We start from the raw sequence: 57671 nt of genomic DNA on the forward strand, positions 1-57671 counted from the left end.
CTCGCCAGCCCAGAAGTTGTCGACGAGTAGGCGGCCGCCATGATCTCCAAATCTGTGGCCACACCGTCCCACGCGGCAGCGGCGGCCAACATTGGAGCTGACCCGGGACCCGTACACAAAAGACCCGAATTGACTTCTGGCGGCAATATCCCAAAATCCATTCGAAATCCCTAAGTAAGTCGCTAGTCGGCTGGGGGCTGGCGCTGGTGGTAGCCATGCGCCGGTGGTGACGAGTTGGCGGAGGGCGTCGAGTTTGTTGATGCCCCATTTGTCGGTGGTGTCGAGGCAGGAGTGCACGATGGCGAAGTCGGCGAGTCCTTGCATGGTGCGCCAGCTGCCGCCCGAGGTGCGTTGCCGGATTCTGACTGGGCGCAGGGTGCGTTCGGCTTCGTTGTTGGTGAACGGCACCGACAGATCGGTGGCGAAGCGCGAGATCATGTCCTCGTAGCGGCCGAACCGGATGATCAGGGTGGGGTCTTGGCGGCGAGTTCGGTTTCCTGTCCGCGGTTTTCGTCGTTGCCGTGGGCGAATGCGCCCAGGTACCGGTTGCGGATGCCCGCGAGTACGGCCGGGTGAGGACCTCGGCTGCGGCGGCTCGGGCGCCGGTGGCGGCTATTCGGTGCACGCGAGGTGCACATAGGTGGGCGTGCCGGCGGCGCGGCCGGGTGGTTCGCCTGCCTGTGGCGCCAGCGCGTCCGCGAGCGGTTTTCGCATGTGGGCAAGGACGTTTCGCTCCAACCTGCGTGCCGCGCGGCCACGGACCCCGGCCAGAAACCCGGTCGAGACGTCGATCGCGGTCAACGCTTCCAACAGCTCTCGGGTGCGGCCCATCGGCAGGTAGTGCGCGCACGTCAACAGCGCCGCCCGGGCGCAGAACTCAGGTCCGATCCGCACCGGCGAGACCCATGCCACGAGGGTCTCGGCATGGGCGGCCGGTACCGCCTCATCGTCCCACCCGCGGTGCTGACCATCCCGCAGGCTCGGCAAAGCTTCGAGAGTCGCTGGTACTCGGTGATCTGCAGGGGCGGCGGCTCCAGCACATCGTCGCGTGCGACATCAACGATCGCCCGGGAACGCTCGACCACCTCCAACGCGACACCGAGTTTGAACTCGGCGCAAAACTCGCGACGTTCCATACTTGCTACTCCAATTCGGTTCAGCCTCGACAATAAATCAAGGCGGTGTCTGAAAGGTCACCATCCTGCCCCCGGACCGGCATACATCCGGCTCGGATTGATCCCCGGCGGCAGTGCCCCGAAATCCACGCGGGACAGGAACTCAGGCTGCATGGTCACCATCGACGCCAAATCCTCTCAAGCATGCGGTGCTTCACCACGCTATCTTCGATGCACGCCGGCGCATCAGGGCCCAAAGCCCCCTCTGGACCTGAGCCCGTGCATGGTGAGGAACCGTTGACCCGCCCGTGAAACGTTGATGACGGCCCGACCCGGCGGAGCAACGCTGCCGCTGAGACCGCGCCCACGAAAATGTCATCCGGAGATCCCAAGAGGGCCCAAAGTCCCTACCGCGTGGTGCGAAGCACCTGCGACAGTGTATTCGTTCCCGCGGAAGAAGTGCACGGGATCCAGCTGCTGATCGTCAAGGACGCGGCGCGCAAATTCAGTTCGACCACAAGATGATTAGGGACCGACGATGGATAACACGGGTGTGCTCGATGGCGTCGACATGAAGGCGTTGACAGCGATGGTCGAGGCGGTGAGGACTGATCGTAACCTGGCCAAGGTGACCTTCCGGGCCAACTCCCAGTGGCGGGGCGGCTGCCTGGTGACCTCTCAGGTTTCAGCGATGACCCAGGGTGGCGACACCGACACCGGCCGGGCCGAGAAGAAGTTCACGATGACAAGCGATCACCCTGTCTCACTGCTCGGCAACGATACGGCGCCCACACCGGCCGAGTACCTGCTGCAGGGCCTCGCGGGTTGCTTGGCATGCAACATAGTGGGCACCGCCGCGGCTCGGGGAATCGAACTGGAAAGCTACACCTGCGAGGTGGAAACCGATTTCGATGTGGCGTCGCTATTTTTGGGCATTACCGAAGGGATCACCGCCGAACAAGGGTCCGGCGCCCAGGAGTTTCGCGCCAAGTTGAAAATCGTCGCACCGAAAGCGAGCCGGGAAGAAATCGAAGCTGTGGTCAAGGCCGGACAGGAACGGTCTCCTGTCACCAACACCCTCGCCAGGGCGGCCAAGATGGTCGTGACGCTGGAGTGAACACTACCGATAGTCGCCGATAGCTCCTAGCGGCGACGAGGACCGCTGGGAGCTCTCGGCTTATTGGTGTCGTGTATCACGCGGCGAGGTTCCGGTGGATTTGGCCGAATGCGGCGAACTGGGTTCGCCGATCTATGGAGGCGGCGCCGAAGTATCGACTCGTCCGGCGGCAAGCTGGCCGGTTCTGATGTTTTGAGGTATGCCGCGGATACCCATATCTGCGGCCGGGTCCGCATTGAAAGTCGGTCGGACATCGAAGGGAGCGATCGCGATGACGCAGGCCAAACCACGGGTCCTGGTGCTGGGGAGCAGCTTTGCAGGGCTGACCACAGCCCGGTTCATCCGCGAGCACGCCGGTGACGCCGTCGAGCTTGTCGTGCTGGATCGGAATCCCTATATGACTTTCGTGCCGAACATCCAGTTAGAGGTGTTCGCCGATCACGATCCCCTCGAATCCCTGCTGCTGGACACCCCGAAGATCCACGGTCATGACGGCAACACCTTCTTGAACGCCGAGGTGATCGCGATCGACCCCGACGCCAAAAGCGTGCACATCGTTCCCAGCGACCGTCTGGGGGCAGCCACCGAGGCGCTCGGCTACGACTATCTGGTGATCGCGCTCGGGAACCGGCTGGCCTATGACCAGATCGAAGGCTTCGGGGAGCACGGCGACACGGTCTCCAGCGGCTACTACGGTAACAAGCTGCGTCGGCGTCTCGCTTCCTACAAGGGCGGGCCGATCGCCATCGGCTCGGCCCGGTTCCACCAGGGTCTGCAGGGCAAACCGGACTGGATGCCGGTCGGGGTCGCCGCGTGCGAAGGCCCGCCTTTGGAGCTCGGGCTGGCGATGGCGCACTGGCTCGGCGAACACCATCTGGGCGACGCGCATCGCATCACGCTTTTCACCCCCGCGTCGATGATCGCCGAGGATGCCGGTGAACAGATCGTCACCGCGTTCTTGGAGATGGCGGCCAAACAGGGGTTCGGCTATCTGAACAAAACCGAAGACGTCGTGCGTCTTACCGCCGACGGGATCGAGTTCCAAAACGGTGCGAGCCTGGAAGCCGAGATCAAGATCGTCTTACCCGACTGGGTGCCCCACCCGTTCTTGAAGGACCTGTCGGTCACCGACGAGCGGGGTTTCGTGCTCACCGACCGGCGGATGCGCAATCCCGAGCATCCCGAGTTGTTCGCCGTCGGCGACGCGGCGGCACTTACGGTGCCCAAGCTGGGCGGCCTGGGACACCAGCAGGCGCAGATCGTGGCCCGCCAGATCGCCATCGACGTCGGCGCACTCGCCCCCGCCGACGCCGGACCCGAATACGAGCCCGAGATTCTCTGTTTCGGCGACATCGGCGCGCAACGAGGTTTCTACATCTACTCCAACACCTGGTTCGGCGGGCACACTTCCGTGTTCAAAATGGGTCACGCTCCCTATGCAATGAAGCTGGCGTTCAAAGAGATGTACTTCCGCACCGGAGGGAAGCCGCCGTCGTTCGGGGTGCCGGCCACCCACCTGCTGATGGACCACTTCCCCGGCGAGTAACACACGACGCCCCAACCGGGGCAGGCAGGATTGTCGAATGGATGACATCGATGCGCTCACCATCGGCGCAGGCGGCGGCGGCTACCCCGCGGCGTTCCGGCTTGCGGCGGCGGGGCGCAGCGTCGTGATGGTCGACCCCAAGGGAGTAATGAGCGGAAATTGCCTGGCCGAGGGCTGCGTGCCGTCCAAAGCCGTGCGCGAAATCGCCCACCACCTCCAGCAGCAGCGGCGCTTTCACAAAAGTGGGCTGCACGGGGAAGTCGACGTCGACTACTCCGAGGTGGTCGCCCACAAGGACCAGGTGCAAACCCGCCGCTACGCACAGCACGACGCGGAGTTGCGGGCGGCACCCAATGTCACCCTGGTCACCGGAACCGCGCGCATCGAGGATCCCCACACGGTGGCGGTGGAGACCCCCGAAGGGCTTCGCCGCTTCACGGCGCGCAACATCGTCATCGCCAGCGGCTCGGATATTTCGGCGCCGCCGATCCCCGGGCTCGAGCACTGCCTCAACAGCCGAGACCTCTATGCACTCCACCCGTCCCTGTCGAGGCTGCCGGCTTCCATGCTGGTCATCGGCGGCGGCTACGTGGGCTTGGAGACGGCATCGTTTTTCGCGGCCTTCGGCGCCCGGGTCACCGTGTTCGAACGCGAAGCCCAACTGCTGCCCGGGATGGACCCCGACATGGTGGCACTGCTGGCTCCGCTGCTGGACCCGAACATCGAAGTCATTCTGGGGGCCGAGGTGCGGCGGGTCGAACAAACCCACGACGGTGTGCGGGTGGTCTTCTTCGACGGAGCCGCCGAGCAGCACAGGTCCGCCGAGGTCGGATTTCAGGCACTGGGTCGTCACCCGGTGATCCCCGCCGGCCTGCGCGAGGCCGGTGTTGCGATCGGCGCCCACGGCGTAGCAGTCGATCCGGCCCTGCAAACCAACCTGCGCCACGTCTACGCCTGCGGCGACGTCAACGGCAGAACTCCGCTGTTCCATGCCGCTGTGCGTCAATCCGTGGCCGCCGCAGCCAACATCCTGGCAGGTGACCGGCACGCCGATGCGGTGGACTTTCTGTCCACTCCCACCACGGTCTTCACGCTTCCCGCCGCCGCCTACGTCGGCCTCACCCGCGCATCCGCGGCGGCCAAAGGAATCTGCGTCGAAGAGGGCTCCTACTCCTTCGCCGAGGACAGCCGGGCCCAGATCTTCGGTGAGACCGGCGGAGAGATTCGGCTGTTCTTCGCGACGGGCTCTTTGCGGCTGGTGGGCGGTTGGGTCGTCGGAATCGATGCGGGCAACCTCATCGGCCAGATCGGGCTTGCAGTCTCGAGTGGACTGACCGCCCGAGACCTTGCCACCTTCGCCGACCAACACCCGATGAGCGCCGAAGGGATCTCCCGAGCCGCCCGAAACCTCTTTTGACGCAACACGACCCGGTAAAAGCTCAGGAAGCCTGACGCACGACCGGCAGCAGTATCGGTTGCCCGTCGATCCGCGGGAAGACCGGTTCTCGGGGCCCGCGGGAGCCAGTTTTCATGGCGGCGTCGGCGAGAGCAGCTCATAGTCGACGGCGAGCAACCGATATGTCGGTTCGGCGCGCCGGTCGCAGGTGACGAGCGGGAGGTTGTGCTTGCGGGCAGCTGCACCCACGAGACCGTCGTACAGCGCGCCGCCTGCCAAGCCCGCCAACGCCAACTCCCGCACCAGGTCCCTTGAATCCGTTGCGGACAGGAAGCGAGACTCGGGAAAATTCTTCTGCTCCAAGCGAAGTGCGGCAGCCGGACTGAGCCGGTGCGGTGGTGGCAGTCGGGTGAGTACCGACAGCAGCTCGACCGCGGCATGTCCCGACATCCCACGGCGGCATGCGAGGAGCCGAGTTCTGGCGGCGAGGTGCAACGGGTTCTCACGCTGCGCCAAGGCAAGTGCCGCACTGGTGTCGAGAAGCACGTGTTCAGCGCTGGTCGGCAAGCCGCAACTCCCTGACCGCGTCGGCGTCAAGTTCTGGGCCGCCACTGGGTAGCAGCAGAAGTCCATCCTGTTCGACGAGATTGTCGGCTGCCACGCTTTCGATGCGGACAGCGGCCCCGTCCAGAGAAATCTCTACCTCGCCCGCGGTAATGCCCGACTGCTCGCGGAGCGACTTGGGAATCACCAAACGTCCAGCCTTATCGATGGTAGTACGCATGCCAAGATATTACCATCACTTTGGTATCGATATCCGGCTGGAGAACCGGGACGAAGCACCTCCGGTTGGCAGCCCCTGGCGGTCCTTTCCCGTCCAACTGCCCGCTGCAGTAGCCGATTCCGCAGCGCAGCAGCCACTTCTCGCGGCGTAGGCCACTTGGCATCGGCTTGCCAAGTCAGCCATAGTGGCCGAGGCGAACAGGCTCCGTGCCGATCAGTCCCAGTCCGCTGGCATACCGAAAGTGTCGGCGAGCCCTCGGCGCCCGAGGTCGGTGAGCACCACCGCGCGACGCCGGTGGACCCGGCGGATCCAGTCCAGGTCGAACATGCGCTGGGTGAGCGCGGCCCCCAGTGGGCCGGCGAGGTGGTGGCGCTGTTCGGACCAGTCCACGCAGTAGCGGATCATCGGCGTCTTGCGGGTCAGCGCGTCCAGGTCTATCCCGAAGGCGGCCAGCGATTCTCGTCCGGTCGGGGTCAGCCGATAGGCCAGGTCGGCGCCGCGCGCCGACAGCCGATCGGTGTCGGCTTCATCGGGGTTGTAGCGCCCGTCGCCGCCGGTGAGCAGGCCCTGCTCGAGCAGCGCGGTCATGACGGCCACGCCCAGCCGCCCGGCGAGGTGGTTGTAGCAGGTGCGTGCCCGGCGCAGGGCGTGCGCACGCGTGCCCTGGCGCAACGAGCGGATCGGCTCGGGCGGAGAGATCCGGGCAAGGGCCTCCAGCGCGTCGGCCACTGCGGGGCCGGACAGGCGGAAGTAGCGGGCACGCCCCTGACGCTCGACGCTGAGCAGTCTGGCGTCCACGAGTCGGGCGAGGTGCTCGCTGGCGGTGGAGGCGGCTACTCCGGCCTCGGCGGCCAGCACGCCGGCCGGCAGTGCGCGCCCGTCGAGCAAGGTCATCAACACGCGCGCCCGGGCACGCTCGCCGATCAGCGCGGCAATGCTGGCGATATCGGCGTCACCGTGCCCGGCGAAAGCGACAGCGGGATCGGTGAACACACCACCCACGATAGGACGCGGATATTTCGGTCCGGGCCGAAGTAAGCCGGCATCACGATGGGTCTCATGGGCGCAAAGATCGACACCGACCGGTTTCCGGAGTGGCAACCCTTCCTGGACGCGGTTGCGCAGCACCGGCCCGACGCCGGCACGTGGTGCGAAGCCTGGACGGTGCGCGACCTCGTCATCCATATCGCCGCAGGCGCCGAAGAACTCGCCCGGGTGCTGGGCAAGCACCTCGAAGGCGAAAGGGCTGACACGCGTGGCTTTGATGAACGTGAGGGCCCGCTGCGTGCCTTGAACGACGCGGATCTGTGGGAGGCGCTGCACAGGGCGATGGCCGCCTTCAACGAAGTGGCAGCAGCCGCCGCCGACGTCCCCACCGATACTGACGTTGCCTGGGCCGGCCGCACGATGAAGGTGCCGTGGTTCGCCGAACACGTCCGAGAGGAACTCGTCCTGCACGGCTGGGACATCACCGGCGACGACGCGGCGGCACAGGCGCGACTGGCCCAACCGTGGATGACGACCCACAGTGTGGTCGCGGTGGGCCGGCCGCTGCTGGCCAAAGGAGCCCAGCAGCTTGGGCTTGCGCCCGGCGAGCGATTCGAGGCCCGGCTGCGTGTCCGTTGGTCACAAGACGTCGTGATCACGGCTGACAATGGTTCGACGTCGGTCGCCTTGGCGGAGCCGGACGGACCGACGACACTGGAAACCGACGAGGCCGCACGGGTCCTGCTGTTGTGGGGACGACGGCCAGCTGACCCGTCGCGGATTCACAGTCGAGTTGGACCCGACATTCTCGGGCGTGTTCGCCGACTGCTCAGTGGCTATTGAAGCGACCGGGGTTTGCCGGCCCTCCAGGTTGGCAATATCATGACTTCTTGATCACCCCAACGGTTTTGATGATTCAACCGGCTCAATTGCATACCGTTACTGGTAGCGGTAGGTTGACCAGGGTGGGCCAACAAAGCCAACCCCGCACCGAAATCGGGGAGATGGCTGTCGACTCCCCCCAAGTCGGGCGATGGGTGAAGGTTCTCGACCAGACTCGCTGCATCGGCTGCCACGCGTGCAGCACCGCATGTAAAAGCGAGAACGAGGTCCCGCTGGGGGTGAACCGGACCTACGTCAAGTCGGTGGATGTCGGCAAATTCCCGGAGGCGCGCCGCGCGTTTCAGGTGACGCGATGCAATCAGTGCACCGACGCCCCCTGCGTGACCGCCTGCCCCACCCGGGCCATGTACAAGAGGTCCGACGGGATCGTCGACTTCGACAAGAGCATCTGCATCGGCTGCAAGGCGTGCATGGCCGCATGCCCCTATGACGCCATCTTCATCAACCCGGAAGACCACTCCGCGGAGAAGTGCAACATGTGCGCCCACCGCCTCGACATCGGCTTGGAGCCCGCCTGCGTGACGGTGTGCCCCACCGAGGCGATCCTCGTCGGCGACCTGGAGGATTCCTCGTCCAAAGTCGCCGAACTCATCAACCGTCGGCCTGCTGTGGTGCGACGACCTGAGAAGGAAACCGGGCCGGGGGTGTTCTATCTCGGTGCCCACCAGGCCACCCTGGACCCGCTGGCGGCGCGCCGGCCGGACGGGGGGTTGTACGCGTGGGCGACCCAGGGTCCCGCCGATCCGCAACTGGCGACGTCAGGTCACCCGGTTGGTGCGGTCTCCTCGGCGGCAGCACTGGTGTCCTACGACGTCCCCCACCGCGCTCCCTGGGGGTGGCGGGTGAGTCTCTACACGTGGACGAAAAGCCTTGCCGCCGGCCTCCTGATGGTGGCGGTCGGCCTGACGCTGATCGGCGAGAACGACTGGGACGATCCGTTGACACGGTGGATCGCGCCCCTCGGATCGCTGGCGTTTCTGGCGATCACCGGCGTCTTGTTGACCTGGGATCTGAAGCATCCGTTTCGCTTCTACCTGATCTTCACCCGACCGCAATGGCGCAGCTGGCTGGTGCGCGGGGCGTTCATGCTCAGCGGCTACGGCGGGATCCTCGGCGTGTATCTGGCGGCCGTCATCTTCGATGTGGGGTGGTTGCAACGGGCCAGCGGAATCCTCGCAGTGCCCTCGGCGCTGGTCACCGCGTACTACACCGCTTTTCTGTTCGCCCAGGCCAAGGCTCGCGATCTGTGGCAGAGCGCTTTGCTTCCCGTGCATCTGGTGTTGCAGGCGATATTAGCCGGCGCGGCCGGCCTGCTGCCGTTTCTGCTGGCCGCCGGCTACGCCCCGCACCGTGCCCTGGTCGCCACCGAAGTCATCATGGCGGCCGCCGCCGCGCAAATTCTCTTGGTGTGGGCCGAGGTGGCGATGCCGCACGTCACCGCCCACGCGCACCTGGCGATCCACGAGATGGTCCGGGGCCGGTTCGCACCGTTCTTCTGGGTCGGTATCGGCGGTGTCGCGGTGGCGGTGGCCGCGCCGTGGATCGGTTGGGTCGCCGTGCCGTTCGTGCTGATCGGACTGCTTGCCCACGAGCACGCCTACATCCAGGCCGGGCAGGCGGTTCCGCTGGCCTGAGGAAGGAAACGGATAGCGATGCGCAAACGCGCGGCACCGGAGATCGACCAGCTCGCCAGGCGGGTGTCGGCGGCACGGCGCGCCGTCGAGCAGCGCGGCGAGACCTTCTATCAAGGCCCCAGCGCGGCCCACCTGGCGTCGTTTCCACCCAAAGAACGCTGGGACAACTGGGTAGAGCTGGACTCGCGATCGTGGCCGCGGCGTGTCGAACACAGCTACCTGCTGGTTCCGACGACGTGTTTCAACTGTGAATCGGCCTGCGGGCTGCTGGCCTATGTCGACCGGGACTCACTGCAGGTCCGCAAGTTCGAAGGCAATCCCGAACATCCCGGGTCGCGGGGACGGAACTGCGCGAAGGGCCCGGCGACCATCAACCAGGTCACCGACCCCGACCGGATCCTCTATCCGCTCAAACGCATTGGTCCGCGCGGGGGCGGGCAGTGGCAGCGCGTCAGCTGGGACGAGGCCCTCGATGCGCTCGCGCAACGCCTGCGCGCGGCGATCACCGAGCACCGGCAGAACGAGATCATGGTGCATCTCGGCCGTCCCGGCGAGGACGGCTACACCGAGCGGGTGCTGGCCAGCTGGGGAGTGGACGGCCACAATTCGCACACCAACGTCTGCTCGAGCGGGGGCCGCACCGGCTACCAGTTCTGGATGGGCATCGATCGACCCAGCCCCGACCACGCCAACGCCAAGGTCATCTACCTGATCAGCTCGCATTTGGAGACCGGGCACTACTTCAACCCACACGCGCAGCGGATCACCGAGGCCAGGGCGAACGGGGCCAAGGTGATCGTGCTCGACACCCGGTTGTCCAACACCGCAACCCACGCCGATTACTGGCTTTCACCGCAGCCCGGCAGCGAGGCCGCGATCAACCTGGCCATTGCCCGCCACCTCATCACCACCGGCCGCTATGACAGGGAATTCGTCCGCCGGTGGTGGAACTGGGCGGAGTACCTGCACGCCTGTGCGCCCGAGCTGCCGCCTACCTTCGCCTCCTTCGAAGCCGAACTTCGGCGCTTGTACGACACGTACACTTTCGACTTCGTCGCAGCGGAATCCGGAATTGCCGCACACACGCTGCGGGCGGTGGCCGAAACGGTGGCGCAGGCCGGCACCCGGTTCGCGGCACACTGCTGGCGATCTGCGGCCGCCTCCAATCTCGGCGGATGGCAGGTGTCGCGGACGGTGTTCTTGCTGTCGGCGCTGCTCGGCGCGGTGGGTACCGAGGGCGGAACCTTTCCCAACGCCTGGAACAAGTTCGTGCCCAAGCCCATTCACACACCACCGGATCCGGCGGTGTGGCAGGACCTGAGCTGGCCGCTGGAGTATCCGCTGGCCCAGAACGAAATGTCTTTCCTGCTGCCGCATTTGATCAAAGACGGCCGGGGCCGCCTCGACGTGTACTTCAACCGGGTGTACAACCCGGTGTGGAACAATCCTGACGGCTTGTCGTGGATGGAGGTGCTCACCGACGAGCAGGCCGTCGGCTGCTACGTCGCATTGACCCCGACGTGGAGCGAATCGGCGTATCTGGCCGACTGGGTGCTGCCGATGGGACACGCCTCCGAGCGGCACGACACCCACTCCTACGAGCAGTACGACGGGCAGTGGATCGGGTTCCGGCAGCCGGTGCTGCGTGCCGCGCGGCAGCGGCTGGGCGAATCGATCACCGACACCCGCCACGTCAACCCGGGCGAGGTGTGGGAGGAGAACGAGTTTTGGATCGAGCTGTCCTGGCGGATCGACCCGGACGGCAGCCTGGGCATCCGCCAATACCACGAATCGCGGGCCCGGCCCGGCGAGAAGCTCACCGTCGACGAGTATTACGGCTGGATGTTCGACAATTCCGTGCCGGGACTGCCCGAACGGGCCGCACACGAGGGCGTGACCGCGCTGGAATTCATGCGCCGTTATGGGGCGTTCGAGATCGCGCGAGGCATCGGTGCAATCCATGAAAGCGAGGTTCGCGCCGAGGAGTTGCTCGACACGCATATCAGCCCCGCCGGACGGGTGTACACCGCCGCACCCGAACACGACGCCGTCAATACGGTTCCGATCGCCTCGCCGGATCCCGACGAGCAGGGACGGCGGGCCGTCGGTGTTCTCGTTGACGGGCGGATTCTGCGGGGATTTCCGACCCCGTCGGGTCTGCTCGAGTTCTATTCGTCGACGCTGGCGGCATGGGGTTGGCCCGAGCACGCGCTGCCCGGCTACATCACCAGCCACGTTCACCCCGATCAGCTGGCCGATGATCAGGTGGTGCTGCTCTCGACGTTTCGCGTACCCACGCAGGTGCACACCCGAACCGCCAACTCCAAGTGGCTCGACGAATTGGCCCACACGAACCCGGTATGGATTCACCCCACTGACGCAGCGCGGTTCGGTGTGGCAAAGACCGGCGACCTGGTGCGGGTCGAGACCGCGATCGGGCATTTCGTCGCCAAAGCCTGGATCACCGAAGGCATCCGGCCGGGCGTGGTCGCCTGCAGCCATCACATGGGACGCTGGCGCACCGCGGGCGAGCCGAACGGGGCGCGCGCCATGATGGCCACCGTCGACCTGGACCGAGACGGGTCCGCCTGGTCGATGCGTAGGCTGCGGCCCGTCGAACCCTACACAAGCAGCGACCCTGATACGCAACGCATCTGGTGGGGCGACACCGGTGTGCACCAAAACCTCACGTTCCCGGTTCAGCCGGACCCGATCTCGGGAATGCACTGCTGGCACCAGGCGGTGCGGGTGACACCGGCGGGCCGCGATGATCGGGCCGGCGACATCTGCGTGGACACCGCCAAAGCCCGCATGGTGTACCGCCGGTGGCTGGCGATGACGCGCGGTGCGCCGACCGTCACACCAGACGGAACGCGCCGCCCGCATTGGCTGATGCGTCCCCTCAAACCGTCGGGTGACGCCTATCAGATCCCAAACCGATGACCACGTCAGATGTTCTGCTGCAGGCCAACACCGACCGCGGCGAATTGCTGCGTGCGCTCGGCGCGATCGCCTACTCGCCGCCGCCGGCGACCGATCGGGTGACCGACGCGCTGGGTCTTGCGCGCATCACCGCCGCCGAACACACCGAGGCCTTCATCCTTGCGGCGCCGCCGCACGCGGCCATCCACCTCGGGTTCGAAGGCAAGCTGGGCGGGCACGGGCTGGACCGGATCGAGGGATTCTGGCGTGCGGCCGGCGCGGATCCGCCCGCCGACGCCGACCATCTCGGAGTGCTGTTGATGTGTTACGCCGGACTGCGGGACACCGGTGCCGACCATGATCGACGTGTCGCCGATGCACTGCTCTTCGAACACATCTGGTCGTGGGCGCCTGGTTATCTCTGCGCCGCAGCAGATCTGGGCTGCGACGCGATCACGGCATGGGCGGACCTCACCCTGGCGGTGCTGACCGAAGAGCAGCCGCGGGTGCGCGCCTCAGAGGCGCTGCCGCTGGCGCTGCGCACGGCCCCGGACGCTTTGGACGTGGATTGCGAATTCGACGAATTGCTCGATGCCGTGGTCAGTCCGATCAGATGCGGAATGGTGCTCACCCACCGAGCGCTGTCGTCCGGGGCAGCAGCTATCGGCGTGGGATACCGTCGCGGGGAGCGCCGGTTTGCCCTGAAAGGGATGCTCGCCCAAGACACGCGGGCCACACTGCAGTGGCTGTGTGCGCAGGCGAAAACGTGGGTGAAGCGACGCGGCGAACGAAACGACCCGACTTCGCAGTGGTGGGCCGCCCGCACCACGCACACTGTTACGGTGTTGGCAATGCTCGCGGAGTCGGCGCCATGACCGACCGGCAGGCGATCGCTGCGCAGGTGCGCTCAGTCGTGGGTGATGTTGTCGACCCGGAACTTCGTTGTCGGCTGGGCGAATTGGGCATGGTGCGCCACATCGAGGTCCGCGGCCGAGGCCGGGTACGCATCGACATCGCGTTGACCACGCCGAACTGCCCAATGTACGAACAGATTCGGCGCGACGTCGCCGCCGCCGCCGCCGGGGTAGCCGGGGTGAAGCGCTGCGAGGTGCGACTGTCGACGATGTCGCCCGACGAACGCGACCACGCCGCTCGCTACGCGATCGACGGCCGCCGCACCTCGGATCCGTGCGAGATCTACGCGATCGCCAGCGGAAAAGGCGGTGTGGGCAAGTCCAGCATCGCCGCGAATCTCGCGGTGGCGCTGGCTCGGCGGGGCCGTCGCGTCGGACTCATCGACGCCGACGTGTGGGGATACTCGGTGCCTCAGCTCTTCGGGGTGCGCCGCGCACCCGTGGCGATGAACGGTCGGATGCTTCCGGTTCACGCGCACGGCGTCGCCTTGATGTCACTGGGTTTCTTCGTCAGCCCCGACGAGCCGATCGTGTGGCGCGGCCCGATGCTGCACAAGGCGCTCACCCAGTTCGTCACCGACACCTTCTGGGGAGACCTCGACGTGCTGATCCTGGATCTGCCGCCGGGAACGGGCGACGTGACTCTCTCGGTGCTCGAGTTGCTCCCCGACGCCGCGCTGGTCGCGGTCACCACCCCCCAGCCCGCGGCGCGTTCGGTGGCCGGCAGAGTGGGCGCGCTGGCACAGCAGGTGGGCATGCCGGTCGCGGGGGTGATCGAGAACATGAGCGAACTGGTGTGCCCACACTGCGCGCAGCCCAGCACCCTGTTCGGCGCCGGTGGCGGTGAGCAGCTGGCAGCCGAAATCGGTTGCGAGGTGGTCGGAAAGATACCTGTGGACGTCGCGCTTCGCGAATCCGGCGACCGCGGCGTCCCCGTGGTGGTCGCGTGTCCCGAGAGCGCCTCGGCGCTCGCGCTCTGCACGGCTGCGGCCCGGCTGCGACCTGCCCGGCGACCATTGGTGGGCCGATCGCTTGATCTGACTCCACGAGCGTGAGAACACGTGCCGGACGAAGCGCCGGCCATCTGGCTAGGTGGCGCTCGGAACCCGGATTGCGGATTCGACCTCGTCGGCGGTGATCTTTTTGGTGCAAAAGAACCAGTCTTGACATTCGACGCCGTCGACGTGACCGTCCATCCGTTCCTTGGCGGTGCCGCAGGTGCCCGCGGTGGGGACGATCACGGAGTCACCCGGGCGCCAGTCCGCCGGCGTCGCGACGTCGAAGTGGTCGGCCGTCTGCAGGGCCTGCACGACGCGCAGCAACTCGTCGAAGTTGCGGCCGAGGCTCAATGGGTAGTAGATGATGGCCCGGATCACGCCTTTGGGGTCGATCACGAAGACCGCGCGCACCGCCTTGGTGGAGTCTTCGCCGGGCATGATCATCCCGTATTTCTGCGCGACCGCCATCGACACGTCCTCGATCAGTGGGAAGGTGACCTCCACCTCGTGCATGTCGCGGAAGGTGATCTTGTCCTTGATCGTGCGCAACCAGGCGATGTGGCTGGCGAGTCCGTCGACGGACAACCCGACCAACTCGGTGTTGTAGGCGGCGAATTGCTGTTGCATCGAGGCGAAGGTCATGAATTCGCTGGTGCACACCGGGGTGAAGTCGGCCGGGTGGGAGAACAGGATCACCCATTTACCGGCATAGTCGGCAGGGAAGTTGATTTCCCCCTGGGTGGTGGCGGCGCTGAACGCGGGAGCCGGGTCACCGATACGGGGCATGCTCGTCAAGTGCTGGTCGGTATCTGGGGCACTGGTCATGGTGATCCTTTCAGGCCTGCGTCAGTAGTATCCGCAACACATACCCGACTGGGTATATTCCGCGGTGTTCGTTCCGCGGTGATCCGGAGCATCTTCGCTATGCGCGTGGACTCGCCACCACGCCGGATTCGGTGACCACCTCGCGGTGGCGGCCGACGTGGGATTCGGCGCGCATGCGCGCCACCATCTCCGGGTGGTGCAGTTCGAACGCCGGACGTTCGGATCGGATCCTGGGCAACTCGTAGAAGTTGTGCCGCGGCGGCGGGCAGCTGGTGGCCCACTCCAGCGAATTGCCGTAACCCCACGGGTCGTCGACGGTGACGGGCTCGCCGTAACGCCAGGATTTGAACACATTCCAGATGAAGGGCAGCATCGACACGCCCAGAATGAACGCTCCGACCGTCGAGACGACGTTGAGCGCGGTGAAGCCGTCGGTGGGCAGGTAGTCGGCATAGCGGCGCGGCATGCCCATGTTGCCCAGCCAGTGCTGCACCAAAAACGTCGTGTTGAAACCGATCAGCGTCAGCCAGAAGTGCAACTTGCCCAGCCGCTCGTCGAGCAGCCGGCCCGTCATCTTCGGGAACCAGAAGTACACCCCGGCAAAAGTAGAGAACACGATGGTGCCGAACAGCGTGTAATGGAAGTGCGCGACCACGAAATAGGTGTCGGTGACGTGGAAATCCAGCGGCGGGCTGGCCAACAGCACGCCGGACAATCCGCCCAGCAGAAACGTCACCAAAAATCCGACCGAGAACAGCATCGGGGTTTCAAAAGTCAGCTGCCCCTTCCACATCGTGCCCGTCCAGTTGAAGAACTTGATCCCGGTGGGGATCGCGATCAGATACGAGGTGATCGCGAAAAACGGCAACAGCACCGCGCCGGTGGCGAACATGTGGTGCGCCCACACCGTCATCGACAATCCGCCGATGGCCAGGGTGGCATACACCAGGGTGGTGTAGCCGAAGACGGGTTTGCGGCTGAATACGGGGATGATCTCGGTGACGATGCCGAAAAATGGCAGCGCCACGATGTAGACCTCGGGGTGTCCGAAGAACCAGAACAGGTGCTGCCACAAGAGAACTCCGCCGTTGGCCGGGTCGAAGACGTGCGCCCCCAGGTGCCGGTCGGCCGCCAGCCCGAACAGGGCAGCGGTCAGGATCGGGAACGCCAGCAACACCAGAATCGACGTCACCAGAATGTTCCAGGTGAAGATCGGCATCCGAAACATCGTCATCCCCGGTGCGCGCATACACACCACGGTGGTGATCATGTTGACCGCGCCCAGGATGGTGCCCAAGCCGGCGACGATCAGGCCGGTGATCCACAGATCACCGCCCGCGCCGGGCGAGTGGATGGCGTCTGCCAGCGGGGTGTAGGCGGTCCAGCCGAAATCGGCGGCACCGCCGGGGGTGATGAAGCCCGCTAGCGCGACCAGCCCGCCGAACAGAAACAGCCAGTAGGAAAAGGCGTTCAGCCGGGGAAACGCGACATCGGGGGCCCCGATCTGCAGCGGCAGAACCAGATTGGCGAAGCCGAACACGATCGGGGTGGCATACAACAGCAGCATGATGGTGCCGTGCATGGTGAACAGCTGGTTGTACTGCTCGTTGGACAAGAACTGCAGTCCCGGCGAAGCCAGCTCGGTGCGCATGAACAGAGCCATCAGCCCGCCCACGAAAAACATCGCGTAGCAGGTCACCACGTACATGATCCCGATCATCTTGTGGTCGGTCGTCGTGACCAGGCGGTAAATCAGATTTCCCTTGGGGCCCAACCGAGCCGGGAACGGCCGCCGCGCTCGCAGCGAAGAAGAAGGAACAGGGGGCGTCTCAACGGTCATAGCCGCTCCTCCCGGTCGGGCCGGACTTGGACGGGCAGCTCCTCATGCGGGGCAACTACTTTCTCGACGGTACTCCGAATTCGGTCCCCGGCAAAGGGCCGCGCCGGGGCGTGACTATGCCCCCAGGGGTATGAGAGAATGACGGACAAAGTGTTGTCCGCGAGGGGGCCGCCGTCAGCGCCGTCCCCTGGCAAGGAGGTGCAGCCGATGCCGCCATGGCGGTTGCGCGACTTTCACGACGATGACCTCGATCAGGCGATCTTGGTGTGGGACCAGAGCCGCCACCCGGGCGACCCGCCGCCGGCCTTTCCGATCTCCGAGGTGGTCGCGGCAGCCAGATCGGGACGGCCCGCGGTGGTCGCCGTCGTCGGCGACGAGCTGGCCGGTATTGCGGTCGCCGAATTCCATGGCGAACGAGCGTGGATCTCGCTCCTCGGCCTCAACAACCGGTGGCGCAATCGCGGCGTCGGCAGCGCACTTCTGGGTGAGCTCGAGATGCGGTTACGCACGCTCGGCGCGCGGCGTGTTGGTGCGTTACTACCGGCGGAGGCGACCGGCGCGGCGGCACTGCGCAACTCCGGCTACCGGGAACGGACCGACCTGTCGTTTTTCGAAAAGGTCGACACCGTCGGCTCCTCGGACGCGGGTCTGCTGGCCGAACTCGGCGCCCAGACGATGCCCCGCGGCCTGTGGAACGCGATGGGCGGGATGGAATCGGAGAAGGAGGTCGTGGAGCGGCGGATCGTGCTGCCGCTGACCGAGCCGAACATCGCCGAGAAATATGGCGTCTCGCCGCCGAAGGCGGTCATCTTGTTCGGGCCCCCGGGGACCGGGAAGACCAGCTTCGCCAAGGCCGTTGCCGGTCGGCTCGGCTGGCCGTTCGTCGAACTGCTCCCGTCGCGCCTTGCCGCACCAGATGTTGCCCTGGCGAGCGCGCTGCGCGAGGCCTTCGTGACACTGATGGAACTGGAGTCCGTGGTGGTGTTCATCGATGAGGTCGAGGAAATCGCCGGATCACGTTCGGGCGAGCGCTGCGACCCGGCACACGGCGTCACCAACGAACTGCTCAAATTGATCCCGGCGTTTCGCCAGCGCGACGACCGGCTGTTGATCTGCGCGACGAACTCGGTGCGATCCCTGGATTCGGCTTTTCTGCGACCCGGGCGATTCGACTACCTCATCCCGATCGGACCCCCGGACGCGACGGCGCGAGCCGCGATCTGGGCCAGATATCTCGGACCGGCCGCCGATTCGGTCGATATCGATCAACTGGTGGTGGCCAGCGAGATGTTCACTCCGGCCGATATCGAGTTCGCTGCCCGCAAGGGCGCGCAATCCGGCTTCGAGCGCGAGATCGAATTCAACCGTGGCGAGCCGTCGCGCACCGAGGACTACCTCGCGGCAATCGCCGAGACCCGGCCCTCGCTGACCGAGGCCGTGCTCGCCGAGTTCACTGAAGACATCCACCAGCGGACCCGGCTCTGAAAACCGCTGAGGTCCGTCGACAGGTATCTCGTTGCCTCAACCCTCGAGCCGATCGAGCGGCACGCCGCAACTCACCCCGACGCCTTCCATCGCCTCTTCGAGCGGCACGTCGAGGGCACTGGCCACCGTGGTCGTGTAGCGCATCAACGCAACCGAGGCCACGATCTCCACGATCTCGGCATCGGTCCATCCGAATGCTCTCAAGTTGTCGGTCATCTCGTCGGTCACGCCGGCCGGACGACGAGCGACCATCCGGGCGAAGTCCACCGCGGCGTTCTCCTTGTCGGTCAGACGCGGAGACGGTGTGCCCTCGATGAGATCCACGCACTCCTGGCGGCTCCACTTCTTGCCCATCAGGGCGATCATGTGGGCCGCGGTGCAGTACTCACACTCGACCTCATAGGCGGTCACCGCGAAGAACACGCGCTTGAGTTCTTCGCGGATGCTCCCCTCCATTGCCGTGTTCAGGCTCAGGGTCCACAACGCATCCGTGGTCTCGGGCAGGTAGTTCAATCCCCGCTGCAGGCCAGGCACCATTTTGTAATACGCCTTCACCCGCTCGAAGACCTCGCGGGTCCGTCCGGCCGCTTGGTCGGGGTCGATGAGTTTGATTCGAGCCATCACTGCCGTCCTAGGTTCGTCGGTTGGTGTTGATCCTGTTTCACAGCTCGCGGTCCGGTCTCCACCGGTCGGGTGGGATCGGCGCCCCATTCCATCCACGAGGCGTCGTAGAGGGCGGCGTTCTCGTGTCCCATGACGTGGAGCGCGAAGAGGGCGAAGGCTCCGAACACGCCACCGCCGCAGTAGGTGATGACGCGGCGAGAAGGCTCCAGCCCGACCGGCTCCCACAGCCGGGCCAGCTCGGTGGCGGAGCGCAAGCAATGGGTGGCCGGGTCCACGTGGGACGGAGCCGGCACGTTGTGGGCGGTCGGGATATGACCGGCCCGGTGGGTCGGGTACAGGCAGGCGGCACCGGTGAAGAAGATTTCGGGCAGCGCGTCGACGATGCAGACGTCGTCACAACCGATGGCTTGAGCCACTTGGTCGGCGTCGACCCGGAGCTCGGGCCGGACCCGGGCGGTGAACGTCGTCGGCGAAGGGTCGGGAACCCCGCTGTCGAGCGGGAATCCCTTCGCCTGCCAGCAGGTGAAACCGCCGTCGAGCAGCATGACGGCGTCGTGGCCGTAGTAGCGCAGAGCCCACCACAGCCGCGCAGCCCAGGTTCCTCCTTGGCCGTCGTAGACCACCACCGTGGTCTCGTCGCCGATCCCGAGGCGACCCATCAGTTCCCCGAACGGCTCCGGCGGTACCACCACGGACGGGTCATCGGGATCCGAGAGGTCGCTCATCACGTCGACGAACACCGCGCCCGGAATGTGGGCCTCACGATAGGCGTCCCGCTCGCCGGCACCGACAAGCGTGCCCTCGGCAGCAGCCCGGATGGCGAACCGGGCATCCACCACCCGGACCGACGGATCGTCGAGATGCTCGGCGAGCCACTCGGGCGTGGCCAGGGCTTCAGGATTCCGGTAAGCCACGGTATCGGCCATCCCCATTGGTCCCGCCGGCGCGTGGGGACCGAAACCCGAGATCAGGAACCTTGGACACACTGGTCTCCAGTCGATAGACGCACCGCAAGCTCCTGGGAGCTTGCAACGCAATTCGAGAATTGTCAATATCTTGATATGCCGATTTCGCGAGAGACCCCGATTGCCAGGGCCATGGGTCCTAGAGCGGCGAGGGCCGAGCGAACAGACCCCTGTCCGCCGCTGGACCAAGCCATGTCCCGCGACGAGGCCGAACGGATTGCCAAGCTGTTCAAGGCGCTGGCCGATCCGACGAGAGTCCAACTCCTCGGATTGCTCAGAGGCAAACCGGGCGGGGAATGCGGTTACGACATGACCGGTCCTCTGGGCATCTCCCAGCCCAGCGTGAGTTACCACGTGAAGGTCCTGCACGAGGCCGGCCTGGTCACCCGTGAGCGTCGCGGAAGCTGGGTCTTCTACCGCATCTGTGAAGAACGACTGGCCGAGGCCCGCCGGGTGGTGGGGCCAACCTCGCCGGGCGCCACCACCTGAGGTGCCCGACATCCTCGCGCCCATCGCCGGCCGACCTCATCAGCGGTCATCCATTTCCCGCCGGTCCCCCGGGCTAAGCCGGTCGGCAGCGAAGGCGCGAATCGCCTGGCGGCCGGCCCTCGGTGGTGTAACACTTGGACGCCACCCCAGCGAACCGGGCGGAAGGACGGCGGACGTGAGCGAGAAAGCCCCGTCAGCGGCGGATGCGGCGCGCGAGAGTCTCGCGGCGGAGTTGGACCGGCTGCGGCAGCGCCGCGACCGCCTGGAGCTGGAGGTCAGGAACGACCGCGGCATGATCGGCGACCACGGCGACGCGGCCGAGGCCGTTCAGCGCGCCGAGGAGCTGGTCGTCCTCACCGACCGGATCAACGAACTGGACCGGCGGCTGCGCGGGGGTCCGCTGCCCGCCGAGGACGGCGCCGCCACGCTGCCCGGGGGCACCGAAGTCACGCTGCGGTTCGACGACGGCGAGGTCGTCACCATGCAGGTGATCTCCATCGTCGAGGAGACGCCCGCGGGCCGCGAGGCCGAGACGCTGACCGCGCACAGCCCGCTGGGGCGGGCCCTTGCCGGCCGTCAGGCCGGCGACACCGTGACCTACGCGACGCCCCAGGGCGAGAACCGGGTCGAGTTGCTCGACGTGAAGCTGCCCGGCTGACGCGCCGGGGGCGCCGGCGCGCCCCGTTAGACTCCTCCCGGTGATCCCCCCGGAGTCCAGTGCGGCGCCGCCGCGGCCGCACCTGAACCTGATGACGCAGGTGGGGCGTTTCGTCATCGCCGGCGGACTGGCCGGGATCGTCGACTTCGGTCTTTACCTGGTGCTCTACCAAGCGGTGCACCTACAGGTCGACCTGTCCAAGGCGACCAGCTTCGTCGTCGGCACCATCACCGCCTACCTGATCAACCGCCGGTGGACGTTCCAGGCGGCACCGAGCACCGCCCGGTTCGTCGCGGTCATGGTTCTCTACGCGGTCACCTTCTCCGTGCAGGTGGGGCTCAACCACCTGTGCCTCGCGCTGTGGCACTACCGGGCCTGGGCGATACCCGCCGCCTTCGTGGTCGCACAGGGCACCGCGACCGTCATCAACTTCGTCGTGCAGCGGGCCGTCATCTTCCGCATCCGCTGAACCGCCACGTGCAGGCGGTACCCTCTTTGACGATGTTGAGCAGTCACGTTCCGACCACCACCACGCGGCTGACGGGCTTCGGCCACACGGCACCGTCGGTGGCCGAAGTGCTCTCGACGCGCGATCCCGAGGTGATCGCCAAGGCCGTGGCCCGGGTGGCCGGCTCGGGAGGACGCGGCGTGATCGCCCGCGGGCTGGGCCGCTCCTACGGCGACAACGCGCAAAACGGCGGCGGCCTGGTGATCGACATGACGCCGCTGAACACCATCCACTCGATCAGCGCCGACACCCGGCTGGTCGACGTCGACGCCGGCGTCAGCCTGGACCAGTTGATGAAGGCGGCGCTGCCGTTCGGGCTGTGGGTTCCGGTGCTGCCGGGAACCCGCCAGGTCACCGTCGGCGGCGCGATCGCCTGCGACATCCACGGCAAGAACCACCACAGCGCGGGCAGCTTCGGCAACCACGTGCGGTCGATGGACATGCTGACCGCCGACGGCGCCATCCGCCACCTGACCCCATCCGGCGAGGAGTCCGAACTGTTCTGGGCCACCGTCGGTGGCAACGGGCTGACCGGGATCGTGCTGCGGGCCACGATCGAGATGACGCCCACGGAGACGGCCTATTTCATCGCCGACGGTGACGTGACCGCCAGCCTGGACGAGACCATCGCCTTCCACAGCGACGGCAGCGAGGCCAACTACACCTACTCCTCCGCGTGGTTCGACGCGATAAGCCCGCCCCCGAAGCTGGGCCGGGCGGCGATATCGCGGGGCTCGCTCGCCAAGCTCGACCAGCTGCCTGAGAAGCTCCAGCGCAATCCGTTGAAATTTGATGCGCCGCAGCTATTTACGTTTCCCGATGTGTTCCCGAACGGGCTGGCCAACAAGTACACCTTCGGGCCGATCGGTGAGCTGTGGTACCGCAAGTCAGGCACGTATCGCGGCAAGGTCCAGAACCTGACGCAGTTCTACCACCCGCTGGACATGTTCGGTGAATGGAACCGGGCCTATGGCCCCGCCGGCTTCGGCCAGTACCAGTTCGTCGTGCCCACCACCGCGGTCGAGGAGTTCAAGGGCATCATCCGCGACATCCAAAAGTCCGGGCACTACTCGTTTCTCAATGTGTTCAAGCTGTTCGGCCCGGGCAACAAGGCCCCGCTCAGCTTTCCCATCCCAGGCTGGAACGTCTGCGTCGACTTCCCGATCAAGCCCGGGCTCAACGAGTTCCTCAACGAACTCGACCGCCGCGTCCTGGAATTCGGCGGTCGCGTTTACACGGCGAAGGACTCACGGGTCAGCGCCGACACCTTCCACGCCATGTATTCGCGCATCGACGAGTGGATCGCCGTGCGCCGCAAGGCCGACCCCGACCGGGTGTTCGCCTCCGACATGGCCCGACGCTTGGAGTTGCTCTAGATGGTGCTGGACGCCGTGGGAAATCCGCAGACCATCCTGCTGCTCGGGGGCACCTCCGAGATCGGGTTGGCCATCTGCGAGCGCTACCTGCAGAACGCACACGCGCGAATCGTGCTGGCGGACCTGCCGGGCCATCCCCGCAAGGACGAGGCCATCGCCGCGCTGACGGCGGCGGGCGCCAAGTCGGTCGAGTGGGTCGACTTCGACGCGACCGCGAGCGACACCCATCCCGCGGTGATCGAGGCGGCCTTTGGGGGCGGGGACCCAAGAGATATAGACGTGGCGATCGTGGCCTTCGGGGTGCTCGGGGACGCCGAGGAGCTGTGGCAGGACCAGCGCAAGGCCGTGCAGGCCGCCGAGATCAACTACACCGCAGCGGTTTCGGTGGGGGTGCTGCTGGGCGAGAAGATGCGCGCCCAGGGCTTCGGCCAGATCATCGCGATGAGCACGGTGGCCGGGGAGCGGGTGCGGCGGTCCAACTTCGTCTACGGCTCCACCAAGGCCGGCCTGGACGGCTTCTACCTCGGGCTCGGAGAGGCGCTGCGGGAGTACGGGGTTCGCGTGCTGGTGATCCGGCCGGGCCAGGTACGCACCCGGATGAGCGCGCACATCAAGGAGGCCCCGCTCACCGTCGACAAGGAGTACGTCGCGAACCTCGCGGTGACCGCGGCGGCAAAAGGTAAGGAATTGGTTTGGGCGCCAGCAGCATTCCGCTATGTGATGATGGTGTTGCGACACATCCCGCGGAGCGTCTTCCGCAGGCTGCCAATCTGACCGCGCGCAACGCGCTCGCCGGCCTCGGCCAGATCGCCGCGGCCGCGCTGGTCGCCGTCGCCGTCGCCGTGGTGTCGCTGGTCGCGATCTCCCGCGTGCAGTGGCCGGCCTACCCGTCGTCGAACCAGCTGCACGCGCTGACCACCGTCGGGCAGGTCGGCTGCCTGGCCGGGCTCGTCGGCGCCGGCTGGGTGTGGCGGCGCGGCCACCGCCTGCTCGCCCGGCTGGGTGGGCTGGCGTTCGTCTCCGCGTTCACCGTCGTGACCCTCGGCATGCCGCTGGGGGCGACCAAGCTGTACCTGTTCGGCGTCTCCGTCGACCAGCAGTTCCGCACCGAATACCTGACCCGGCTCGCCGACAGCCCCGCCCTGCACGACATGACCTACCTCGGCCTGCCGCCGTTCTACCCGCCGGGCTGGTTCTGGATCGGCGGCCGCGCCGCGGCGCTGACCGGGACGCCGGCCTGGGAGGTGTTCAAGCCGTGGGCGATCACCTCGATCGCCGTCGCGGTCGCGGTCGCGCTGGTGTTGTGGTGGCGGCTGGTCCGCTTCGAGTACGCGCTGGTGCTCACCGCGGCCACCGCGGCCGCGACGCTGGCCTACGGTGCGCCGGAGCCCTACTCGGCGATGATCACGGTGCTGCTGCCGCCGGTGCTGGTGCTGACGTGGTCGGGCCTGCGCGCCGGCGCGCGCGGCGGCTGGGCCGCGGTGATCGGCGCCGGGATCTTCCTGGGCTGGGCGGCCACCTGGTACACGCTGCTGTTCGGCTTCAGCGCGTTCACGGTGGGGCTGATGGCCGCGCTGCTGGCCGCCTCGCGCTGGCGACACGGCGGTGTGCAGGCCGCGGTCGGCCCGCTGCGCAGGCTGGCCGTCATCGCGGTGATCGCCGCGGCGATCGGCGCCACAACGTGGCTGCCGTTCGCGTTGCGCGCACTGCACAGCCCGGTCAGCAACACCGGCAGCGCCATGCACTACCTGCCCGCCGACGGGGCCGAGCTGACCTTCCCGATGCTGCAGTTCTCGCTACTGGGCGCCGTCTGCATGCTGGGCACGCTGTGGCTGGTGCTGCGGGCCCGCACGTCGGTAAGGGCCGGCGCCCTGGCCATCGGCGTGCTGGCGGTCTACCTGTGGTCGCTGCTGTCGATGCTGACCACGCTGGCGCGCACCACGCTGCTGTCGTTCCGTCTGCAGCCCACCCTGACGGTGCTGCTGGTCGCGGCCGGGGCGTTCGGCTTCCTGGAGGCCACCCGGGCGCTGGCCGACAGGAGCCGCGCCGCCCTGCCGGTGGCCGGGGCCGTCGGGCTGGCCGCCGCGATCGCGTTCAGCCAGGACATCCCCGAGGTGCTGCGCCCCGACCTGACCATCGCCTACACCGACACCGACGGGCACGGCCAGCGCGGCGACCGGCGGCCGGCCGGCTCGGAGAAGTTCTACGCGAAAGTCGATGCCACCATCCGGCAGGTGACCGGGCTGCCGCCGGACCGGGTCGTGGTGATGACCGCCGACTACAGCTTCCTGTCCTACTACCCGTATTGGGGCTTCCAGGGGCTGACCTCGCACTACGCCAACCCACTGGCACAGTTCGACCTGCGGGCGGCGCAGATCGAGAAATGGTCGAAGCTCAAGACGCCCGACGAGCTGATCCACGCCCTGGACACCTGCCCCTGGCCGCCGCCGACGGTGTTCCTGATGCGCCGCGGCGCGGGCAGCAACTACACCCTGCGGCTGGCCGAGGACGTCTACCCCAACCAGCCCAACGTGCGCCGCTACGTCGTCGATTTGCGGGCCGCCCTGTTCGCCGACCCCCGCTTCGCCGTGGCAACCGTCGGCCCGTTCGTCCTGGCCATCCGCAAGCCCGGGGGCGGCGGCTGATGGTCACCGAAACCCCAGCTAGGGCCGAAGAACTACCATCTAGCTCCGTGAGCGACACGGGAACCAACCACCGCATCGCTCGGCTCGTGGCGACCATCGCCGGTTTACTCGGAACCCTGCTGGCCGTGGGCACGCCGCTTATGCCGGTCAAACAGACCACCGCCCAGCTGAACTGGCCGCAAAGCGGCACCTTCGCCAGCGTCGAGGCGCCGCTGATCGGCTACGTCGCCACCGAACTCAACGTCAGCGTGCCATGCCAGGCCGCCGCCGGGCTGGCCGGGCCCGAGAACGCCGGCAAGACGGTGCTGCTCTCCACGGTGCCCAAGCAGGCCCCCAAGGCCGTCGATCGCGGCCTGCTCATCCAGCGCGCCAACGACTACCTGGTGCTGGTGGTGCGCAACGTCCCGGTGGTGACGGCCCCGCTGAGCCAGGTGCTCAGCCCGGCCTGCCGGCGGCTCACCTTCACGGCGCGCGCCGAGAAGGTCACCGGCGAATTCGTCGGGCTGCGGCAGGGACCCAACGCCGAGCATCCCGGCGCACCACTGCGCGGGGAGCGCAGCGGCTACGATTTCCGGCCCCAGATCGTCGGCGTGTTCACCGACCTGAGCGGACCGGCACCGCCGGGGCTGAGCCTCTCAGCGACCGTGGACACCCGCTACAGCAGCAGCCCCACGCCGCTGAAACTGGCCGCGATGATCCTCGGGCTGCTCTGCACGGCCGCCGCCCTGGTCGCGCTGCACGTCCTCGACACCGCCTTCGAAACCGCTGGGGCCACCCGGCACCGCCGCTTCCTGCCCGCCCGGTGGTGGTCGATCGGCGGCCTGGACGCCGTGGTGATCGCGGTGCTGGTGTGGTGGCATTTCGTCGGCGCCAACACCTCCGACGACGGCTACATCCTGACCATGGCCCGGGTGTCCGAGCACGCCGGCTACATGGCCAACTACTACCGCTGGTTCGGCACGCCCGAGGCCCCGTTCGGCTGGTACTACGACCTGCTGGCGCTGTGGGCGCACGTCACCACCACCAGCATCTGGATGCGGCTGCCGACCCTGGCCATGGCGCTGACGTCCTGGTGGCTGATCAGCCGCGAGGTCATCCCCCGCCTGGGCCACGCCGTCAAGCGGAGCCGGGCGGCGGCGTGGACGGCGGCGGGCATGTTCCTGGCGGTGTGGCTGCCGCTCGACAACGGGCTGCGGCCCGAGCCGATCATCGCCCTGGGCATCCTGCTGACGTGGTGCTCGGTGGAACGCGCGGTGGCCACCAGCCGGCTGCTGCCCGTGGCGGGCGCCTGCATCATCGGGGCGCTGACGCTGTTCTCCGGGCCGACGGGCATCGCCTCCATCGGGGCGCTGCTGGTCGCGATCGGACCGCTGCGCACCATCCTGCACCGCAGATCCAGGCGGTTCGGGCTGCTGCCGCTGCTGGCGCCCCTGGCCGCCGCGGCCACCGTGACGGTGATCCTGATCTTCCGCGACCAGACCCTGGCCGGGGAAATGCAGGCCACCGCGCTCAAGCGTGCCGTCGGCCCCAGCCTGACCTGGTTCGACGAACACCTGCGCTACGAGCGGCTGTTCATGGCCAGCCCCGACGGCTCGATCGCCCGCCGCTTCGCGGTGCTGGCGCTGGTCCTCGCGCTCGGCATCTCCGTGGCGATGTCGCTGCGCAAGGGCAGGATTCCGGGCACGGCCGCCGGGCCGAGCCGCCGCATCATCGGCATCACGATCATCTCGTTCGTCGCGATGATGTTCACGCCCACCAAGTGGACCCACCACTTCGGGGTGTTCGCCGGCCTGGCCGGATCGCTGGGGGCGCTGGCCGCGGTCGCGGTGACGGCCGGGGCCATGCGCTCGCGGCGCAACCGTACTGTGTTCGCGGCCGTGGTGCTGTTCGTGATGGCACAGTGCTTCGCCAGCGTGAACGGCTGGTGGTACGTGTCCAATTTCGGTGTCCCCTGGTCGAATGCGTTCCCCAAGTGGCACTACGGGGCGTCGACGGTGTTCCTCGGGCTGACGCTGCTGGTGCTGCTGCTGGCCGCGTGGTTCCACTTCGTCGCCACCGACAACGCGCCGCCCCGAACCCGGTACGGGGCGCGGCTGGCCGGAATCGTCCAGTCGCCCTTGGCGATCGCCGCGTGGGTGCTGGTGGTCTTCGAGGTGATGTCGCTGACCCTGGCGATGATCGGCCAGTACCCCGCGTGGTCGGTCGGCCGGTCCAACCTGCAGGCCCTGACGGGCAATACCTGCGGCCTGGCCGAGGACGTGCTGGTGGAGCAGGACCCCAACGCCGGCATGCTGGCGCCGGTGACGGGACCGGCGGCACAGGCCCTGGGCGCCGGCTTGTCGGAAGCCTTCACCCCCAACGGCATTCCCGCCGACGTGCGAGCCGACCCGGTGATGGAGCGGCCGGGCGACCGCAGCTTCGTCACCGACGACAACCCGGTCACCGGCACCGGGGCCGGCACCGAGGGCGGCACCCGGGCGGCCCCCGGGCTCAACAACTCCCGCGCGCAGCTGCCCTACAACCTGGACCCGGCGCGCACCCCGGTGCTGGGCAGCTGGCGCCCCGGCATCCAGGTGCCGGCCCGGCTGCGGTCGGGCTGGTACCGCCTGCCGCCCCGCGACCAGGCGGGCCCGCTGCTGGTGGTCAGCGCGGCGGGCCGCTTCGACCCGCGCGAGGTGCAGATCCAGTGGGCCACCGACGGCGAAGCGGCGGGCGGGCACCCCGGCGGGTCGTTCCAGCTCGCCGACGTCGGGGCGTCACCGGCGTGGCGCAACCTGCGGCTGGCCCTGTCGGCGATCCCGGCGTCGGCCACCCGGGTCCGGCTGGTCGCCGACGACGAGGACCTGGCGCCGCAGCACTGGATCGCCCTCACCCCGCCGCGGATCCCCCGGCTGCGCACGCTGCAGGACGTCGTGGGCTCCAAGGACCCGGTGTTCCTGGACTGGCTGGTCGGGCTGGCGTTCCCGTGCCAGCGGCCGTTCGGCCACCGGAACGGCGTCGACGAGACACCGAAGTGGCGCATCCTGCCGGACCGCTTCGGCGCCGAGGCCAACTCGCCGGTGATGGACAACAACGGCGGCGGCCCGCTGGGCGTCACCGAACTGCTGCTGAAGGCGACGACGGTGGCCAGCTACCTCAAGGACGACTGGTCGCGGGACTGGGGCTCGCTGCAACGGCTGACGCCCTACTACCCCGACGCCGGGCCGGCCCGGCTCCAGCTGGGCACGGTCACCCGCGGCGGCCTGTGGAACCCGGCGCCGCTGCGGCACTGAGTCGCAGCAGGCGGCCCGACCCGGGGACTACGGCAGCGCGGGCAGCGCCCCCGCGGCGATCAGCTCGCGGAGGATGGCGGCCAGCCGCTGAACCTCACGGTCGGCCCGGGGGGATTACCGGCCCACCCCGGCGCCAAACCGGGAATTGTTACCCCATTCACACCGATTTCGGCGTGCCGCTCCGCGGCATACCCGCTGGGCGCTATCGCCGCGTCCATACCCTGCGTCCTCAGCGGCGTCGCTTACCATCGACCCTCGTGTCCCCCGACGGCGAGCAGCAATCCCGGCGCGTCCCGAGGCTGGTGGCCCTCGCCGCGGGCATCGTGGGCGTGCTGATCTGCGTCAGCGTCCCGCTGCTTCCGGTGCGGCAGACCACCGCAACCATCCTGTGGCCGCAGGGCACCACCGACGGGCACGTCGCCCAGGTCACCGCGCCGCTGGTGTCCGGGGCGCCGCGCGCGCTCGACATCTCCATCCCCTGCCCGGCGATCGCCACCCTGCCCGCCGACGGCGGGCTGGTCGTCTCGACCCTGCCCGCCAACGGAGTCGACGCCGGAAAGAACGGGCTGTTCGTGCGCGCCAACAAGGACGTGGTCGTCGCCGCGTTCCGCGACTCGGTGGCCGCGGTCGCGCAGCGCTCGGCGGTCGCGACGGACACCTGCAGGGCGTTGCACATCTGGGCCGACGCCGGGTCCGTCGGCGCGGACTTCGTCGGCATACCCGGCGCCGCCGGCGTGCTTCCGTCGGAGAAGAAGCCGCAGGTCGGCGGGATCTTCACCGACCTGAAGGTGCCGGCCCAGCCCGGGCTGTCGGCGCGGGTGGACATCGACACCCGGTTCATCACGGCGCCCACGCCCCTGAAGACGGCCGCGATGGCCGTCGGCGCGCTGGCCGTGCTGGCCGCCATCGGCGCGCTGGCCGCGCTGGACCGGCGCAGCCGCGGCCGGCTCCGTCGGGGCGCGCGCCGGCACGCCGGTGCTGCGGTCTGGCTGGCCGACGCCGGGGTCATCGCGACGCTGGCGCTGTGGCACGTCATCGGCGCCACCTCCTCGGACGACGGCTACAACCTGACCATCGCCCGCATCGCGCCCAAGGCCGGCTACGTGGACAACTACTACCGCTTCTTCGGGACGACCGACGCGCCGTTCGACTGGTATCTGTCCGTGCTGTCCGGGATGGCGTCGGTGAGCACCGCCGGCGTGTGGATGCGGCTGCCGGCCACGCTGGCCGGGATCGCGTGCTGGCTGATCATCGGGCACTGGGCGCTGCGGCGGCTGGGACCCGGCCGCGGCGGCCTGGCGGCCAACCGGCTCGCGGTGTTCACCGCCGGCGCGGTGTTCTTGGCCGCCTGGTTGCCGTTCAACAACGGGCTGCGGCCCGAGCCGCTGATCGCCCTCGGCGCGGTGGCCACCTGGATGCTGGCGGAACGCGCGATCGCGCTGGGCCGCCTGGCGCCGGCCGCGGTCGCGGTCATCGTCGCGATGCTCACCGCGACGCTGGCCCCGCAGGGCCTGGTCGCCGTCGCCGCGCTGCTGACCGGGGCCCGGGCAATCGCCGGGGTGATCCGGCGGCGCCGCGCCACCGACGGGTTGCCGGCGCCGCTGGCGGTGCTGGCGGCCGCGCTGTCGCTGATCACCGTGGTGGTGTTCCGCAGCCAGACCCTGGCCACGGTCGCCGAGTCGGCGCGCATCAAATACCAGGTCGGCCCCACGATCGCCTGGTACCAGGATTTTCTGCGCTACTACTTCCTGACGGTGGAGAGCAACGCCGAGGGCTCGATGTCGCGGCGCTTCGCCGTGCTGGTGCTGCTGCTGTGCATGTTCGTGGTGCTGGTGGTGCTGCTGCGGCGCGGCCGGGTGCCGGGGGTGGCCAGCGGCCCGGCGTGGCGGTTGATCGGCACCACCGCGGTCGGGCTGTTGTTGCTGACGTTCACCCCGACGAAGTGGGCCGTGCAGTTCGGCGCGTTCGCCGGGCTGGCCGGCCTCCTCGGGGCCGTGACCGCGTTCGCCTTCGCCCGCATCGGGCTGCACAGCCGGCGCAACCTGACGCTGTACGTGACCGCGCTGCTGTTCGTGCTGGCGTGGGCGACCTCGGGCGTCAACGGCTGGTTCGACGTCAACAACTACGGGGTGCCCTGGTACGACATCCCGCCGGTCGTGGCCAGCCACCCGGTGACGTCGATGTTCCTGACGCTGTCGATCCTGACCGGCCTGCTGGCCGCCTGGTACCACTTCCGGATGGACTACGCCGGGCACACCGAGGTCAAGGCCAACCGGCGCAACCGGGTGCTGGCCTCGACGCCGCTGCTGGTGGTCGCGTCGATCATGGTCGTCGGCGAGGTCGCCTCCCTGGCCAAGGCCGCGGTGTTCCGCTACCCGCAGTACACCACCGGCAAGGCCAACCTGGCGGCGATCGCGTCCGGGCTCACCAGCTGCGCGATGGCCGACGACGTGCTGGCCGAACCCGACCCGAACGCCGGGCTGCTGCAGCCGGTCCCCGGACAGCAGTTCGGGCCCGACGGCCCGCTCGGCGGGCTCAACCCGGTCGGCTTCAAACCCGACGGGGTGGGCGAGGACCTGCGGTCCTACCCGGTGGTGACCAAGCCCGGCGTGGTGAACTCCGACGCATCCCCCAACAAACCCAACGCCACCATGAGCGACTCCGCTGGCACGGCCGGCGGCAAGGGCCCGGTCGGCGTCAACGGATCGCATGCGGCGCTGCCGTTCGGCCTCGACCCGGCCCGCACCCCGGTGATGGGCAGCTACGGCGAGAATTCGCTGGCCGCCACGGCGACCTCGGCCTGGTACCGGTTGCCGCGCGACCTGAAAAGGGGGGACCCGGGCCGCCCGCTGGTCGTCATCTCGGCCGCCGGCGCCATCTGGTCCTACAAGGAGGACGGCACCTTCACCTACGGGCAGCTGCTCAAGCTGCAATGGGGGGTCACCCGCCCGGACGGCACCACCCAACCGCTGAACGAGGTGCAACCGATCGACATCGGGCCGGAGCCGGCGTGGCGCAACCTGCGGTTCCCGCTGGCCTGGGCGCCGCCGGAGGCCGACGTGGCGCGCATCGTCGCCTACGACCCGAACCTGAGCTCCGAGCAGTGGTTCGCGTTCACCCCGCCGCGGGTCCCGGTGCTGCAGACCCTGCAGCACCTGCTCGGATCGCAGACCCCGGTGCTGATGGACGTCGCGACCGCGGCGAACTTCCCCTGCCAGCGGCCGTTCACCGAACACCTCGGCGTCGCCGAGCTTCCGGACTACCGCATCATGCCCGAGCACAAGCAGACGGCGGCGTCGTCGAACGGGTGGCAGGCCGGTGAGGCCGGCGGTCCGTTCCTGTTCACCCAGGCGATGATGTATACCTCGACCGTCTCGACCTACCTGCGCGGCGACTGGCACCGCGACTGGGGCTCCGTCGAGCAGTACCACCGTTTGGTGCCGGCCGACAAAGCGCCGAACGCCGCCGTCGTGCAGGGCGTGACCACCGTGCCCGGCTGGAGCCGGAAAGGACCGATTCGAGCCCTCCCATGAGCGTCATCAACTCCGAACGCCGCGGGGCCACCGCGAACCCCGTCAGCCGCCAGGACGTGCGGGCGACGCGCTGGGTCGCGACGATCGCGGGGCTGATCGGTTTCGTCCTGTCGGTCGCCACGCCGCTGCTGCCCGTCGTGCAGACCACCGCCATGCTGAACTGGCCGCAAAACGGCCAATTGAACAGCGTGACGGCGCCGCTGATCTCGCTGACCCCGGTCGACGTGACGGCCAGCGTGCCGTGCTCGGTGGTGGGCGCTCTGCCTCCCGACGGCGGCGTCGTCCTGAGCACGGCACCCAAGAAGGGCAAGGACGCCGCGCTCAACGCGCTGTTCGTCGTCGCGGGCAAACAGCGCGTCGACGTCACCGACCGCAACGTGGTGATCGCCGGCGCGCCGCGCGATCAGGTGGCCTCCCCGAAGTGTCAGCGCATCGAGATCACCTCCACCCTGGCCGGCACCTTCGCCACCTTCGTCGGGTTGACCGATCCGGCGGGCCGGCCCGTGCGCGGCGGCTTCCCCGATCCCAACCTGCGCCCGCAGATCGTCGGGGTGTTCAGCGACCTGAGCGGCCCCGCCCCGCCGGGGCTGCGGCTCTCGGCGACCATCGACACCCGGTTCTCGACGACCCCGACGACGCTGAAGCTGGCGGCGATGGTGCTGGCGGTCGTGGCGACCGTCGTCGCGCTGATCGCGCTGTGGCGCCTGGACCAGCTGGACGGCCGGCGCATGCACCGGCTGATCCCCACCCGCTGGCGCAAGTTCACCCTGGTCGACGCCACGGTGATCTTCGGGTTCCTGCTCTGGCACGTGATCGGCGCCAACTCCTCCGACGACGGCTACATCCTGGGCATGGCCAGGGTCGCCGACCACGCCGGCTACATGTCCAACTACTTCCGCTGGTTCGGCAGCCCGGAGGATCCGTTCGGCTGGTACTACAACCTGCTGGCCCTGATGACCCACGTCAGCGACGGCAGCCTGTGGATGCGGCTGCCCGACCTGGTCGCCGGGCTCGTGTGCTGGCTGCTGCTCTCGCGTGAGGTGCTGCCCCGGCTGGGCCCCGCGGTCACGGGCAGCACGGCCGCCAACTGGGCGGCCGGCCTGGTCCTGCTGACCGCGTGGATGCCGTTCAACAACGGTCTTCGCCCCGAGCCGATCATCGCGCTGGGTTCGCTGATCACCTATGTGCTGATCGAGCGGTCGATGTGCGCCTCGCGGGTGACGCCGGCGGCGCTGGCCGTCGTCACCGCCGCCTTCACCCTCGGTGTGCAGCCCACCGGCCTGATCGCGGTGGCCGCCCTGGTCGCCGGTGGCCGCCCGATCGTGCGGATCATGGTCAAACGGCATCGCCTGGTCGGCACCTGGCCGCTGGTGGCCCCGCTGCTGGCCGCCGGCTTCGTCATCCTCACCGTGGTGTTCGCCGACCAGACGCTGTCGACGGTGCTGGAGGCCACCCGGATTCGCACCGACATCGGGCCCAGCCAGGCCTGGTACACCGAGAACCTGCGCTACTACTACCTGTTCCTGCCCACCGTCGACGGCTCGCTGTCGCGCCGGTTCGGCTTTTTCATCTCCGCGCTGTGCCTGTTCACCGCGGTGTTCATCATGTTGCGGCGCAAGCGCGTTCCCGGCGTGGCCCGCGGGCCGGCGTGGCGCCTGATGGGAGTCATCTTCGGCACCATGTTCTTCCTGATGTTCACCCCCACCAAGTGGGTGCACCACTTCGGGCTGTTCGCGGCGGTGGGCGCGGCGATGGCCGCGCTGACCACGGTGCTGGTGTCGCACCAGGTGCTGCGCTGGTCACGCAACCGCATGGCGTTCACCGCGGCGGTGCTGTTCGTGCTGGCGCTGTGTTTCGCCACCACCAACGGCTGGTGGTACGTCTCGAGCTACGGCGTCCCGTTCAACAACATCATGCCCAGGCTCGGCGGAATCAGCGTCAGCGCAATGATTTTCGCAGTGTTCGCGATCGCGGCCCTGTGGGCGGTGTGGCTGCACTTCGCGCCGCGCGACCGCGGCGAGGGCCGGCTGGCGCGGGCGGCGACGGCAGCACCGGTGCCGATCGCGGCCGGGTTCATGGCGCTGGTGTTCGTCGCGTCGATGGTGGCCGGGATCGTGCGCCAGTACCCCACCTACTCCAACGGCTGGGACAACCTGCGCGAGTTCTCCGGGGGCTGCGCGCTGGCCGACGACGTGCTCGTCGAGCCGGACAGCAACGCCGGTTTCATGACGCCGATGCCGGGCGATTACGGCCCGCTGGGACCGCTGGGCGGCGTCGACCCGACGGGGTTCACCCCCAACGGCGTCCCGGAACGCACCCTGGCCGAGGCGGTCCGGGAGACGGCGGTTCCGCAGCCGGGCACCGACTACGACTGGTACGGGCCCACCAAGCTGAAGTCGCCGGGGATCAACGGGTCCATGCTGCCGCTGCCCTACGGCCTGGACCCCGACCGGGTTCCGCTGGCGGGCAGCTACACCACGGGAGCGCAACAGCAGAGCAGGCTGACCTCGGCGTGGTATCGGCTGCCCAGGCCGGACGACGGGCATCCCCTGCTGGTGGTGACCGCCGCGGGCAGGATCACCGGCAACAGCATCCTGCACGGCTACACCGCCGGGCAGACCGTCGTGCTCGAGTACGCCAGGCCGGGCCCCGGCGGTGAGCCGGTCGCGGCCGGCCGGCTGACGCCCTACGACCTCTACGGCGAACAGCCCAAGGTGTGGCGCAACCTGCGCTTCGCCCGGTCTCAGATACCAGCCGACGCGGTCGCGGTTCGGCTGGTGGCCGAGGACCTCTCCCTCACGCCGGAGGACTGGATAGCGGTGACCCCGCCGCGGGTGCCCGAACTGCGCTCGGTGCAGGAGTACGTCGGCTCCTCGCAGCCGGTGCTGATGGACTGGGCGGTCGGGCTGGCGTTCCCGTGCCAGCACCCGATGCTGCACGTCAACGGCGTGACCGAGATCCCGAAGTTCCGCATCACGCCGGACTACAACGCCAAGAAGCAGGACACCGACACCTGGGAGGACGGCGTCAACGGCGGGCTGCTGGGGATCACCGACCTGCTGCTGCGCGCCCACGTGATGTCGACGTATCTGTCCCACGACTGGGGCCGCGACTGGGGGTCGCTGCGCAAGTTCGACACCATCGCCGAGGCGAGCCCCGCCCAGCTGGACCTGGGCACCGCCACCCGCAGCGGGTGGTGGTCGCCGGGACCGATCCGCATCAAGCCCTGAGGTTTGGGCTTCGCCGCGGCGGGGAAAGCCCGGTGTGACCGGCGTCACTCTGCATGGATCGAGGTGGCCCGATGCGCACCTGGTTGGGAACCCGTACCGCCGCACTTCTCGGGGCGGCACGCTGTCCGGCGACGACGTGGTGCGTCGCCACCGCCGGCGCCGACGGCGCCACCACGGTGGTCATGGACTGGAAGCTCCGCCGCTGCGACTTCAGCTTCGTGAGCACCCCGCCCATCGTCGCGCGTCCCGGCCTGGGCACCGCGACCGCGCTCGTGCGCACCGCCGGGTCGAAGGCGATCGCCGAAGTGCACCTGGCGGACCCGCCGGATCCCGGCACCCACTTCGACGTCGGCCTCATCCAGGTTCCCCGGCCGGCCGCGGGCGGCTGCGGTCCCGGGGATCCGGGCACCGCGTTCGCCGGCCTGGACACCGACGCGGGCGGCGACGGCACGCTCACCGTGCAGGACACGATCCGGCCGGGAACCACCGGCGTCTGGGTGATCATCGAGCGCGGAAACCCGCACTCGCAGCACCCGGCCGAGTTCTACACGTCGGAGTTCGTGGCCCCGGTGTGAAACCGCCCGGTGCCGAACCGCTGCCGCGCCCGCTCCTCGGCCCGCTGCTGCTCGGCCGCGGTGACCACCAGGGCATCCGAGCCGGGGAACACGGTGGACAGGTGGCCGTTGGCCAGCCAGCGCACCACGTAGGGCGGGGCGCCGGCCGTCCCGTGCACTTCGGTGATCAGGCCGCGCTGGTCCGCTGATTCCGTGGTCGTGCCCTTGATCACGAGCCAGTCGCCTACGTTCGCCTTCATCGTCGACTCCTCGATCGGTGGTTGCTGGGCCCGATCATCCGCTCCGGCGGCGGGCCGAGGCAGGGCCATAGGTCCGCACGAACGGGACTTCGGTCCCTAGCCGGGCACGTGCCGGGGTGGTCCGATTCAGGTGTAGGACCCGCATCACACGGAGGGCACGACTATGGACGCTTCACCGGAATCGCAGGCCAGGACGCGAATGTTCGCGCGCGTGCTGGGTCTTTTCCTCGTCATCGTCGACGTCACGGCCGTGGCGCGCGCCTCCGACATGCAGTCGCTGCTGGCGCAGTTCGAGGCGAACTCGCTGTGGACCTGGGTGACCGGTGCTTTCATTCTGCTGTTCGGCCTGGTCGTCGTCGCCGCTCATCAGAGCTGGCACGGCGCGGCGGCGATCATCGTGTCGCTGCTGGGCTGGCTGATCACCCTGCGGGGAGTGTTCCTGCTGGCCTTTCCCACGGCCTTCGTCTCCCTGGCGAACAGCATGATCGGCGCGCAGGGATTGTGGGTGTCGCTCTGCGTAGCCTTCGCCTTCGTCGGGCTGTACCTGAGCTACGTCGGCTGGGGGCCGGGGGCGCGCCGGCCGGCGTCGCCGGCGGCCCAAGCGGCCCCGGACCTCCGACGGGCCGCGTGATCCGCAACCGGGCCCCCGTGCAGGACGCGAGCAAGCGGGACCACGCGCCCGACGACAACACGGCCCACCTGGCCTCGCTCGCGGACATCCACGACGAGCTCGCCTGGTCGGCAGACGACGCCGAAGTCGAGGCGTTGCCGCGCGGCTCGGGCGTGCTGGTGGTCAAGCGCGGCCCCAACGCCGGAGCGCAGTTCCGGCTGGAGGCGCCGGTCGCGACCATCGGCCGCCACCCCGCCAGCGACATCTACCTCGACGACATCACCGTGAGTCGCCGGCACGCCGAAATACGCAGGGACGACGGCGCCGCCCAGTTCCGCGTCGTCGACCTCGGCAGCCTCAACAACACCTACCTCAACCGGGAACAGGTCGACTCGGCGGTGCTGTCCGACGGCGACGAGCTCCAGGTCGGCAACTTCCGGCTGATCTTCCTGGCCGGATGAGGAGGGCTGAGATGAGCGCACCCGATGTCGCCGCCGGTGACGAGGACCGGGTCCTGGCTCAGATCCTGAGCCGCACCGGGATCCTGCGGCGCGTCGAGCCCGGCGCGGCGGCGGAGCTGACCAGGCAGCTTCACACCGTCGAATTCCGTTCGCGCGAAACGATATTCAATCAGGGCGACCCGGGTGACCGGGTGTACGTCATCGTCTCGGGCACCGTGAAGATCAGCCTGGCCGGCTCGGGCGGCCGCGCTCACCTGCGGGCGATCCTGGGCCCGACCGACGCGTTCGGCGAACTCGCGGTGTTCGACCCCGGCCCGCGCAGCTGCACGGCCACGGCGATCACCGACGTGCGCGCGGTGTGGCTGGACCGTGCCACCTTGCGCGCGTGGATCACCCGCTGGCCGATGATCGCCGAGCAGCTGCTCCAAGCCCTGACGCAGCGGCTCAAGCTCACCGAGGACCAGCAGGTCGAGCTGGTGTCCAGCGACGTGGCGAGCCGCGTGGCGCATCAGTTGCTGGTGCTGGCCCGGCGTTTCGGCACCCCCGAGGGCGACGGGCTCCGCCTCGCGCACGAACTCAGCCAGGACGAGCTCGCCCAGCTCGTCGGGGCCGACCGCGTGTCGGTCAACAAGGCGCTGCGCACGTTCACCACCCGCGGCTGGATCCGCCCGGACGGCAAGAGCGTGCTGATCCTCGACCCCGGCGCGCTGGCCCGCCGCGTCGCGGGAAGAGGAACGGGCGCCTATCGCAGGCGACCGCTCCGCGCTTCGGCCTGAGCGCTGTAATACGGTCGCGTCATGAGCGACGACGCGAGCGACTATGCCCCCGAGTCGGTGGATCGGCTGCCCTTCTCCACCCCTGAGAAATCGGAGCGCTACCGGACGGAGAACTACCGCGGCGCCGTCGGCCTCAACTGGTACCGCACCGATCCCACGCTGCAGGCCACCATGGCCTACTACCTGCGGCCCGACGAGTTGGCCGTCGTGGAGCCGCACCTGAGCGGCATCGGTGAGCTGATGGGCGGCCCGGTGGCGCGGTGGGCCGAGCAGACCGACCGCAACCCGCCGCGACTGGAGCGCTACGACCGCTGGGGACACGACGTCAGCCGGGTCGTCATGCCCGAGTCGTTCACCCACTCCAAGCGCGCCGTGCTGGACGCCCAGCAGGCGCTACGCTCCGACGCCAAGGCCGCGAAGGTCAGTTCGGGGCTACCGCTGTTCGCGTCGAACTACCTGCTCAACCAGGCCGACATCGGGATGGGCTGCGCGCTGGGCACCGGCGGCGGCATGGTGCAGTCGCTGGTGGCGGCCTACGCCCCCGCCGACGTGCGCGAGCACGTGCTGGCCAAGTTCGCCTCCGGCGAGTGGGCGGGCGAGACGGCACAGCTGCTCACCGAACGCACCGGCGGCTCCGACCTGGGGGCCCTGGAGACGACCGCGACCCGCGACGGTGACTCCTGGCTGCTGAACGGCTTCAAGTGGTTCGCGTCCAACTGCGCCGGCGAGGCGTTCGTCGTGCTGGCCAAGCCGGAGGGCGCCCCCGACTCGAGCCGCGGCGTCGCGAACTTCCTGGTGCTGCGCACCCGCCGCGACGGCTCGCGCAACGGGGTGCGGGTGCGCCGCCTGAAGGACAAGTTGGGCACCCGCTCGGTGGCCTCCGGCGAGGTCGAGTTCGTCGACGCCGAGGCGTTTCTGCTCTCCGGGGACCCCGGCGACGCGTCGAGCCCGTCCGACGGCAAGGGGCTGGGCCGCATGATGGAGCTCACCAACGCCGCGCGGCTGGGCATCGCCCTGTTCGGGCTGGCCAACGCGCGCCGCGCCCTGGTCGAGTCGCTGTGCTACGCGCGGCAGCGCCGGGCGTTCGGCGGGGCGCTGATCGACAAGCCGCTGATGCGGCGCAAGCTCGCCGAGATGATCGTCGACGTCGAGGCCGCGCTGGCGCTGGTGTTCGACGGCACGGGGGCCGCCAACCACCGCCGGCGCCCCGGGCCGCGGCAGCGCATCGCGGTGCCGGTCACCAAGCTCAAGGTCTGCCGGCTGGGGATCACCGCGGCCTCGGACGCCATCGAGATCCACGGCGGCAACGGCTACATCGAGACCTGGCCCGTGGCAAGGCTTTTGCGTGACGGGCAGGTCAACACGATCTGGGAGGGACCCGACAACATCCTGTGCCTGGACGTGCGCCGCGGCATCGAGCAGACCAGCGCGCACGAGACGCTGCTGGCGCGGCTGCGCGACGCCGTCTCGGTGTCCGACGACGACGACACGACCCGGCTGGTCGCCGGGCGCATCGAGGACCTCGACGCGGCCGTCACTGCCTGGGCCAAGCTGGACCGCGACACCGCCGAAGCGCGGCTGTTCCCGCTGGCCCAGTTCATGGGCGACGTGTACGCCGCCGCGCTGCTCACCGAGCAGGCCGCCTGGGAGCGGGAGACCCGCGGCGACGACCGCAAGGCGCTCGTCGCCCGGCTGTACGCGCAGCGCTACCTCGCCGACCGCGGGCCGCTGCGCGGGATCGACGACGAGTCCGAGGAGGCGCTGGAGCGCTTCGACGAGCTCGTCGCCGGCGCCTTCACCGGCGAGCAGACATAGAATCGCACTGATTCGGGGTGAAATACGCGATTCTGTGTCTGCTCGCGAGAGGAACTAGACCGGGATCAGGCCGTGCTTGCGCGCGGTGCGCCACCACATCTGCTTGTCCCGCAGCAGGTGCATCGACTTGCGGATCAGCAGGCGCGTGTCGTGGGGGTCGACCACCGCGTCGATGAAGCCGCGCTCGGCGGCGATCCACGGGATCGCCATATTCAGGTTGTAGCCCTCGATGAAGTCCTTCTTGATCTGCTGCGCCTCGGGCGTCGTCGGGTCCGGGAACCGCTTCATCAGCAACTGCGCGGCGCCGTCGGCCCCGATCACCGCGATGCGCGCGGTCGGCCACGCGAAGTTGAAGTCGGCGGTCAGCTGCCGCGACCCCATCACCGCGTACGCGCCGCCGTAGGACTTGCGGATCGTGATCGTCACCTTGGGCACGTCGGCCTCGACCACCGCGTACAGGAACCGCCCGCCGCGCTTGATGATGCCGTTCTTCTCCTGCTCCACCCCGGGCAGGAAGCCGGGGGTGTCCACGACGAACACCAGCGGGATGTCGAAGGCATCGCAGAACCGGACGAACCGCGCCGCCTTGTCGGAGGCCTCGTTGTCGATCGCCCCGGACATGTGCATCGGCTGGTTGGCGACGACACCGACGGTGCGGCCGTCGACCCGCGCGTAGCCCGTGATCATGGCCTGCCCGGCCTGCGCGGCGACGTCGAGGAAATCGCCGTCGTCGAAGATCCGCAGCAGGATCTCGTGCATGTCGTAGGCCGTGTTGTCCGAGTCCGGCACGATCGAGTCGAGCTCGAGGTCGCTCGCGGTGATCTCCGGCTCCAGGCCGGGGTTCACCACCGGCGCCTTGTCGTAGGCGTTGGACGGCAGGAAGGACAGGAAGTCGCGCACGTACTGGAACGCCGCGGCCTCCGACTCCACCACCTGGTGGATGTTGCCGTAACGGGCCTGGTAGTCCGCGCCGCCCAGTTCGTCGAGCGTGACGTCCTCGCCCGTCACGTCCTTGATGACGTCGGGGCCGGTGACGAACATGTAGCCCTGGTCGCGCACCGCCACCACCAGGTCGGTCTGGATCGGCGAATACACCGCTCCTCCGGCGCATTTGCCCAGGATGATCGAGATCTGCGGCACCAGCCCGGACAGCAGCTCGTGGCGGCGGCCCAGCTCGGCGTACCAGGCCAGCGAGGTGGCCGTGTCCTGGATGCGGGCGCCCGCGGAGTCGTTGATGCCGACGATCGGGCACCCGGCCATCGCGCACCACTCCATCAGCCGGGCGACCTTGCGGCCGAACATCTCCCCGACCGAGCCCTGGAACACCGTCTGGTCGTGGGAGAACACCCCCACCGGCCGGCCGTCGATCATGGCGTGGCCGGTGACCACGCCGTCCCCGTACAGCGCGTTGGGGTCGTTGGGGGTGCGGGCCAGCGCGCCGATCTCCAGGAAGGTGCCGGGATCGACCAGCGCGTGGATGCGTGCGCGGGCACTGGGAATGCCCTTCTTGTCGCGCTTGGCCGCGGCCTTCTCACCGCCGGGCTCCTTGGCCTGCTCCAGACGGGCGTGCAACTCGGCCAGCTTCTCGGCCGTGCTGTGCTGAACGGGAGCCGGAGCCATCTCCGTCACTACTTGCCCACCTCACTCGTCTGGCGCTCGATGCTCTGCAAGGCCTCGCTCATGTGCGCGCCCACCTTGGCGATGTAGGGCTCGTCGATGGCCTGGATGTGCTCGCCGCCGATCCGCACCACCTCGAGGTCGGACACGTACTCGCCCCAGCCGCCGTCCGGCTTGCGGGTGGCGTAGCGCGGTTCGAACTCGATGACGTCGTCATGGTAGCGATCCGCCATGTAGAGGGTGACGCGGCCGTCATAGGGTTCGATCTGGACGGTCTCGAGCGCCCGGTTGTCCAGATAGGACGTGCGCTGGTGTTCGATGATCCCGCCGGGGACCTGCACGCCGCTCTGCTGGACGATCTCCAGCACGAACTTGACCTGGCCCTCGTCGTCGAGCTCCTCGAGCTGTTCGTACGGGATCGCGGGGATCTCGACGTTGAAGGTGCGCTCGGCGAACCGCGCGTACCGGTCCCAGCGCTTGCGGGTCTCCTCCCGGGTCTGCGGGATCTCCTCGCCGGCCCGCACGGTGTCGATCATGCCGACGAACGCCACGTTCGCGCCCATCCGCTTGAGCCCGATCGCGCAGGCGTAGGCCAGCGCGCCACCCAGCGACCAGCCGGCCAGGACGAACGGCTTGTCGCCGTTGAGTTCCAGCAGCTTGGGAACGTACTGGGCGGCCCGCTCCTGCACGGTGCCCTCGACCCGCTCACAGCCGTACATCGGGGTGTCCGCCGGCAGCCGGTTGAGCAGCGGCTCGTAGACCACGGTCGAGCCGCCGGCCGGGTGGAACACGAACACCGGCACCTGCGAATCGTTCTGCGGCGCCCTGATCGTGCGGATGAACCCGTCGAGCTCGCCGGCCTCGAGGTGGCCGCGCACCTTCTCGGCCAGCGCCTCGATGGTCTCGGCCGCCAGCACGTCCTCGGCGCTGATCGGGCCGTCGGCGCGCTCCGAGAGCCGTTGCGCCATCTTGGCGGCGGCGTCGCCGTCCAGCTTGGGCAGCGGGTTGAAGATGCCGCCCGGGGACTTGCCCGTCACGATCGCCCAGGTGGCGAACGTGACCCGCTCGGCGGCGTCGCGCGGCGGCACGTCGGAGTTGAGCGCCTTGGCCACCGCCTGCTGGCTGAGCGCCTCGGCAGCCCCCTTCAGGTCCGGCTGCGCGGCCCCGTTGGTCCCGGAATCCGAGGAACCCGCGGGCCCCGACGGGTCGGTCGGCGGCGGCGGGACGGCCACGCCGGACTGCGCCCGCGTCTCGGGCTCGGCCTGCGGGTCGGGCGCGGGCGCCGCGACCGTGGCGGGCGTCGCCCCGCTGAGCAGCTGCGCCTGCTCCCTGGCGATCTCCTCGGGGGTCTGCGTCTTCTGGTGCTCGGCCAGCTCCGAGACCTCGTCGCGGTGCTCGACCGCGTACTGGATGAGCTGCTCGATGTTGTACAGGTTGGCGTCGCGCACGGCCGTCAGCTGGATCGGCGGCAGGTCGAAGTCGTACTCGACGCGGTTCTTGATGCGCACCGCCATCAGCGAATCCAGGCCCAGCTCGACCAGCGGCACCTCCCACGGCAGGTCCTCGGGTTCGTAACCCATTGCGACGCCGACGATCATGCCCAGCCGCTCCCCGACGGTCTCACCGGAGTCCGGCGACCATCTGACCGTGTCGGACGGCAGGTAGCGGTTGGTCAGGCTGTCCTGCACGGTCTCGGCCGCCGCCGCGGCGACCGGCGCTTTCGCTTCGACGGCGGGGGCCGCAGAAATTCCGGCCGTGATGCCCACGCCCGCGCCGACCGCGGCCGGCAGCACCGACTGGGCGCCGCCCCGCGTCACCAGGGCGTCGTAGACCAGCGTGAAGGACTCGTCGATGCGGGCGTGCACCTGGACCGACGCGCCGCCGGGGTGCCGGGTCAGCGTCGTCACCAGCACAGAGCCCTGCCCGGGCACCGCACGCTGCTCGGCCGCCGTCAGCTGGGCGTCTGAAAGCACCTCGCCGGCGGCGGCTTTCACCAACGCCTCCAGATCCGTCGCCTCCAGGCCCGTGAAGATCCGGGGCGTGTACTCCCACACGTGGCGGCCGTCCGGCAGCGCGACGTGGGCGCCCGGCATGATCACCGAGCTGCTGCCCGCGGAGAAGGACACCTCCAGCCAGTGGTCCTTGCGCTTGAACCGGGTCGGCGGGATGTTCGCGTAGTCCTGCGGGTCGAAGCGCGCGGCGGAACGCCGCGAGAACAGCGTCCAGATGTCCAGGTCGTGGCCGTAGACGTAGAGCTGGGCCATCGCCGAGATCATCGACTCGACGTCGTCCTGCTTTTTGGCCAGCGTTGCGATCAGCTGGGCGTCGGGCAGACCCGCGGCGGCCGTGGTCAGGCCGATCTGCATCAGCGCCACCGGGTTGGGCGCCAGCTCCAGGAAGGTGGTGTAGCCGCTGTCGACGGCGTTGCGGACGCCGTGGGTGAAGTAGACCGAATGCCGCATGCCCTTGACCCAGTACGCGACGTCGTGGACCGGCTCGCCGCCGGGCTTGATGAAGCTGCCCTCGTGCACCGTCGAGAAGATCCCGGTGGTGGGGCTCCGGGGGGTGATGCCCTGCAGTTCCGCGGAGAACTCACCGAGCAGCGGATCCATCTGCGAGGTGTGGCCGGCGCCCTTGGTCTGCAGCTTGCGGGCGAAGCGGCCCTCCGACTCGGCCCGGGCGACGATCGCGTCGATCTGCTCGGGCGGACCGCCGATCACGGTCTGGCTGGGCGCGGCGTAGACGCACACCTCGAGGCCGGGGAAGTCGGAGAGCAGAGTCTTGAGTTCGTCGGCGGAGTACTCGACGAGCGCCATGAACCGGATGTACTCGCCGAACAGCATCGCCTCGCCCTCGCCCATCAGATGAGAGCGCGAGCAGATCACCCGGGTGGCGTCGGCCAGCGAGAGCCCACCGGAAAAGTAGGCCGACGCGGGCTCGCCCAGCGACTGGCCGATCACCGCGGCGGGTTTCGCGCCGTGGTGCTTGAGCAGCTCGCCCAGCGCGATCTGGATCGCGAAGATGACGACGTTGGAAGTCTCGATGCCGTATTCGTGGGAGTCGTCGAGGATCAGCTCGAGCACCGAGTAGCCCCGCTCGTCCTGGATCAGCGCGTCGACCTTCTCGATCCACTCGGCGAAGACCTCGTTGCGCAGGTACAGGTTCTTGCCCATCTTGCGGTGCTGCGCGCCGAAACCGGCCATCGCCCACACCGGGCCGCTGGTCACCGGCCCGTCGACGCTGAATACGCCCGGGCGCTGCTTGCCCTCGGCGACCGCGCGCAGGCCCTTGACGGCCTCGTCGTGGTCGTGGGCCAGCACCACCGCGCGCGAGCGGCCGTGGTTGCGCCGCGACAGCGACCGGCCGATCGACTCCAGCGACGACGCCTGCCCCTCCGGGCTTTCCATCCAGTCCGCCAGTTCGGCGGCCGCCGCCTTCTTGCGCGAGGTCAGGAACGCCGACACCACCAGCGGGATCAGCGGTGTGGTGGGCTCCGCGGCCTCCTGCGCGGCGAGCTCCTCCAGCGCGGCCTCCTTGAGCCGCAGCGCCTCCTCGGTGAGGCCCGGCAGTTCGGGCTCCTCCTCCTCGGTCGCCGCCGTGTCGGGGATGATCTCGCCGAACTCGTCGAACCGCAGCGAGTGGCTCTCCATGGCGGGCGCCTCGGCCTCGGCCCCCGCCTCGGCCGGCGGGGCGGGTTCGGGTTCCCGCTCCACCACGTCACGGGGCAGGACCTCGCGGACCACCACGTGGGCGTTGGCCCCGCCGAAGCCGAAGCTCGAGACGCCGGCCAGCGCATACCCGCCGTACCGCGGCCAGTCGGTGGGCTGGTCGACCACCTTCAGGTGCGTCGCGTCCCAGTCGATGTACGGGCTGGGGCCGGCGAAGTTGATGGACGGCGGCAGCTTGTCGTGCTGCAGCGCCAGCACCACCTTGGCCATGCTGGCCGCACCGGCCGCCGACTCCAGGTGGCCGATGTTGGACTTGACCGCGCCGAGCAGCGCCGGGCGGTCGGCGGGACGGCCCCTGCCGACGACGCGGCCCAGGGCCTCGGCCTCGATCGGATCGCCGAGCACCGTTCCGGTGCCGTGCGCCTCGATGTAGTCGACGTTGCGCGGGTCGATGCCGGCGTCCTTGTAGGCCCGGCGCAGCACGTCGGCCTGCGCGTCCTGGTTGGGGGCGATCAGGCCGTTGGACCGGCCGTCGTGGTTGACCGCGCTGCCGGCGATGACGGCCAGGATCTGGTCCCCGTCGCGGCGGGCGTCGTCGACGCGCTTGAGCACCAGCATGCCGGCGCCCTCGGAGCGGATGTAGCCGTTGGCGTCCGAGGAGAACGACTTGATCCGGCCGTCCGGCGAGAGAACCGCGCCGATCTCGTCGAAGCCGAGCGTCACCGCGGGCGTGATCAGCGCGTTGACCCCGCCGGCCACCGCCGCGTCGCACTCGCCGTTGCGCAGCGCCTGCACGGCCTGGTGAACCGCCACCAGCGAACTCGAGCAGGCGGTGTCGAGGGCCACCGACGGCCCGCGGAAGTCGTAGAAGTAGGACACCCGGTTGGCGATGATCGAGGTGGCGGTGCCGGTGATCGCGTACGGGTGCGCGCTGGTGGGGTCGGAGACCGCCATCATGGCGTAGTCGTTGTTGGAGACACCGACGTACACGCCGACGGGCTTGCCGCGCAGGCTCGACGCCGGGATGCGGGCGTACTCCAGCGCCTCCCACGTCAGCTCCAGCGCCATCCGCTGCTGCGGGTCGATGTTGTCGGCCTCGGTCTTGGCCACCGCGAAGAACTCCGAGTCGAAGCCCTTGATGTCCTTCAGGTAGCCGCCGCGAGTCTGGGCGTTGGCCACCCGTTCGGCCAGCCGCGGCTCGGCGAGGAACTCCTCCCACCGCCCCTCGGGCAGGTCGGTGATGGCGTCGCGGCCCTCCATCAGCGCCTGCCACGTGGCGTCGGGGGTGTCCATGTCGCCCGGGAAGCGGGTGGACAGACCCACGACCGCGATGTCGACGCGCTCGGCGGGGCCCGTGCGCGTCCAGTCCGCGTCGCCGTCGGCGGACGTGTCCGCCTCGGGCTCGCCCTCGATGATGCGGGCGGCCAGCGACTCGATCGTCGGGTGCTGGAAGGCCACCGCGACCGACAGCGTGACACCGGTCATGTCCTCGATGTCGGCGGCCATCGCCACGGCATCGCGCGACGACAGCCCCAGCTCCACCATCGGCACCGACTCGTCGATCGCGTCGGGCGACTGTCCGGTGCACCTGGCCACGTAGTTGCGCAGCCATTCCCGCATCTCCGGGACCGTTGTCATCTCGGTCTTCTGGGCGGGCAGGTTGTCCAAAGCGTCAGGTTCTGTGTCAGTCATGGTCTGGTGTTCAGCTTGTTTCGGTGGCGAAGGCGGTGGGAGAACCGACACCGCTGCGCAGGCTGCCGTCGAGGTAGGCGGTCCGGCAGGCACGTCGGCCGATCTTGCCGCTGGAGGTGCGCGGGATCAGGCCCGCCTGGACCAGCAGCAGGTCGCGGACGGTCACGCCGTGCCGGACGGCGATCGCCGCCCGGATGTCGTCGGCGATGGGCTGGTAGTCGAGCTTGTGCGCGCCCGCGGCGCGCTCGGCGACGATGACCAGCTGCTCGGAGGTGTCCTCCGGGTCGTAGCTCAGGCCGGTGTGCGGGTTGTCGAACACCTCCTGGGGCAACTGGTTGGCCGGCACCGAGAACGCGGCGACGTACCCGGTGCGCAGCGCCTTGTTGGCCTCCTGGGCCGAGTACTCCAGGTCCTGCGGGTAGTGGTTGCGGCCGTCGATGATGACCAGGTCCTTGATCCGGCCGGTGATGTAGAGGTTGCCCTTGTAGTAGGTGCCGTAGTCGCCGGTGCGGACCCACATGCCGTCGTCGGCGGCGCCCTCCGCGTGCGACGGGCTGGTGCGCGACTTGAGGATGTTCTTGAAGGTCTCGGTGGTCTCCTCGTCCTTGCCCCAGTAGCCGACGCCCATGTTGTTGCCGTGCAGCCAGATCTCCCCGATGTGCCCGTCGGGCAGTTCGGTGGCCGAGTCGGCGTCGACGATGACGGCCCATTCGTCGACGCCGATCACGCCCGCGGACACCTGCGCGACGGCGTTGGGCGCGTCGGCGGCGACCTCGACGAAGCGGTGCTTGTTCAGCTCGTCCCGGTCGACGTGGATGACCAGCGGCGCCTCGTTCATCGGCGTGGTGGAGACGAACAGCGTCGCCTCGGCCAGGCCGTAGGACGGCTTGATCGCCGTCTCGCGCAGGCCGTAGGGCTGGAACGCCTCGTAGAACCGGCGCATCGATGCCGGTGACACCGGCTCGCTGCCGTTGAGGATCCCGCGGACGTTTCTCAGGTCCAGCGGCGGCTCGCCGTCCTTGGGCGCACCGCGGAGCGCGGCGTGCTCGAACGCGAAGTTCGGCGCCACCGAGATGACCGAACCGTTGTCGTTCTCGTCCTGGCGCGCCATGGCCCGGATCCAGCGCCCGGGCCGGCGCACGAACGCGGCCGGCGTCATGAACGTCATGTTGTGGCCGAACACCGGCGACAACAACACCGTGATCAGGCCCATGTCGTGGAAGAACGGCAGCCAGCTGACGCCGCGGTCGCCCTCCTCGCCGCCCATGGAGAGGGCGTCGAGCACCTGCACCACGTTCGTGGGCAGGTTCAGGTGGGTGATCTGCACCCCCGTGGGCGTGCGGGTGGAGCCCGACGTGTACTGCAGGTAGGCGATGTCGTCGGCCCCGCCCGTCGGCTGCTCCCAGGTGGCGCCGACCTCGTCGGGCACCGCGTCGACGGCGATGACGCGCGGCCGGTCCTTGGCCGGGCGGTTGCGGAAGAATTTTCGGACACCCTCGGCGGAGTCGCTGGTGGTCAGGACCGTCGAGGGCGTGCAGTCGTCGAGCACGGCGTGCAGCCGCCCGACGTGACCCGGCTCGCTGGGGTCGAACAGCGGCACCGCGATCCGGCCGGCGTACAGCACGCCGAAGAACGAGATCAGATAGTCCAGGTTCTGCGGGCACAGGATCGCGACGCGGTCGCCGGGCTGGGTGACCTGCTGCAGCCGGGAACCCACGGCGCGGTTGCGCTTGGAAAAGTCGGACCAGGAGATGTCGCGGGCGATGCCCTCACGCTCGGTGGAGAAGTCGAGGAACCGATAGGCCAGTTTGTCCCCGCGAACCTTCGCCCACCGTTCGACGTGACGGGCCAGATTGAGGTTCTCGGGAAATCTGATCTTCCCGTTCACGATGAACGGGTTGTGGTACGCCATACCGCTCTCCTGTCAAACACTGCTCGTCGACATTTACCTGTGGTCTGCGCGCGGGCCGTCCCGGCCGGCCCACGGTGACGCGGGCTCCGGTGCACATCGGCTCCGACCCGAGCGGGTCAGCACAACGCTGCTACTACTTATGCTCTTGACGCTCTAACTGCTCTTAATTTTCTCTTAATGTTAAGGGCCCGAGCCCGGCACACCAAATCACAAGGTACCGCTGTCGGGGGCCGGCTCCGTTCTACCTGAGGCTGTGTCCCCTCACCCGTGTTTGGGATGCGGCGCGTTCTGGATCAGGCCCCTCGCCCAGTTCAGCGTCCACCCGGTCGCCGGCTCCCCGTCCAGGCTCCAGAACTGCGGGGTGGCGTACAGCGCGTGCACCGGTCCCGCGGCGCCGCCGGCCAGCGTGTTCAGCGTGTTGGGCAGGTTGGCGAGGCTGAAGGCCTCGTCCGGGGCGGCGCAGATGAGGTCGCCCGGGGCGCAGATCTCGTTGGTCCTGTCGTTGAGCGCCCCGAAGCCGCCCGGCCGCGCACCGGTCATGGTCAGACCGAGCCCGGACAGCACCGGCACCTCGTGCAGGGTGACCTCGGCGCCCTCCCCCGGCGGGTTGGGCCCGACGTCGTTGCCCACCCCCGGCTGGCGGCGCCCGTCGGCGATCAGCGTCACGCCCAGCACCAGGTCGTCGTCGACCGGACCGCGGCCGTTGCCGATGTCGCTGGCGATGTCGCCGCCGATCACCGCGCCCTGCGAGAAGCCGATCAGCACATAGCTGGTCAACGGGCACTTGGCCTTCATGTCGGTCATCGCCTTGACCGTCGCGCGGGTGCCCTCGGCCCGGCTGGCGTTGTACGACATCTGCGTGTCGCCGCTGAGCGGGTTGTTGAACTGCGCGGTGTAGGGGACGGTGTAGATCTCCAGCCGCGAGGTCGGGAACTCCTGGCGCAACGGCCCGGTCACCTTGAGCAGCAATGCGTCCGGGAACTGCGTGGGGTTGAGCGGGTCGTCGTCCGGCGACGACTCCCACGTGCCGGGAATGGCGATCAGGTCCACGTCGGGGCAGGAGGCGTCCTGGCTGGCCGGGCGGGGCTTGTGGGGGTGCGTCGTCGTCGAGGCCGGCGGCAGCACCCCGGGCGGCACGGCGGTCGGCGGCGGCTGCGAGCTGCGCAGCAGGACCACCACCGCCACCAGCACCAGCAACACCACGCCCGCCACCGACAGGGCGGCGGCCCAGGCGAGCATCCGGTGGCGCTTGCGCCGCGCGTTGGTTGCCATGTTCTCCTGCCAGCAGAGTCGGAAGGCGGCAGCGACGCGGTCTCACCCCCCCGCTGCACCTTCTACACGGTACCGGCTCGCCGTCTCAACGAATGGCGCCGACGATGTCGCCCGACATCGCCCCGAGCTGTCCCGACCACGAGCCCCAGCCGTTGTCGCCGCCGCCGGGGAAGTCGAAGTGCCCGTTGTGCCCGCCGTTGCTGCGGTACATCTGGTAGAACTCCCGGGAGCCGCCCATCGCCGCCCCCGCTTGGCCGATCATGGCCGCGGGGTCGCTGGCCCCGTCGTTGGTCGGGCTGTACACCCACACCCGGGTGTTGTTCTGCGCCAGCAGCGCCGAATGCACCGTCGGGTCGTGCCACTTCCACCGGCCCAGCTGCGGGGCACCCCACATCCCGTTGCCGTCCACGCCGCCGAACTGCTGCAGGCCCGCCAGGATCGCGCCGTTGTAGTTGGTGCTCGACGGGTACACGAAGCCCGACAGCGAGCCGGCGAAGCCGAACCGGTCGGGGTGGAAGGCGGCCAGCGCCAGCGCGCCGTAGCCGCCCTGCGCGGCGCCCACGGCGGCGTGACCGCCGGGCGCCAGGCCCCGGTTGGCGGCCAGCCAGTCCGGCAGCTCGCTGGACAGGAAGGTGTCCCACTGCTTGCTGCCGTCCTGCTCCCAGTCGGTGTACATGCTGTAGGCGCCGCCGGCAGGCGCGACCACCGAGATGCCCTTGCCCGCCAGCGTGTTCATCGCGTTGCCCGCGGTGACCCAGTTGCTGACGTCCGGCCCGGCGTCGAAGGCATCGAGCAGGTAGACCGCGTGCGGGCCGCCTTTGAGGAAGGCCACCGGGATGTCGCGGCCCATCGCCGCCGACGGAACCATCAGGCTCTCGTAGCCGGCGGCGCCGGCTTCACCGGGCGAGCCGCCCACCGCCACCACACCGCTCAGCCCCACAGCCAGCGCGGCGATGCACACCACCCGCAGCAGACCCCGTACGACCCTCATGGCCACCCTCCATCGTCTCGTCGCTGTCTGCACATTAGTCAGGTCGCGGCCCGACCGGAACCGAGGGTGGTGAAACAGGTCACACCGCCGGAAACGATCGGTGGCGGGGACCCCGCAGGGTCCCCGCCACCGATGGCGTTGCTGTGTGTCAGTGACCGGCGCCGGTGTTGCCGGCGCTGTTGGCGGTGCCCGGGGTGGTGGCGGCCGGGCCGGCGCCGGGCGTCGCGCCCAGCGTCGACTGCAGGTCAGGCTTCATGGCCTGCAGCTGCGCGCCCCAGTACGGCCAGTCGTGCGTGCCGTTGTCGTCGAAGTTGAACACCGCGTTGTGCCCGCCGGCGGCGTTGTAGGCGTCCTGGAACTTCAGGTTGCTGGTGCGCACGAAGCCCTCCAGGAACTTCGCGGGCAGGTTGTCGCCACCGAGGTCCGACGGCTTGCCGTTACCGCAGTACACCCAGATGCGGGTGTTGTTGGCGACCAGCTTACCGACCTGCAGCGTCGGGTCGTTGCGCGCCCAGGCGGGGTCCTCCTTGGGGCCCCACATGTCCGCCGCCTTGTAGCCGCCGGCGTCGCCCATGGCCAGGCCGATCAGCGACGGGCCCATGCCCTGCGACGGGTCCAGCAGCGCCGACAGCGAGCCGGAGTAGACGAATTGCTGCGGGTGGTAGGCGGCCAGGATCAGCGCCGACGAACCGGCCATCGACAGACCCACCGCGGCGCTGCCCGTGGGCTTGACGCTGCGGTTGGCGTTCAGCCACTGCGGGAGCTCGCTGGTCAGGAAGGTCTCCCACTTGTAGGTGGTGCAGCCGGCCTTGCCGCAGGCGGGCTTGTACCAGTCGGAGTAGAAGCTGGACTGACCACCGACGGGCATGACCGTCGAGATGCCCGACTGGTAGTACCACTCGAACGCCTGGGTGTTGATGTCCCAGCCGTTGTAGTCGTCCTGCGCACGCATGCCGTCGAGCAGGTACAGCGCCGGCGAACCGTTTCCGCCGCTCTGGAACTGGACCTTGATGTCGCGACCCATGCCCGCGGACGGGACCTCGAGGTACTCCACCGGCAGCCCCGGGCGCGAGAATGCCCCGGCGGTCGCCGAGCTCCCCACGGCTCCGACCACACTCGAGAGCAGCGCCGCGCCAACGGCCCCCACCACGAGCCGACGTGGCATCCCAGCCACGGCGCCGCGCAACCTGTCGACAAGCGTCATACTTGCTTCCTCATCCTTTCGGTGCGTCCGAATCCGGGCGCATCGTCTCTCACGTCCTCTGGCACGCGAATTACGTAGCACTGCATACGCAGGGCGCAGCAGTGCCCGTGTAGTCAACCACACCCGCGGCCCCCGGCTCACATCGAGAGCGGCGCGCAAACCCCCGCCCGGGCACGGTTTTCGGCGGATTCGCGGGGCGGCGGCGGCCGCCGGAAATCCCGTTACCGCATGTGCCGGGGCGCTGTCGCGTGCAGGTGAGGGCACAGATGTGGTGTTGCTGGTGGCCGGGCGGGAAACACGTGGTCCGCGGCCGTCGTGACCAGTTCGAGATTCGTCACAAAATCGGCCCGCCGGGGGCGTCCGGGAGCTCACTCGCGCGGCGGTGGCGGTGTCTCCTCGGGCACCGGGAGCCCGCAGCGGGCGAGCTCGTAGCGCGGCACCCGATCGATCTGGTAGCGGGTGAACTCGAAGGAGTGCACAAAGTTGGAGACGAAGCGGTGCAGCGTCATCGGGGCGCGTATCGACCCCAGCACCGACTGGGTCTCGGGGCAGCGCAGGGCCGCCTCGGCCTCGGCCACCCACTGCTGGTCCAGGTAGCCCGGGATCCCGGGATAGACCTTCACCCAGGGGCCGTCGGCGATCACCCAGTCCGGGAAGAGGTTCTTGTCGTGGCCGATGCGACCGTGCTGCAGCCGCTGCGTGTGCTGGGCCAGCGGATTTGCCAGACCGATCTGGTCGAGCACCCTGACGTCGAGCCCGACGTTCATGCCGACCATGCCGAGGTTGGTGAAGAACACGGCGTGCTGCGGTCTCTGCGGGGCCGCGCCATCGGCGGGCCCTCCCGGAGCCGGCCGGACCATCGGCACGATGTCCCACTGGATGTAATTGCCGGACGGCAGCAGCAACGCCCCGTCCGGGGTGTTGTCGAGCGCGGAGAGCACCGCGGCCATCCGCGGGTAGTCCAGGTAGTCGGCGGCGGTCGTCGGGTGGGCGTGGCCGGTGGCCTGCGCGTAGAAGCGGCGCTCGTCGACGATGCCGGAAAAGGTGACCCGGGTGGCGTCGTCGCCCATCCCGGGCGAGTTCGCCGCCCACAGCGACCAGCCGGCCACCCCCAGCCAGAGCGCACCGGCCGCACCGGCCACCCAGTAGCCCGTCTCGCGGGAGTAGTCCTGTCCGTCGGGGAGCGGCAGCGGGACCACCGAGACCGGGGCGAGCAGGCAGGCCAGCGGCGCCAGCAGCACCCGCCCGTGCATGAAGTCACCGCCCTGCCGGATCCAGTACAGCGCCTGCAAAGCGCCGCTGACCAGCACGAAGGCGACCACCGCGGGCGGGCTCTGCACCGCGCGCGCCAGCCGCCCGTAGCGGGGCGCCAGCATCGGGCGCAAAAACGACGGCCGGCGCCGGGCCGCCGCGAGCAGGATGCCCAGCGGCACCAGCAGGACCACCGGCACCCACACCGCATACGGCGCGTCGAAGTTGGCCAGGTAGGTCATGCCCTGGGACCACTTGTCGCCGGCCGCGTCCTTGGCCAGCGCGGTCCCGGGCACCAGCAGGCCGTAGTAGCCCATCCGGAAGATCTGGTAGGCGACCGGCAGCAGTCCCCCCGCCGCCACGATCAGGCCGCGCCGGGCCCACGTCCGGGCCGCGATCAGCATCATGAACAGCGCCAGCAGGCCCATCAACGCCAGCTCGGGCCGGACCAGGACGCTGAATCCGGCGACGAAGGCCAGCACACCGAGGAAGAACGGGCTGTCCGGGCGGTTGCGCACCGGCTGGCCCCAGCGGACCATCATCCACCACAGCAGCCCGAGGTAGGCCAGCGTCAGCCCGCTCTCCAAGCCCGAGGTGGCGAAGTCGCGCGCCGGGGGCAACGCGATGTAGACGAGCGCCCCGGCGGGCAGCATGACGGCCTTGCGGCCCCGCAGGCCGGGCGCGTACAACCGGCCGGTGCCCAGCATCAGCAGGGCCACGCCCAGCACCGAAAGCCCGAGCGCGAACGCCAGCGCCACGTACTCCATGCGCAGCGGGCCGCCGACCCAGCTGCCCAGATACAGCAGATACGTCCACGCCGTGGAGGTGTTCGCCTCCACCCGCTCGCCGGCGTTGAACACCGGCCCGTTGCCGGCCAGCAGGTTGCGCACGGTGCGCAGCACGATCAGCCCGTCGTCGGCGATCCAGCGCCGCTGCCAGGCCCCCCACGCGAACAGGGCGCAGACCACCGCCACGCTGGTCCACAGGCTGGTGCGCACCGCGGTGTCGTAGGGGAACGCGGTGCGGAAGAAGCGCCGAACGGGTGGGCGTCGGCGCGTCACCGGGACGGCGCCGGGATGAGGGTCAGCCGAAGGCAACCGCGGCTCCGACGGTCGCGATCCAGGCCAGCGCCAGCAGCTGCAGCACCCGGTCGCGCAGCGCGATGTCCTCGGGCTCGCCGGCCAGCCCGCCGTCGACGTCCACGGCGTAGCGCAGGATCGCGATGGTGAACGGCACCATCGACACCGCGAACCACGACCCGGAGTGGTGGTCGCGCTCGAAGGCCCACAGCCCGTAGCAGACCACCACCGCGGTGGCCGACATGGTCCACACGAAGCGCAGATACGTGCTGGTGTAGCTCTCCAGCGCTTTGCGGATCCGGGCCCCGGTGCGCTCGGCGACCTGCAGCTCGGCGTAGCGCTTGCCGGCCACCATGAACAGCGACCCGAACGCCATCATCAGCAGAAACCATTGCGAGAGCGGGATTTCGGCGGCCACACCGCCGGCGATGGCCCGGATCAAAAATCCCGACGACACGATGCAGATGTCGATCACCGCTTGGTGTTTGAGGCCGTAGCAGTAGCCCAGTTGCATGGCCAGGTACACGGCCATCACCAGCGCCAGGTTCGGCGTCGCCAGCCAGGAGAGCGCCAGGGACGCCACCCCCAGGACGACGGCCAGGGCGTAGGCCAGCCACTCGGGCACCACGCCGGCCGCGATCGGCCGGAACCGCTTGGTGGGGTGCTCGCGGTCGGCCTCGACGTCGCGCACGTCGTTGATCAGGTAGATCGACGAGGCCGCCAGGCAGAACACCACGAACGCCACCGACGCCTTGGTGAGCACCTCGGTGTAGTGGTTGTAGTGCAGCGGGCCGCCCAGCGCGGCCAGCGGCGCGGCCAGCACCAGCACGTTCTTGACCCACTGTCGCGGACGCATCGCCCTGACCACCCCGGTGATCAGGCTGCCCGGAGGTTCGACCACCACGTCCTCACTCATTCGGCACACCTCCATCGATCCAGAGTGCAAGCCGGGCCACCGCGGCGCCGAGCGCCACGCCGAAAACCACGTCGCTGGGATAGTGCACGCCGAGCAGTATCCGCGACAGCGCCATCGGCGGCACCAGGACCGCGGGGCACAGCCCGGGAGGCAGCCCGCCGGCCCGGCCCAGCAGGATCGCCGCCGCCGTCGTGGAGGTGGCGTGCGCCGACGGGAAGCTCAGCCGGCTGGGGGTGCCGACGTTGACCGCGACGGCCGGGTGATGCGGCCGTGCCCGCCGCACCAGTCGTTTGACCAGCACCGCGGCCGCGTGCGCCGCGAACGTCCCCGCGCCGGCGAGAAGCCACTCCCGGCGGCGTCCCGGCACCAGGACCGCCCCGGCCGACGCCACCGCCAGCCAGCCGATGCTGTGCTCGCCGAAGTGGGACAGCGCGCGGGCCGCGGGCAGCGCCCCGGGCCGCCCGGCCAGCGCCGCCTGCGCGGCCACGATGACGGCCGCCTCGCCGCGCGGCCGGGTTTCAGTCATGCCCGGGGTTGCCGGGGGCGGGCAGCAGCACCGTCTCCCACTTCTGCTTGCTGGACAGCACCGGCAGGGCGTCGCGGTACGCGCGGCGCATCTCGTCGAACCGCTTCGTCAGCTGCCGCTGCCGGCGCAGCGAGGCCAACAGCAGCGCGAACATCTTGCGCCGGTCGCGCTGCCGGTAGACCACGCCGCAGCCGTCGGCCGTCGTCACGGTGACGCCGTCCACCGTGCACAGCCGGAACCAGCGCGCGTCCTGGGTGGGCACGTTGAACTCCGGGCGCCGGTGGTGCACGGGGTCGGCGGCGGTCAGGTTGTGGGCGATGCCGCGCAGGAGCCGGTAGCCGATGGACAGCGGGTTCACCGGCGGCTTCATCGCCGGGCTCCGGTGCAGCGGCGGCGGCAGTTCGCTGGCCGCCGGCAGGACGACCGCGTCGGGGTACTGCTTGCGGATGCGGTGCACCTCCGGCAGCGCCGACTCCAGGATCGAGAAGATGTGCTCGGGGCCGGCCAGGAAGTCGTCGATCGCCCTGTTCTGGATCGCCACCGTCGAATATTCAAGGCAGGCAAGGTGTTTCAGTGTGGCCTTGAGATGGCTGCGGACCAGCCCGGTGACGTCACCGTCCCAGTGCATCGCCGCGACCACCAGCCGGTTGCGCAGGTGGAAGTAGGCCTGCCAGTCGATCGCGTCGTCCTTGTCGCTCCAGGCCATGTGCCAGATCGCCGCCCCGGGCAGCGTGACGGTGGGGTAGCCGTGTTCGGCGGCGCGCAGGCCGTAGTCGGCGTCGTCCCACTTGATGAACAGCGGCAGCGGCTGGCCCAGCTCCTCGGCGACCTGCCGCGGGATCATGCACGTCCACCAGCCGTTGTAGTCCACGTCGATGCGGCGGTGCAGCAGCTTGCTCTTGTCGTCGTTGTCGTTGAGCGGGTATTCGGCGAAGTCGTGGTCGTATTCGGCGTGCGGCGCCGAGGTCCACATGAAGTTCGACCGGTTCACGACCTCGCCCATGATGTGCAGGTGCGAGGGCTCCTGCAGGTTGAGCATCTGGCCGCCGATCAGCATCGGGGTCTTGGCGAAGCGGTGCATCGCCAGCACCCGCAGGATCGAGTCCGGCTCGATGCGGATGTCGTCGTCCATGAACAGGATCTGTTGGCAGTCGGTGTTTTTCAGCGCCTCGTACATGACCCGGCTGTAGCCGCCGGAACCGCCGAGGTTGGGCTGGTCGTGGATCGAGAGCCGATCGCCCAGCCGGGCGGCCGCCGCCGGGAAGTCGGGGTGGTCGCGCACCTTGTGCACGCCCTGGTCG

43 protein-coding genes and 1 pseudogene (2 of these 44 only partly in view) are annotated in these 57671 nt (G+C 69.0%); 23 read left to right on the plus strand and 21 right to left on the minus strand.

Annotated features, from left to right (window positions below):
- From ACJ512_RS29020 to ACJ512_RS29030, 3 genes and pseudogenes are all read right to left on the minus strand, one after another.
- Positions 1 to 161: the start of a PPE family protein gene (locus tag ACJ512_RS29020; protein ID WP_407685355.1), read on the minus strand. Its footprint begins 1054 nt before the window's first position; only the first 161 of its 1215 coding nucleotides appear in the window; its start codon is at positions 159 to 161; its stop codon lies off the left edge, out of view.
- Between the two features lie 226 nt (positions 162 to 387).
- Positions 388 to 438: pseudogene (locus ACJ512_RS29025) on the minus strand (hypothetical protein); the annotation flags it as partial.
- Between the two features lie 174 nt (positions 439 to 612).
- Positions 613 to 987, minus strand: coding sequence for an IS66 family transposase (locus tag ACJ512_RS29030; protein WP_407685356.1), 375 nt, complete (start codon positions 985 to 987; stop codon positions 613 to 615).
- Between the two features lie 666 nt (positions 988 to 1653).
- Between ACJ512_RS29030 and ACJ512_RS29035 the strand changes: the two genes are divergently transcribed.
- The 3 genes from ACJ512_RS29035 (at position 1654) to ACJ512_RS29045 (ending at position 5195) form a co-directional block, all read left to right on the plus strand.
- Entirely contained in the window at positions 1654 to 2232 is a 579-nt protein-coding gene (locus tag ACJ512_RS29035) for an OsmC family protein (RefSeq protein ID WP_407685357.1), read from the plus strand.
- A gap of 271 nt (positions 2233 to 2503) precedes the next feature.
- Positions 2504 to 3778, plus strand: coding sequence for an NAD(P)/FAD-dependent oxidoreductase (locus tag ACJ512_RS29040; RefSeq protein WP_407685358.1), 1275 nt, complete (start codon positions 2504 to 2506; stop codon positions 3776 to 3778).
- A 37-nt stretch (positions 3779 to 3815) separates the two neighbouring features.
- The gene (locus ACJ512_RS29045; protein ID WP_407685359.1) at positions 3816 to 5195 is read left to right on the plus strand and encodes a dihydrolipoyl dehydrogenase; all 1380 of its coding nucleotides are present in this window, start codon (positions 3816 to 3818) and stop codon (positions 5193 to 5195) included.
- A gap of 111 nt (positions 5196 to 5306) precedes the next feature.
- Here the strand turns inward: ACJ512_RS29045 and ACJ512_RS29050 are convergent, their stop codons facing one another.
- The 3 genes from ACJ512_RS29050 to ACJ512_RS29060 all read right to left on the minus strand — a co-directional run bounded on the left by ACJ512_RS29050 (position 5307) and on the right by ACJ512_RS29060 (position 6951).
- Positions 5307 to 5720: a type II toxin-antitoxin system VapC family toxin gene (locus ACJ512_RS29050; protein WP_407685360.1), complete on the minus strand. Its 414-nt coding sequence runs from the start codon at positions 5718 to 5720 to the stop codon at positions 5307 to 5309.
- Between the two features lie 4 nt (positions 5721 to 5724).
- Positions 5725 to 5958 (minus strand): AbrB/MazE/SpoVT family DNA-binding domain-containing protein, encoded by a 234-nt coding sequence (locus ACJ512_RS29055; protein WP_407685361.1) that lies wholly within the window; start codon positions 5956 to 5958, stop codon positions 5725 to 5727.
- 213 nt (positions 5959 to 6171) lie between these two features.
- Positions 6172 to 6951 (minus strand): ArsR/SmtB family transcription factor, encoded by a 780-nt coding sequence (locus ACJ512_RS29060; protein ID WP_407685362.1) that lies wholly within the window; start codon positions 6949 to 6951, stop codon positions 6172 to 6174.
- 66 nt (positions 6952 to 7017) lie between these two features.
- On the opposite strand from ACJ512_RS29060, the gene ACJ512_RS29065 reads away from it, so the two are divergent.
- The 5 genes from ACJ512_RS29065 (at position 7018) to ACJ512_RS29085 (ending at position 14373) form a co-directional block, all read left to right on the plus strand.
- Positions 7018 to 7788 (plus strand): maleylpyruvate isomerase N-terminal domain-containing protein, encoded by a 771-nt coding sequence (locus ACJ512_RS29065; protein WP_407685363.1) that lies wholly within the window; start codon positions 7018 to 7020, stop codon positions 7786 to 7788.
- Positions 7789 to 7949: 161 nt separating this feature from the next.
- Positions 7950 to 9482: a 4Fe-4S dicluster domain-containing protein gene (locus ACJ512_RS29070; protein ID WP_407685364.1), complete on the plus strand. Its 1533-nt coding sequence runs from the start codon at positions 7950 to 7952 to the stop codon at positions 9480 to 9482.
- Positions 9483 to 9500: 18 nt separating this feature from the next.
- Complete coding sequence (locus ACJ512_RS29075) at positions 9501 to 12425, plus strand: molybdopterin dinucleotide binding domain-containing protein (protein WP_407685365.1); 2925 nt, start codon at positions 9501 to 9503, stop codon at positions 12423 to 12425.
- Positions 12422 to 13279 (plus strand): molecular chaperone TorD family protein, encoded by an 858-nt coding sequence (locus ACJ512_RS29080; protein ID WP_407685366.1) that lies wholly within the window; start codon positions 12422 to 12424, stop codon positions 13277 to 13279. The genes ACJ512_RS29075 and ACJ512_RS29080 overlap by 4 nt, the downstream gene beginning before the upstream one ends.
- Positions 13276 to 14373 carry an Mrp/NBP35 family ATP-binding protein gene (locus ACJ512_RS29085; protein ID WP_407685367.1) on the plus strand — a complete coding sequence of 366 codons (1098 nt, stop codon included), beginning with the start codon at positions 13276 to 13278 and terminating at the stop codon, positions 14371 to 14373. Before ACJ512_RS29080 ends, ACJ512_RS29085 begins: the two co-directional genes overlap by 4 nt.
- A 33-nt stretch (positions 14374 to 14406) precedes the next feature.
- Here ACJ512_RS29085 and ACJ512_RS29090 read toward each other — a convergent pair whose 3' ends face one another.
- Positions 14407 to 15102 (minus strand): peroxiredoxin, encoded by a 696-nt coding sequence (locus ACJ512_RS29090; RefSeq protein ID WP_407685397.1) that lies wholly within the window; start codon positions 15100 to 15102, stop codon positions 14407 to 14409.
- Positions 15103 to 15238: 136 nt separating this feature from the next.
- Complete coding sequence (gene ctaD / locus ACJ512_RS29095) at positions 15239 to 16981, minus strand: aa3-type cytochrome oxidase subunit I (protein WP_407685368.1); 1743 nt, start codon at positions 16979 to 16981, stop codon at positions 15239 to 15241.
- A 207-nt stretch (positions 16982 to 17188) separates the two neighbouring features.
- Between ctaD and ACJ512_RS29100 the strand changes: the two genes are divergently transcribed.
- A complete protein-coding gene (locus ACJ512_RS29100) occupies positions 17189 to 18466 on the plus strand; it encodes an ATP-binding protein (RefSeq protein WP_407685369.1) in 1278 nt (425 codons plus the stop codon).
- Positions 18467 to 18502: 36 nt separating this feature from the next.
- Here the strand turns inward: ACJ512_RS29100 and ACJ512_RS29105 are convergent, their stop codons facing one another.
- Entirely contained in the window at positions 18503 to 19087 is a 585-nt protein-coding gene (locus tag ACJ512_RS29105; protein WP_407685370.1) for a carboxymuconolactone decarboxylase family protein, read from the minus strand.
- Complete coding sequence (locus tag ACJ512_RS29110) at positions 19087 to 20016, minus strand: sulfurtransferase (RefSeq protein WP_407685371.1); 930 nt, start codon at positions 20014 to 20016, stop codon at positions 19087 to 19089. The genes ACJ512_RS29105 and ACJ512_RS29110 overlap by 1 nt, the downstream gene beginning before the upstream one ends.
- Before the next feature lie 231 nt (positions 20017 to 20247).
- Between ACJ512_RS29110 and ACJ512_RS29115 the strand changes: the two genes are divergently transcribed.
- The 10 genes from ACJ512_RS29115 (at position 20248) to ACJ512_RS29160 (ending at position 36341) form a co-directional block, all read left to right on the plus strand.
- On the plus strand, positions 20248 to 20544 hold the full coding sequence (locus ACJ512_RS29115; RefSeq protein ID WP_407685372.1) for an ArsR/SmtB family transcription factor: 297 nt from the start codon (positions 20248 to 20250) through the stop codon (positions 20542 to 20544).
- A 175-nt stretch (positions 20545 to 20719) separates the two neighbouring features.
- On the plus strand, positions 20720 to 21202 hold the full coding sequence (locus tag ACJ512_RS29120) for a GreA/GreB family elongation factor (RefSeq protein WP_407685373.1): 483 nt from the start codon (positions 20720 to 20722) through the stop codon (positions 21200 to 21202).
- 91 nt (positions 21203 to 21293) lie between these two features.
- Entirely contained in the window at positions 21294 to 21671 is a 378-nt protein-coding gene (locus tag ACJ512_RS29125; protein WP_407685398.1) for a GtrA family protein, read from the plus strand.
- A gap of 32 nt (positions 21672 to 21703) precedes the next feature.
- On the plus strand, positions 21704 to 23086 hold the full coding sequence (locus ACJ512_RS29130; RefSeq protein WP_407685374.1) for an FAD-binding protein: 1383 nt from the start codon (positions 21704 to 21706) through the stop codon (positions 23084 to 23086).
- Entirely contained in the window at positions 23087 to 23860 is a 774-nt protein-coding gene (locus tag ACJ512_RS29135; protein ID WP_407685375.1) for a decaprenylphospho-beta-D-erythro-pentofuranosid-2-ulose 2-reductase, read from the plus strand. It begins immediately after the preceding gene.
- Positions 23857 to 25731, plus strand: a complete 1875-nt coding sequence (locus tag ACJ512_RS29140) for a galactan 5-O-arabinofuranosyltransferase (protein ID WP_407685399.1) — start codon at positions 23857 to 23859, stop codon at positions 25729 to 25731. Before ACJ512_RS29135 ends, ACJ512_RS29140 begins: the two co-directional genes overlap by 4 nt.
- On the plus strand, positions 25731 to 29003 hold the full coding sequence (locus ACJ512_RS29145; RefSeq protein WP_407685376.1) for an arabinosyltransferase domain-containing protein: 3273 nt from the start codon (positions 25731 to 25733) through the stop codon (positions 29001 to 29003). The genes ACJ512_RS29140 and ACJ512_RS29145 overlap by 1 nt, the downstream gene beginning before the upstream one ends.
- A gap of 257 nt (positions 29004 to 29260) precedes the next feature.
- Positions 29261 to 32536: an arabinosyltransferase domain-containing protein gene (locus tag ACJ512_RS29150; RefSeq protein WP_407685377.1), complete on the plus strand. Its 3276-nt coding sequence runs from the start codon at positions 29261 to 29263 to the stop codon at positions 32534 to 32536.
- On the plus strand, positions 32533 to 35766 hold the full coding sequence (locus tag ACJ512_RS29155; RefSeq protein WP_407685378.1) for an arabinosyltransferase domain-containing protein: 3234 nt from the start codon (positions 32533 to 32535) through the stop codon (positions 35764 to 35766). The genes ACJ512_RS29150 and ACJ512_RS29155 overlap by 4 nt, the downstream gene beginning before the upstream one ends.
- Before the next feature lie 71 nt (positions 35767 to 35837).
- A complete protein-coding gene (locus ACJ512_RS29160; RefSeq protein ID WP_407685379.1) occupies positions 35838 to 36341 on the plus strand; it encodes a hypothetical protein in 504 nt (167 codons plus the stop codon).
- Here ACJ512_RS29160 and ACJ512_RS29165 read toward each other — a convergent pair.
- Positions 36311 to 36580 carry a DUF1918 domain-containing protein gene (locus ACJ512_RS29165; protein WP_407685380.1) on the minus strand — a complete coding sequence of 90 codons (270 nt, stop codon included), beginning with the start codon at positions 36578 to 36580 and terminating at the stop codon, positions 36311 to 36313. The genes ACJ512_RS29160 and ACJ512_RS29165 overlap by 31 nt on opposite strands.
- Positions 36581 to 36743: 163 nt before the next feature.
- Here ACJ512_RS29165 and ACJ512_RS29170 point away from each other — a divergent pair, with 163 nt between their 5' ends.
- The 4 genes from ACJ512_RS29170 (at position 36744) to ACJ512_RS29185 (ending at position 40242) form a co-directional block, all read left to right on the plus strand.
- Positions 36744 to 37211, plus strand: coding sequence for a hypothetical protein (locus tag ACJ512_RS29170; protein WP_407685381.1), 468 nt, complete (start codon positions 36744 to 36746; stop codon positions 37209 to 37211).
- Positions 37212 to 37279: 68 nt separating this feature from the next.
- Positions 37280 to 37651 (plus strand): FHA domain-containing protein, encoded by a 372-nt coding sequence (locus ACJ512_RS29175; protein WP_407685400.1) that lies wholly within the window; start codon positions 37280 to 37282, stop codon positions 37649 to 37651.
- An 11-nt stretch (positions 37652 to 37662) separates the two neighbouring features.
- A complete protein-coding gene (locus tag ACJ512_RS29180; RefSeq protein WP_407685382.1) occupies positions 37663 to 38427 on the plus strand; it encodes a Crp/Fnr family transcriptional regulator in 765 nt (254 codons plus the stop codon).
- 21 nt (positions 38428 to 38448) lie between these two features.
- Positions 38449 to 40242, plus strand: a complete 1794-nt coding sequence (locus ACJ512_RS29185) for an acyl-CoA dehydrogenase family protein (protein ID WP_407685383.1) — start codon at positions 38449 to 38451, stop codon at positions 40240 to 40242.
- A gap of 54 nt (positions 40243 to 40296) precedes the next feature.
- Here ACJ512_RS29185 and ACJ512_RS29190 read toward each other — a convergent pair whose 3' ends face one another.
- The 10 genes from ACJ512_RS29190 to ACJ512_RS29235 all read right to left on the minus strand — a co-directional run.
- Positions 40297 to 41862, minus strand: a complete 1566-nt coding sequence (locus ACJ512_RS29190; protein WP_407685384.1) for an acyl-CoA carboxylase subunit beta — start codon at positions 41860 to 41862, stop codon at positions 40297 to 40299.
- An 8-nt stretch (positions 41863 to 41870) separates the two neighbouring features.
- Positions 41871 to 47219, minus strand: coding sequence for a polyketide synthase Pks13 (gene pks13, locus ACJ512_RS29195; protein WP_407685385.1), 5349 nt, complete (start codon positions 47217 to 47219; stop codon positions 41871 to 41873).
- Positions 47220 to 47229: 10 nt separating this feature from the next.
- Entirely contained in the window at positions 47230 to 49131 is a 1902-nt protein-coding gene (fadD32, locus tag ACJ512_RS29200) for a long-chain-fatty-acid--AMP ligase FadD32 (RefSeq protein ID WP_407685386.1), read from the minus strand.
- Positions 49132 to 49392: 261 nt separating this feature from the next.
- Positions 49393 to 50403, minus strand: a complete 1011-nt coding sequence (gene culp6 / locus ACJ512_RS29205; RefSeq protein WP_407685387.1) for a carboxylesterase Culp6 — start codon at positions 50401 to 50403, stop codon at positions 49393 to 49395.
- Positions 50404 to 50488: 85 nt separating this feature from the next.
- Positions 50489 to 51394, minus strand: a complete 906-nt coding sequence (locus tag ACJ512_RS29210) for an esterase family protein (RefSeq protein ID WP_407685388.1) — start codon at positions 51392 to 51394, stop codon at positions 50489 to 50491.
- A gap of 148 nt (positions 51395 to 51542) precedes the next feature.
- Positions 51543 to 52598, minus strand: a complete 1056-nt coding sequence (gene ag85A / locus ACJ512_RS29215; RefSeq protein WP_407685389.1) for a diacylglycerol acyltransferase/mycolyltransferase Ag85A — start codon at positions 52596 to 52598, stop codon at positions 51543 to 51545.
- Between the two features lie 368 nt (positions 52599 to 52966).
- Complete coding sequence (gene aftB / locus ACJ512_RS29220; RefSeq protein WP_407685390.1) at positions 52967 to 54946, minus strand: terminal beta-(1->2)-arabinofuranosyltransferase; 1980 nt, start codon at positions 54944 to 54946, stop codon at positions 52967 to 52969.
- Complete coding sequence (locus ACJ512_RS29225) at positions 54933 to 55844, minus strand: decaprenyl-phosphate phosphoribosyltransferase (protein ID WP_407685391.1); 912 nt, start codon at positions 55842 to 55844, stop codon at positions 54933 to 54935. The genes aftB and ACJ512_RS29225 overlap by 14 nt, the downstream gene beginning before the upstream one ends.
- The gene (locus ACJ512_RS29230; RefSeq protein WP_407685392.1) at positions 55837 to 56370 is read right to left on the minus strand and encodes a phosphatase PAP2 family protein; all 534 of its coding nucleotides are present in this window, start codon (positions 56368 to 56370) and stop codon (positions 55837 to 55839) included. The genes ACJ512_RS29225 and ACJ512_RS29230 overlap by 8 nt, the downstream gene beginning before the upstream one ends.
- Positions 56363 to 57671, minus strand: partial view of a glycosyltransferase gene (locus tag ACJ512_RS29235; protein WP_407685393.1) — the 3' portion only. Its footprint extends 599 nt past the window's final position; only the last 1309 of its 1908 coding nucleotides appear in the window; its start codon lies off the right edge, out of view; its stop codon occupies positions 56363 to 56365. The genes ACJ512_RS29230 and ACJ512_RS29235 overlap by 8 nt, the downstream gene beginning before the upstream one ends.

Origin of the sequence: Mycobacterium cajalii (assembly GCF_045809005.2) — a bacterium.
In the GTDB taxonomy this organism is placed as follows: Bacteria; Actinomycetota; Actinomycetes; order Mycobacteriales; family Mycobacteriaceae; genus Mycobacterium.

Bases quoted from the DNA above. Each gene is read 5' to 3' on its own strand.
- ACJ512_RS29170 (WP_407685381.1), top strand. From the start codon at position 36,744: ATGGACGCTTCACCGGAATCGCAGGCCAGGACGCGAATGTTCGCGCGC.
- ACJ512_RS29075 (WP_407685365.1), top strand. From the start codon at position 9,501: ATGCGCAAACGCGCGGCACCGGAGATCGACCAGCTCGCCAGGCGGGTG.
- ACJ512_RS29135 (WP_407685375.1), top strand. From the start codon at position 23,087: ATGGTGCTGGACGCCGTGGGAAATCCGCAGACCATCCTGCTGCTCGGG.
- ACJ512_RS29180 (WP_407685382.1), top strand. From the start codon at position 37,663: ATGAGCGCACCCGATGTCGCCGCCGGTGACGAGGACCGGGTCCTGGCT.
- ACJ512_RS29105 (WP_407685370.1), bottom strand. From the start codon at position 19,087: ATGGCTCGAATCAAACTCATCGACCCCGACCAAGCGGCCGGACGGACC.
- ACJ512_RS29035 (WP_407685357.1), top strand. From the start codon at position 1,654: ATGGATAACACGGGTGTGCTCGATGGCGTCGACATGAAGGCGTTGACA.
- ACJ512_RS29185 (WP_407685383.1), top strand. From the start codon at position 38,449: ATGAGCGACGACGCGAGCGACTATGCCCCCGAGTCGGTGGATCGGCTG.
- ACJ512_RS29160 (WP_407685379.1), top strand. From the start codon at position 35,838: ATGCGCACCTGGTTGGGAACCCGTACCGCCGCACTTCTCGGGGCGGCA.
- ACJ512_RS29065 (WP_407685363.1), top strand. From the start codon at position 7,018: ATGGGCGCAAAGATCGACACCGACCGGTTTCCGGAGTGGCAACCCTTC.
- fadD32 (WP_407685386.1), bottom strand. From the start codon at position 49,131: ATGGCGTACCACAACCCGTTCATCGTGAACGGGAAGATCAGATTTCCC.
- ACJ512_RS29130 (WP_407685374.1), top strand. From the start codon at position 21,704: ATGTTGAGCAGTCACGTTCCGACCACCACCACGCGGCTGACGGGCTTC.
- ACJ512_RS29085 (WP_407685367.1), top strand. From the start codon at position 13,276: ATGACCGACCGGCAGGCGATCGCTGCGCAGGTGCGCTCAGTCGTGGGT.
- ACJ512_RS29040 (WP_407685358.1), top strand. From the start codon at position 2,504: ATGACGCAGGCCAAACCACGGGTCCTGGTGCTGGGGAGCAGCTTTGCA.
- ag85A (WP_407685389.1), bottom strand. From the start codon at position 52,598: ATGACGCTTGTCGACAGGTTGCGCGGCGCCGTGGCTGGGATGCCACGT.
- ACJ512_RS29190 (WP_407685384.1), bottom strand. From the start codon at position 41,862: ATGGCTCCGGCTCCCGTTCAGCACAGCACGGCCGAGAAGCTGGCCGAG.
- ACJ512_RS29145 (WP_407685376.1), top strand. From the start codon at position 25,731: ATGGTCACCGAAACCCCAGCTAGGGCCGAAGAACTACCATCTAGCTCC.
- culp6 (WP_407685387.1), bottom strand. From the start codon at position 50,403: ATGGCAACCAACGCGCGGCGCAAGCGCCACCGGATGCTCGCCTGGGCC.
- pks13 (WP_407685385.1), bottom strand. From the start codon at position 47,219: ATGACTGACACAGAACCTGACGCTTTGGACAACCTGCCCGCCCAGAAG.
- ACJ512_RS29080 (WP_407685366.1), top strand. From the start codon at position 12,422: ATGACCACGTCAGATGTTCTGCTGCAGGCCAACACCGACCGCGGCGAA.
- ACJ512_RS29070 (WP_407685364.1), top strand. From the start codon at position 7,950: ATGGCTGTCGACTCCCCCCAAGTCGGGCGATGGGTGAAGGTTCTCGAC.
- ACJ512_RS29110 (WP_407685371.1), bottom strand. From the start codon at position 20,016: ATGGCCGATACCGTGGCTTACCGGAATCCTGAAGCCCTGGCCACGCCC.
- ACJ512_RS29100 (WP_407685369.1), top strand. From the start codon at position 17,189: ATGCCGCCATGGCGGTTGCGCGACTTTCACGACGATGACCTCGATCAG.
- ACJ512_RS29125 (WP_407685398.1), top strand. From the start codon at position 21,294: ATGACGCAGGTGGGGCGTTTCGTCATCGCCGGCGGACTGGCCGGGATC.
- ACJ512_RS29210 (WP_407685388.1), bottom strand. From the start codon at position 51,394: ATGAGGGTCGTACGGGGTCTGCTGCGGGTGGTGTGCATCGCCGCGCTG.
- ACJ512_RS29225 (WP_407685391.1), bottom strand. From the start codon at position 55,844: ATGAGTGAGGACGTGGTGGTCGAACCTCCGGGCAGCCTGATCACCGGG.
- ACJ512_RS29115 (WP_407685372.1), top strand. From the start codon at position 20,248: ATGTCCCGCGACGAGGCCGAACGGATTGCCAAGCTGTTCAAGGCGCTG.
- ctaD (WP_407685368.1), bottom strand. From the start codon at position 16,981: ATGACCGTTGAGACGCCCCCTGTTCCTTCTTCTTCGCTGCGAGCGCGG.
- ACJ512_RS29155 (WP_407685378.1), top strand. From the start codon at position 32,533: ATGAGCGTCATCAACTCCGAACGCCGCGGGGCCACCGCGAACCCCGTC.
- ACJ512_RS29055 (WP_407685361.1), bottom strand. From the start codon at position 5,958: ATGCGTACTACCATCGATAAGGCTGGACGTTTGGTGATTCCCAAGTCG.
- ACJ512_RS29230 (WP_407685392.1), bottom strand. From the start codon at position 56,370: ATGACTGAAACCCGGCCGCGCGGCGAGGCGGCCGTCATCGTGGCCGCG.
- ACJ512_RS29045 (WP_407685359.1), top strand. From the start codon at position 3,816: ATGGATGACATCGATGCGCTCACCATCGGCGCAGGCGGCGGCGGCTAC.
- ACJ512_RS29090 (WP_407685397.1), bottom strand. From the start codon at position 15,102: ATGCCCCGTATCGGTGACCCGGCTCCCGCGTTCAGCGCCGCCACCACC.
- ACJ512_RS29165 (WP_407685380.1), bottom strand. From the start codon at position 36,580: ATGAAGGCGAACGTAGGCGACTGGCTCGTGATCAAGGGCACGACCACG.